At 60.2% G+C, this 56955-nt stretch carries 49 protein-coding genes, 2 tRNA genes and 5 pseudogenes (1 of these 56 only partly in view); 41 read left to right on the forward strand and 15 right to left on the reverse strand.

The features are described 5' to 3' along the window. Positions 1-45: 45 nt before the first annotated feature. Entirely contained in the window at positions 46-1704 is a 1659-nt protein-coding gene (locus tag B2V21_RS15800; RefSeq protein WP_049861646.1) for an OFA family MFS transporter, read from the reverse strand. A gap of 406 nt (positions 1705-2110) precedes the next feature. On the opposite strand from B2V21_RS15800, the gene B2V21_RS15805 reads away from it, so the two are divergent. From B2V21_RS15805 to B2V21_RS15820, 4 genes are all read left to right on the forward strand, one after another. Next, the gene (locus B2V21_RS15805) at positions 2111-4339 is read left to right on the forward strand and encodes an AsmA family protein (protein WP_286917344.1); all 2229 of its coding nucleotides are present in this window, start codon (positions 2111-2113) and stop codon (positions 4337-4339) included. Beyond that, entirely contained in the window at positions 4336-5400 is a 1065-nt protein-coding gene (gene mutY / locus B2V21_RS15810; RefSeq protein WP_286917345.1) for an A/G-specific adenine glycosylase, read from the forward strand. Before B2V21_RS15805 ends, mutY begins: the two co-directional genes overlap by 4 nt. Next, the gene (locus B2V21_RS15815; protein WP_090355347.1) at positions 5400-5672 is read left to right on the forward strand and encodes an oxidative damage protection protein; all 273 of its coding nucleotides are present in this window, start codon (positions 5400-5402) and stop codon (positions 5670-5672) included. Before mutY ends, B2V21_RS15815 begins: the two co-directional genes overlap by 1 nt. Positions 5673-5764: 92 nt before the next feature. Continuing rightward, positions 5765-5840 (forward strand) — tRNA-Phe (locus B2V21_RS15820). Positions 5841-6021: 181 nt separating this feature from the next. On the opposite strand, the gene B2V21_RS15825 is transcribed toward B2V21_RS15820, so the two are convergent. Beyond that, positions 6022-8241, reverse strand: coding sequence for a TonB-dependent siderophore receptor (locus B2V21_RS15825; RefSeq protein ID WP_313659554.1), 2220 nt, complete (start codon positions 8239-8241; stop codon positions 6022-6024). A gap of 320 nt (positions 8242-8561) precedes the next feature. On the opposite strand from B2V21_RS15825, the gene B2V21_RS15830 reads away from it, so the two are divergent. Then, a complete protein-coding gene (locus tag B2V21_RS15830; RefSeq protein ID WP_286917346.1) occupies positions 8562-10307 on the forward strand; it encodes an anti-phage dCTP deaminase in 1746 nt (581 codons plus the stop codon). Positions 10308-10545: 238 nt separating this feature from the next. Here the strand turns inward: B2V21_RS15830 and gabP are convergent, their stop codons facing one another. Beyond that, positions 10546-11934: a GABA permease gene (gene gabP / locus B2V21_RS15835; protein ID WP_049861641.1), complete on the reverse strand. Its 1389-nt coding sequence runs from the start codon at positions 11932-11934 to the stop codon at positions 10546-10548. A gap of 589 nt (positions 11935-12523) precedes the next feature. Between gabP and B2V21_RS15840 the strand changes: the two genes are divergently transcribed. From B2V21_RS15840 to B2V21_RS15875, 8 genes and pseudogenes are all read left to right on the forward strand, one after another. Then, entirely contained in the window at positions 12524-13297 is a 774-nt protein-coding gene (locus B2V21_RS15840) for an ABC transporter ATP-binding protein (protein WP_049861640.1), read from the forward strand. Between the two features lie 15 nt (positions 13298-13312). Continuing rightward, entirely contained in the window at positions 13313-14056 is a 744-nt protein-coding gene (locus tag B2V21_RS15845; protein WP_286917347.1) for an ABC transporter substrate-binding protein, read from the forward strand. A gap of 56 nt (positions 14057-14112) precedes the next feature. Beyond that, positions 14113-14808, forward strand: coding sequence for an ABC transporter permease (locus B2V21_RS15850; protein ID WP_049861638.1), 696 nt, complete (start codon positions 14113-14115; stop codon positions 14806-14808). Then, the gene (locus tag B2V21_RS15855; protein WP_049861637.1) at positions 14805-15494 is read left to right on the forward strand and encodes an ABC transporter permease; all 690 of its coding nucleotides are present in this window, start codon (positions 14805-14807) and stop codon (positions 15492-15494) included. The genes B2V21_RS15850 and B2V21_RS15855 overlap by 4 nt, the downstream gene beginning before the upstream one ends. Beyond that, a complete protein-coding gene (locus B2V21_RS15860) occupies positions 15479-16681 on the forward strand; it encodes a methyltransferase (RefSeq protein WP_286917348.1) in 1203 nt (400 codons plus the stop codon). Before B2V21_RS15855 ends, B2V21_RS15860 begins: the two co-directional genes overlap by 16 nt. Before the next feature lie 290 nt (positions 16682-16971). Beyond that, positions 16972-17047 (forward strand) — tRNA-Thr (locus B2V21_RS15865). A 126-nt stretch (positions 17048-17173) separates the two neighbouring features. After that, positions 17174-17842 (forward strand): annotated as a pseudogene (locus tag B2V21_RS15870) (tyrosine-type recombinase/integrase); the annotation flags it as partial. Between the two features lie 155 nt (positions 17843-17997). Then, a pseudogene (locus B2V21_RS15875) lies at positions 17998-18129 on the forward strand (integrase); the annotation flags it as partial. Between the two features lie 569 nt (positions 18130-18698). Here B2V21_RS15875 and B2V21_RS15885 read toward each other — a convergent pair. From B2V21_RS15885 to B2V21_RS15895, 3 genes are all read right to left on the reverse strand, one after another. Next, a complete protein-coding gene (locus B2V21_RS15885; RefSeq protein WP_286917349.1) occupies positions 18699-19799 on the reverse strand; it encodes a DUF4238 domain-containing protein in 1101 nt (366 codons plus the stop codon). Positions 19800-20015: 216 nt separating this feature from the next. Beyond that, complete coding sequence (locus tag B2V21_RS15890; RefSeq protein ID WP_286917350.1) at positions 20016-22679, reverse strand: TrlF family AAA-like ATPase; 2664 nt, start codon at positions 22677-22679, stop codon at positions 20016-20018. Positions 22680-23425: 746 nt separating this feature from the next. Continuing rightward, on the reverse strand, positions 23426-24334 hold the full coding sequence (locus B2V21_RS15895) for an alpha/beta hydrolase (RefSeq protein ID WP_286917351.1): 909 nt from the start codon (positions 24332-24334) through the stop codon (positions 23426-23428). Between the two features lie 261 nt (positions 24335-24595). Between B2V21_RS15895 and B2V21_RS15900 the strand changes: the two genes are divergently transcribed. Beyond that, positions 24596-25612 (forward strand): SMP-30/gluconolactonase/LRE family protein, encoded by a 1017-nt coding sequence (locus B2V21_RS15900; protein WP_286917352.1) that lies wholly within the window; start codon positions 24596-24598, stop codon positions 25610-25612. A 36-nt stretch (positions 25613-25648) separates the two neighbouring features. Here the strand turns inward: B2V21_RS15900 and B2V21_RS15905 are convergent. Further along, positions 25649-25804, reverse strand: a pseudogene (locus tag B2V21_RS15905) (type II toxin-antitoxin system RelB/DinJ family antitoxin); the annotation flags it as partial. A gap of 15 nt (positions 25805-25819) precedes the next feature. After that, entirely contained in the window at positions 25820-26053 is a 234-nt protein-coding gene (locus tag B2V21_RS15910; RefSeq protein ID WP_286917353.1) for a DUF1127 domain-containing protein, read from the reverse strand. Positions 26054-26148: 95 nt separating this feature from the next. Between B2V21_RS15910 and B2V21_RS15915 the strand changes: the two genes are divergently transcribed. Next, entirely contained in the window at positions 26149-27003 is an 855-nt protein-coding gene (locus tag B2V21_RS15915; protein WP_049861623.1) for a LysR family transcriptional regulator, read from the forward strand. A gap of 33 nt (positions 27004-27036) precedes the next feature. Here B2V21_RS15915 and B2V21_RS21630 read toward each other — a convergent pair whose 3' ends face one another. Continuing rightward, positions 27037-27744 (reverse strand): methyl-accepting chemotaxis protein, encoded by a 708-nt coding sequence (locus tag B2V21_RS21630; protein ID WP_414708413.1) that lies wholly within the window; start codon positions 27742-27744, stop codon positions 27037-27039. Positions 27745-27903: 159 nt separating this feature from the next. After that, positions 27904-29109 (reverse strand): annotated as a pseudogene (locus tag B2V21_RS21635) (FIST signal transduction protein); the annotation flags it as partial. Positions 29110-29303: 194 nt separating this feature from the next. On the opposite strand from B2V21_RS21635, the gene B2V21_RS15925 reads away from it, so the two are divergent. From B2V21_RS15925 to B2V21_RS15935, 3 genes are all read left to right on the forward strand, one after another. Next, on the forward strand, positions 29304-29486 hold the full coding sequence (locus B2V21_RS15925; RefSeq protein ID WP_282348370.1) for a type II toxin-antitoxin system HicA family toxin: 183 nt from the start codon (positions 29304-29306) through the stop codon (positions 29484-29486). Positions 29487-29516: 30 nt separating this feature from the next. Continuing rightward, entirely contained in the window at positions 29517-29918 is a 402-nt protein-coding gene (locus B2V21_RS15930; protein ID WP_049861621.1) for a type II toxin-antitoxin system HicB family antitoxin, read from the forward strand. Positions 29919-30052: 134 nt separating this feature from the next. Then, the gene (locus tag B2V21_RS15935) at positions 30053-31174 is read left to right on the forward strand and encodes an SMP-30/gluconolactonase/LRE family protein (RefSeq protein ID WP_286917355.1); all 1122 of its coding nucleotides are present in this window, start codon (positions 30053-30055) and stop codon (positions 31172-31174) included. Positions 31175-31304: 130 nt separating this feature from the next. Here B2V21_RS15935 and B2V21_RS15940 read toward each other — a convergent pair whose 3' ends face one another. Both B2V21_RS15940 and B2V21_RS15945 read right to left on the reverse strand, forming a co-directional pair. Next, complete coding sequence (locus tag B2V21_RS15940) at positions 31305-31949, reverse strand: LysE family translocator (protein ID WP_049861742.1); 645 nt, start codon at positions 31947-31949, stop codon at positions 31305-31307. 340 nt (positions 31950-32289) lie between these two features. Further along, positions 32290-33069: an IclR family transcriptional regulator gene (locus B2V21_RS15945; RefSeq protein ID WP_056844525.1), complete on the reverse strand. Its 780-nt coding sequence runs from the start codon at positions 33067-33069 to the stop codon at positions 32290-32292. A 215-nt stretch (positions 33070-33284) separates the two neighbouring features. Between B2V21_RS15945 and B2V21_RS15950 the strand changes: the two genes are divergently transcribed. From B2V21_RS15950 to B2V21_RS15980, 7 genes are all read left to right on the forward strand, one after another. Then, positions 33285-34049, forward strand: coding sequence for an ABC transporter substrate-binding protein (locus B2V21_RS15950; RefSeq protein ID WP_286917356.1), 765 nt, complete (start codon positions 33285-33287; stop codon positions 34047-34049). A 14-nt stretch (positions 34050-34063) separates the two neighbouring features. Beyond that, a complete protein-coding gene (ehuD, locus tag B2V21_RS15955; RefSeq protein ID WP_049861617.1) occupies positions 34064-34732 on the forward strand; it encodes an ectoine/hydroxyectoine ABC transporter permease subunit EhuD in 669 nt (222 codons plus the stop codon). Further along, complete coding sequence (locus B2V21_RS15960) at positions 34729-35481, forward strand: amino acid ABC transporter ATP-binding protein (RefSeq protein WP_192000811.1); 753 nt, start codon at positions 34729-34731, stop codon at positions 35479-35481. Before ehuD ends, B2V21_RS15960 begins: the two co-directional genes overlap by 4 nt. A gap of 5 nt (positions 35482-35486) precedes the next feature. Continuing rightward, positions 35487-36755 carry an NAD(P)/FAD-dependent oxidoreductase gene (locus B2V21_RS15965; RefSeq protein ID WP_286917370.1) on the forward strand — a complete coding sequence of 423 codons (1269 nt, stop codon included), beginning with the start codon at positions 35487-35489 and terminating at the stop codon, positions 36753-36755. 95 nt (positions 36756-36850) lie between these two features. Continuing rightward, positions 36851-37126, forward strand: coding sequence for a hypothetical protein (locus B2V21_RS15970; RefSeq protein WP_134722775.1), 276 nt, complete (start codon positions 36851-36853; stop codon positions 37124-37126). Positions 37127-37309: 183 nt separating this feature from the next. Continuing rightward, complete coding sequence (locus B2V21_RS15975; RefSeq protein WP_286917357.1) at positions 37310-37546, forward strand: colicin E3/pyocin S6 family cytotoxin; 237 nt, start codon at positions 37310-37312, stop codon at positions 37544-37546. 9 nt (positions 37547-37555) lie between these two features. Next, positions 37556-37813, forward strand: coding sequence for a hypothetical protein (locus tag B2V21_RS15980; RefSeq protein WP_286917358.1), 258 nt, complete (start codon positions 37556-37558; stop codon positions 37811-37813). Between the two features lie 32 nt (positions 37814-37845). On the opposite strand, the gene B2V21_RS15985 is transcribed toward B2V21_RS15980, so the two are convergent. Then, positions 37846-38868 (reverse strand): ABC transporter substrate-binding protein, encoded by a 1023-nt coding sequence (locus tag B2V21_RS15985; protein ID WP_049861612.1) that lies wholly within the window; start codon positions 38866-38868, stop codon positions 37846-37848. Positions 38869-39053: 185 nt separating this feature from the next. On the opposite strand from B2V21_RS15985, the gene B2V21_RS15990 reads away from it, so the two are divergent. The 3 genes and pseudogenes from B2V21_RS15990 (at position 39054) to B2V21_RS16000 (ending at position 42378) form a co-directional block, all read left to right on the forward strand. Then, positions 39054-40427, forward strand: a complete 1374-nt coding sequence (locus tag B2V21_RS15990; protein WP_286917359.1) for a CHASE2 domain-containing protein — start codon at positions 39054-39056, stop codon at positions 40425-40427. Further along, positions 40424-40783 carry a hypothetical protein gene (locus B2V21_RS15995; protein WP_056844530.1) on the forward strand — a complete coding sequence of 120 codons (360 nt, stop codon included), beginning with the start codon at positions 40424-40426 and terminating at the stop codon, positions 40781-40783. The genes B2V21_RS15990 and B2V21_RS15995 overlap by 4 nt, the downstream gene beginning before the upstream one ends. 8 nt (positions 40784-40791) lie before the next feature. Beyond that, positions 40792-42378, forward strand: a pseudogene (locus B2V21_RS16000) (M48 family metalloprotease). A gap of 12 nt (positions 42379-42390) precedes the next feature. Here B2V21_RS16000 and B2V21_RS16005 read toward each other — a convergent pair. After that, positions 42391-43017: a glutathione S-transferase family protein gene (locus B2V21_RS16005; protein ID WP_090355244.1), complete on the reverse strand. Its 627-nt coding sequence runs from the start codon at positions 43015-43017 to the stop codon at positions 42391-42393. A gap of 310 nt (positions 43018-43327) precedes the next feature. On the opposite strand from B2V21_RS16005, the gene B2V21_RS16010 reads away from it, so the two are divergent. After that, complete coding sequence (locus B2V21_RS16010; protein ID WP_286917360.1) at positions 43328-43972, forward strand: TetR/AcrR family transcriptional regulator; 645 nt, start codon at positions 43328-43330, stop codon at positions 43970-43972. Positions 43973-44113: 141 nt separating this feature from the next. On the opposite strand, the gene B2V21_RS16015 is transcribed toward B2V21_RS16010, so the two are convergent. Then, a complete protein-coding gene (locus B2V21_RS16015; protein WP_286917361.1) occupies positions 44114-46849 on the reverse strand; it encodes a beta-glucosidase in 2736 nt (911 codons plus the stop codon). Between the two features lie 468 nt (positions 46850-47317). On the opposite strand from B2V21_RS16015, the gene B2V21_RS16020 reads away from it, so the two are divergent. The 12 genes from B2V21_RS16020 to gspD all read left to right on the forward strand — a co-directional run. Continuing rightward, positions 47318-47563: a hypothetical protein gene (locus B2V21_RS16020; protein ID WP_152965756.1), complete on the forward strand. Its 246-nt coding sequence runs from the start codon at positions 47318-47320 to the stop codon at positions 47561-47563. A 78-nt stretch (positions 47564-47641) separates the two neighbouring features. Next, positions 47642-49366 (forward strand): type II secretion system ATPase GspE, encoded by a 1725-nt coding sequence (gene gspE, locus B2V21_RS16025; RefSeq protein WP_282348351.1) that lies wholly within the window; start codon positions 47642-47644, stop codon positions 49364-49366. Positions 49367-49368: 2 nt separating this feature from the next. Further along, positions 49369-50571 (forward strand): type II secretion system inner membrane protein GspF, encoded by a 1203-nt coding sequence (gspF, locus tag B2V21_RS16030; protein ID WP_286917362.1) that lies wholly within the window; start codon positions 49369-49371, stop codon positions 50569-50571. Between the two features lie 10 nt (positions 50572-50581). Next, on the forward strand, positions 50582-51007 hold the full coding sequence (gene gspG, locus B2V21_RS16035; RefSeq protein WP_056844536.1) for a type II secretion system major pseudopilin GspG: 426 nt from the start codon (positions 50582-50584) through the stop codon (positions 51005-51007). Positions 51008-51009: 2 nt separating this feature from the next. Continuing rightward, positions 51010-51447: a GspH/FimT family pseudopilin gene (locus B2V21_RS16040; RefSeq protein WP_192068347.1), complete on the forward strand. Its 438-nt coding sequence runs from the start codon at positions 51010-51012 to the stop codon at positions 51445-51447. Further along, positions 51444-51812: a prepilin-type N-terminal cleavage/methylation domain-containing protein gene (locus tag B2V21_RS16045; RefSeq protein ID WP_286917363.1), complete on the forward strand. Its 369-nt coding sequence runs from the start codon at positions 51444-51446 to the stop codon at positions 51810-51812. Before B2V21_RS16040 ends, B2V21_RS16045 begins: the two co-directional genes overlap by 4 nt. Continuing rightward, positions 51809-52432, forward strand: a complete 624-nt coding sequence (locus B2V21_RS16050) for a prepilin-type N-terminal cleavage/methylation domain-containing protein (RefSeq protein WP_049861601.1) — start codon at positions 51809-51811, stop codon at positions 52430-52432. Before B2V21_RS16045 ends, B2V21_RS16050 begins: the two co-directional genes overlap by 4 nt. A gap of 14 nt (positions 52433-52446) precedes the next feature. Continuing rightward, positions 52447-53169: a type II secretion system protein GspK gene (locus B2V21_RS16055; protein ID WP_192000818.1), complete on the forward strand. Its 723-nt coding sequence runs from the start codon at positions 52447-52449 to the stop codon at positions 53167-53169. After that, the gene (locus tag B2V21_RS16060) at positions 53166-54197 is read left to right on the forward strand and encodes a type II secretion system protein GspL (RefSeq protein WP_286917364.1); all 1032 of its coding nucleotides are present in this window, start codon (positions 53166-53168) and stop codon (positions 54195-54197) included. The genes B2V21_RS16055 and B2V21_RS16060 overlap by 4 nt, the downstream gene beginning before the upstream one ends. Next, positions 54187-54807, forward strand: a complete 621-nt coding sequence (gspM, locus tag B2V21_RS16065; RefSeq protein ID WP_122743858.1) for a type II secretion system protein GspM — start codon at positions 54187-54189, stop codon at positions 54805-54807. The genes B2V21_RS16060 and gspM overlap by 11 nt, the downstream gene beginning before the upstream one ends. Continuing rightward, positions 54804-55319, forward strand: a complete 516-nt coding sequence (locus tag B2V21_RS16070; protein ID WP_122743857.1) for a DNA utilization family protein — start codon at positions 54804-54806, stop codon at positions 55317-55319. Before gspM ends, B2V21_RS16070 begins: the two co-directional genes overlap by 4 nt. Continuing rightward, positions 55316-56955 carry the 5' portion of a type II secretion system secretin GspD gene (gene gspD / locus B2V21_RS16075; RefSeq protein WP_286917365.1) on the forward strand. The gene runs 637 nt beyond the window's last position, so only the first 1640 of its 2277 coding nucleotides appear in the window; its start codon is at positions 55316-55318; its stop codon lies off the right edge, out of view. The genes B2V21_RS16070 and gspD overlap by 4 nt, the downstream gene beginning before the upstream one ends.

Here is a 56955-nt window from a genome sequence, read left to right on the forward strand (position 1 = left end):
GCGGTCATCGGCCGCGAAGGGCCATCACCGATTCAAACGTCTACATCAATGAAACAGCACCGCCGTCTTCTGCAGGGTCACCCACACGCCCCACGCCAACGGAATGCCCACGGCCAGCCAGGCCGCGACAGCCAGAGGCTTGGACGCAGGATTGGCCTTCCACTCCAGCACGGTGGTGCCATCGGTGCCCTTGTCATGGCCCAGCGCCTGCTCGGCCTTGAGCTCGGCATCGGTCATGAAGTACTTGTCGGCCACCGGACGTACCAGCGCGTTGCAGATGAAGCCCAGCACCAGCAGGCCGGAGAGGATGTACAACGTGGTGTCGTACACCGCCGCACGGGCCACGCCGTGGGCCAGCTGGTAGTCACGCAGGTTGGTCACCAGCACCGGGCCCAACACGCCGGCCACGGCCCAGGCGGTCAACAGACGACCGTGAATGGCGCCGACCATCTGCGTACCGAACAGGTCGGCCAGGTAGGCCGGCACGGTGGCGAAACCGCCGCCGTACATCGACAGCACGATGCAGAAAGCCGCCACGAACAGTGCGATGTTGCCCGAATGACCCAGGGTCGGTACCGAGGCATACAGCGCCACGCCCAGGGCGAAGAACACGAAGTAGGTCACCTTGCGGCCGATGTAGTCGGAGAACGAAGCCCAGAAGAACCGGCCACCGATGTTGAACAGGCTGAGCAGGCCGGTGAAGCCCGCTGCAATGGCAGCGATCTGCGCCAGTTGCGCCGAGTCCAGCTGGTTGAACGCCAGGTCAACGCCCAGCAGCTTGCCGCCGAACACTTCCTGCAGCAGTGGCGAAGCCATGCCCAGAATACCGATACCGGCGGAAACGTTGAGGCACAGCACCAGCCAGACCAGCGCGAACTGAGGGGTCTTCCAGGCCACGTTAACGTGCACGTGGCGGTTGGTGATCATGCCCTTGGCCTTCTTCGCCGAAGGAACATAGCCTTCAGGCTTCCAACCGGTCGGTGGGACGCGGTACGACAGCGCGCCGCCGATCATGAAGACGAAGTAGATCGCCGCCATCACCAGGAAGCTCTGCCACACGCCAACGCTGGTAGGAGATGCGAAATGGCCCATCAAGGCAGCCGCCAGAGGGGCGCCGACCATGGCACCGCCGCCGAAGCCCATGATCGCCATGCCGGTGGCCATGCCACGCTTGTCCGGGAACCACTTGATCAGGGTCGATACGGGGGAGATGTAGCCCAGCCCCAGGCCGATACCGCCGATCACGCCCGAGCCCAGCCACATCAGCCAGATCTGGTGGGTGTAGATACCCAACGCGGAAATGACCAGACCACCGCACCAGCACAGAGCCGACACGACACCGGCCTTGCGCGGCCCGGCGTGTTCCAGCCAGCCACCCCAGATGGCTGCCGAGCAGCCCAGGAAAATGAAGAACAGGGTGTAGATCCAGCTCAGCATCGACACCGACCAGTCACAGGACGATGAGAACACCTGGCTGAAAAAACTCAGGTCGGGCGCGCACGCCACCGGTGCGGTGATGCCGATTGCCTTGGACAGCGGCAACCAGAACACCGAGAAACCGTACGCCATGCCGATGCACAAGTGAATGGCCAACGCGGCTGGTGGAACCAGCCAGCGGTTGAAGCCAGGCTTGGCGATGATCCGCTCCTTGGACAGAAATCCTGGCTGGGCACCCACGCCGCCGCCCGAAAGACTACTGCTCATTTCGTAACCCCCGTTGATTTTTGTAGTTCAGCTGTCTGCACACAAATGCGCCCACATCCTTCATGCACGTTGGCGATCGATTGTTTTATCGGCAGCATTTGGCAAATCGCGACATAAAGTCGCAGCGGACAGTCGAAGGCGAGAAGATTACCACCAGATGTAACCAATGGAAGCAAACTGCTATCCCTTTATTTCAATGATCTGCCGGATGGTTGGCAAAACCTCCCGAACGGTCCCGAGGATTTCCTCCGGATCGCCGAAACCTGCGCGCCAAAGGGCTCGCGACGCCCTCGCAAGGCAGCGTCGAACGCCTGATGCAACGGCACCGACAGACCGCCCACATCACCAGACGCACAACGTTATACTCTCCCGCTAACTTCCAAATTTCGGACTAAAGGACTCGCCCATGAAAGCGTTCGGCAAAATCCTCGGCCTGTGCATTCTCGGTCTGTTGTTGATTCTGGTGGCCCTGGGTTTCGCCCTCACCCACCTCTTCGACCCCAACGACTACAAGGACGAGATTCGCCAACTGGCACGGGACAGGGCTCACGTCGAGCTGACCCTCAACGGGGACATCGGCTGGAGCCTGTTCCCATGGCTGGGTCTGGAACTGCACGACGCCAGCGTGGCCACGCTCGCCAACCCCAAGACGCCTTTCGCCGACCTGCAGATGCTCGGCCTTTCGGTGCGCGTGCTGCCGCTGCTGCGCAAGGAAGTGCAGATGAGCGACGTACGGGTCGAGGGCTTGAACCTGTCCCTGGAGCGTGACGCCAACGGCCACGGCAACTGGGAAGACATCGGCAAGCCCCTGCCCACCACCACGGCAGACCCCAACGACCCGAACGCCCCGGCAGTCACCGAACCCGGCAAGCCCCAGGCACCGTCGCGCCCGGTCAAGCTGGACATCGACAGCCTCACCGTGAACAACGCCCGCGTGCAGTACCACGACGCGCGCACCGGCCGCATGTACACCGCCGAGAGCATCCAGCTCAGCACCGGCGCCGTTCACGAAGGCGCCGACATCCCGCTGAAACTGACTGCGTTCCTGGGCACCAACCAGCCCGTGGTGCGGGCCCGTACCGAACTGGCCGGCGAGCTTCGCTTCGATCGCGTGCTCAAGCGCTACCAGCTCGAGGACATGCGCCTGAGCGGTGAAGCCTCGGGCGATCCGCTGCAAGGCAAGACGGTCACCTTCAGCGCCCAGGGGCAGTTGCTGTTGGACCAGTCCGCCAACATCGCCGAATGGACCGGCCTCAAGCTGGCCGCCAACCAGATGCGTGCGCTGGGCGAACTGCGCGTGCGCAATCTGGACAGCGAGCCTCAGCTCACCGGTGGCCTGTCGATTGCCGAGCTGGATCTGCGTGCCTTCTTCGACAGCATCGGCCAACCGTTGCCAGCGATGGCCCCGGGCAGCCTCGGCAAGTTCGAACTGGTCAGCCGGCTGCAGGGCACCCGCGACAGCCTGGGCCTGGAAGACCTGACGCTGAAGCTGGACGAGAGCACCTTCACCGGCCGCATCGCCGTGGAAGATTTCGCCCGCCAGGCACTGCGCCTGCAGCTCAAGGGCGACACCTTCAACGCCGACCGCTACCTGCCGGCCAAGACCGAAAAGGCCGCCAACGCCAGCGCGGCGCGCCAGGCCGAGGTGCAGAACAGCGAAGCGGCCGCCGTGGCATCCGGTGAATCGCCACTGCCCGACGCGCCAACCCGCGGCGCCTGGAGCGACGATCGCCTGCTGCCGGTCGAACGCCTGCGAGCCCTGGACGTACAAGCCGACCTCGCCATCGGCCAACTGACCCTCAAGGCCCTGCCAGTGCGCAACGCCACCCTCAAGGCCCAGGGCCAGGGCGGCATGCTGACCTTGCAAACCCTGGCCGGTGGCCTCTACAACGGCACCTTCACCACCCAGGGCACCCTGGACGTGCGTCCGGAAACGCCGCTGCTGGCGTTGCAGACGCGCATCGACAAGGTGCCTGTGGAAAACTTCATCAAATCGCAGAACGCCAACCCACCGGTCAGGGGCCTGTTGAACCTCAACAGCAACCTGAGCGGCTCGGGCAACAGCCAGAAGGCGCTGGTCGAATCGCTCAACGGCACCGCCAGCTTCGCCCTCAACGACGGCGTACTGGTCAACGCCAACCTGGAGCAGCAGATCTGCCGCGGCATCTCGGTGCTCAACCGCAAGACCCTCAACGGCGAACCGCGTGGCAAGGACACACCGTTCAAGGAGCTCAAGGGCAGCCTGGTGTTCCGCAACGGCGTGGCCAGCAACCAGGACCTGCTCGTGCGCATTCCCGGCCTGACCGTCAAAGGCGACGGCGACGTCGATCTGCGCGTACTGGGCATGGACTACCGCGTGGGCGTGGTGGTGGAAGGCGAACAGGGCACCAGTGCCGATCCGGCCTGTCAGGTGGGCGAACGTTTCGTCGGCGTGGAACTGCCGCTGCGCTGCCGTGGCCCGCTGGAGATGGGCGCCAAGGCCTGCCGCATCGACCGTGACGGCCTGGGCCAGGTGGCTGCCAAGCTGGCCGGCGACCGTATTCGCGACAAGATCGACGAGAAGCTCGAAGAAAAACTGGGCGACAAGGTCGACCCCAAACTCAAAGACGCGTTGCGAGGTCTGTTCAACCGATGAGTCCCGAGCAGTTTTCCAGCGCCGTGCTGGAATGGTACGACCGTAACGGCCGGCATGATTTGCCGTGGCAGCAGGACATCAACCCGTATCGGGTGTGGGTCTCGGAAATCATGCTGCAACAGACCCAGGTCAGCACGGTGCTGAACTACTTCGACCGCTTCATGGCGGCGCTGCCCACCGTGCAGGCGCTGGCCGAGGCGCCGGAAGACGAAGTGCTGCACCTGTGGACCGGGCTGGGCTACTACACCCGCGCCCGCAACCTGCAGAAAACCGCCAAGATCGTGATGGCCGAGCACGGCGGCGAGTTTCCCCACGACGTGGAGAAACTGGTCGAACTGCCCGGCATCGGCCTGTCCACGGCCGGGGCGATCGCCAGCATCAGCATGGGCCTGCGCGCGCCGATCCTCGACGGCAACGTCAAGCGCGTGCTCGCCCGCTATACCGCGCAGGAAGGCTATCCGGGCGAGCCCAAGGTGGCCAAGGCGCTGTGGGCCACCGCCGAGCGCCTGACCCCGCAGACCCGAGTGAACCACTACACCCAGGCGATGATGGACCTGGGCGCCACCCTGTGCACCCGCAGCAAGCCCAGCTGCCTGCTCTGCCCACTGGAAAAAAGCTGTGAAGCGCACATGCTTGGCCTGGAAATCCGCTACCCGGTGCCCAAACCGCGTAAGGCCGTTCCGCAACGCGCAACGTTGATGCCTCTGCTCGCCAACCGCGAAGGCGCCATCCTCCTTTATCGCAGGCCCTCCAGCGGCCTGTGGGGCGGCCTGTGGAGCCTTCCCCAGCTCGATGACCTGAACGACCTCGACCACCTCGCCGACCAGCACGCGCTGCATCTGCTCGGCCGGCGCCAGCTACCTGCCCTGACTCACACCTTCAGCCATTTCCAGCTGGCCATCGACCCGTGGCTGGTGCAGGTCGAGCAGACCGCCCACCACGTGGCCGAGGCCGACTGGCTCTGGTATAACCTCGCCACACCGCCGCGCCTGGGCCTGGCAGCCCCGGTGAAGAAGCTGCTGCAACACGCAGCCGACGCCTTGAACGCAGGAGATCTGTAATGACCCGCACCGTAATGTGCCGCAAGTACAAAGAAGAACTGCCCGGCCTCGAGCGCCCGCCCTACCCCGGCGCCAAGGGCGAAGACATCTACAACCACGTCTCCCAGCAAGCCTGGGGCGACTGGCAGAAACACCAGACGCTGCTGATCAACGAGCGCCGCCTGAACATGATGAACGCCGAAGACCGCAAATTCCTGCAGGGCGAGATGGACAAGTACCTGTCCGGCGAGGAATACGCCAAGGCCGACGGCTACGTGCCACCCGCCGAATAACCCAGCAAAATCGTAAGCGACGGTATTAATTAAAATTTTTTTCGACATCACGCTTGACGACCCGTCGAAAAACCAGTTTAATGCGCCCCGTTGCCCAGATAGCTCAGTCGGTAGAGCAGGGGATTGAAAATCCCCGTGTCGGCGGTTCGATTCCGTCTCTGGGCACCACCTTCCGTTTTCAGGTGGTGCCAGCATTACCTGAAAACACACAGAGAGCCCGCCTAGTGCGGGCTTTTTGTTGTCTGGCGTTTCACACCTCGTGAAAGCCTGTGGGCATGCGAATGGATCGAGTTCGGTCCTCGGATCCACTCACAGGCCCAGCGTACCCTCCCTGGCCAAATTGGGTGGCTTACCAGCGAAACGCCACGGTCCCCAGCACCGTTCGCTCCTCGCCCCAATAGCAGCGACCCGCGTTGTTGCAGCCCGACACGTACTCCTTGTCGAACAGGTTCTTAGCGTTCACGTCCACCGACCAATGCTCGTTGATGTCATACCCCACCAACGCATCCACCAGCGTCACATTGCCGGTTTTAAGCTTGCCGTACAGCGTCGGGGCTGTGTAGGCAAAGGTGTTGTCGAAGTAGCGCACGCCGCCGCCCAGGCGCAAGCCGCTCAGCGCGCCGTCCAGGAAGCGATACGTCGCCCAGGTCGACGCCTGGTTGCGTGGAATACCCGTCAATTGATGATCTTCGAATAATGAGCCTGGCGCGTCTTTGGTCACCCGTGCGTCCGTGTAGGTGTACGACGCAACCAGACTGAGATTGGGCGTCACGTCACTGTTGACTTCAAGCTCCAGGCCCTGGGACTTGCTCTCGCCCACTTGCCGGCTGAAGCCGCTGCTGCCTGCGACCACGTCGCGTGATTTGGTCAGGTCGAAAACAGCCGCACTGAAGGTCGTGTTCCACCCTTTGGGCTCGAACTTCACACCCACTTCATACTGCTTGCTGAGAATCGGATCGAGCAGATCGCCGTTGGGCTGGGACGATTGCTGTACGGGGGTGAATGCCGTGGAGTAGCTGACGTAGGGCGAGATGCCGTTTTCGAACTGGTACATCAAACCCGTCTGCCAGCTGAACCGGTGATCCCAGCCATCCAGGTCCGTGGCCGCTATTGCTGCGCTGCCTGGACGCGCCGCGCTGGCACGGTTGCGGTATTCGCTCTGCACCCAGTCCTGACGCCCGCCCAACAGGAAGATCCAGTTGTCGTACTTGCTTTGCAACTGGCCATACGCACCGTACATGTGCTGATCGAGCTGGGAGTTCTGCACGTATTGCGAGGCGTTCGGTTGCACCGCCGAGAACACCGGGTTGAACACGCTGTAAGTACCGCCCAAGCCTGCGTTCCAATCCTGGTTGAACGAAGTGCGGTCGTAACTTGCGCCGAGCAGCACTGTGTTGTCCAGCGCCCCTGAAGTGAAGTGGCCTTCGAACTGGTTATCCACTGAATAGGTGATCGATTTGTTGTCACGATCATAAGCCGTGCTGCTCAACGTACTGCCAAAGCCCGCCCGGTTCAGATTGTTTGGCCAGGTTTCATGACGGTTCAAGCGCGATTCCATGTAGCGCGAGTTCTGACGGAACTGCCAGACGTCGTTGATCTGATGGCTGAACTCATAACCCAAGGTCCAGGTTTCGCGCTCGAAATCGTCCCAGTTCGGATTGCCGTTGAACTGGTCCTTGCCGATCTTGCCATTGACGTTATTGAGCAGCGTTCCTGCTGCCGGATAGCCCAACAGCAACTTCGTGCGGTCGCGCTGGTAAGTCGACAGCAAGGTCAGTGCGGTGTCTTCGCTGAAGTTGAACGTCATCGACGGCGCGATGTAGAGGCGGTCATCCGGCACCGAGTCAACTTGCGTATCGGCATTTCGGCCCAGCATCACCAGCCGGCCCAGAATACGGTTGTCGTCCGTCAACGGACCCGAAACATCGAGTCCGAGTTGGCGGCGATTGTTGCTGCCATAGGTAAACTTGGCCTCGCCCTGCGCGGTTTCGGTCGGCTTTTTACTGACCAGATTGACCAGTCCGCCCGGCGCATTTTCCCCGTAGAGAATCGAGCTTGGGCCTCGAAAGACTTCGGTACGCTCCAGCCCATAGGGCTCGGTGGTGGTGTCGTATCGGTTTCCTTGCAGGCGCAAACCATCTTTCAGCAAGCCATAGCCATAGTCCGTGGCGTTGTAACCGCGGATGGAAAACAGGTCACCGGCCAAACCATCGCCCACGGCGAAAGGCGGCGCGAAAATGCCCGGCACGTAGCCAAGAATATCGGTAAGCGTCTGAGAACCCTGGTCCTGGATGCGTTGGCGCGTGACCACCGAGACGGAACGCGGAGTCTCGGACAAAGGCGTACTGGTTTTGGTGCCCGCGGTGCTGTTCTGTACTTGATAACCCGTACTCTGCTGGCTTTCCGGTGCTTGTTCGGTAATGACCAGGTTCTGCAACTGTAGAACCGAATCGTTGGTTGCAGGCCTGGCAGGCGCCTGGTCAGCAGCGGCGATGCCCTGCCAACTGAGTGTGGCAACGAGTAAAGCCACAGAATTCGCGCTGGAATTAATCTTGTTATTGCGAGCCATCTACCATCCTCTCCCCTGAAGATCCTGCGAAGACCAGCCGTTTTTTTGTGTCGACATATCTCAAAAAGCGGGAGAATCTAGCATGGAGTGATTCGCATTTCTATTTAAGTCGTTTTGGGTTTGAGGATTCTCGTGGTCTCATTGAGCCAGTTCGGGAATAGTTTGGGTGACTCACACATGCTGTTACCTATCACAGGACTGGTTACCGTACGCTCGCGTCTTGATGGGCTATCTTTATTCGCTTCACGTCCCACCTCTCGAAAGTCACCGAGAGTCCCCTCGATCAACGGATTGATCGGCAGCAAGAACAAGGAGTCACCATGCGCTTTGATGGCACGTTCGAAGAACTCAAGATAAAGCTCGAAAGCATTCTGCCCGCTGGCGAATGGCGGGTAATCAACGAAAACCAGCATCAGTTCAAGACTCGCAGCAAAGGCATTCTCAACTGGTACCCGTCTACTGGCACCCTGCACTTTCAAGGCAAATCCCACGCGGCGTCGAAGCTCCAGGAAATGGTCGAGCCTTTGCTCAATAGCCATTACGGAGCGCAGCACACGCAACCTGACGATGCAGCGCAAATGCTGGCAGAGCTTTCCCAGGAACCTGCATCGGACACATCCTATTTCATCGACGATACCTATTCCGATTCCGAGCTCATCATCGGGCTGGTCGGGACGATCGGAACCGACCTTCCGGAGGTGTCGAAGCTGATCGGCGACCGGCTCAAGATTTTCGGCTACGAAACCTGCACCATCAAAGTCTCTACGGATGTCATTGCAAGCATCGGTTCCCCTGCCGACACCACCCATCAGTACGACCGCATCAGCAGCTTCATGGAAGAAGGGAACCGGCTGCGCGGGAAGAGCAAGGACAACGCCATACTGGCATTGGGCGCGGCGGTGCAAATCAACAAGCTGCGAAGCGAGTCGGCCCCCATGCGTCGCCGGGCATTCATCATCAACTCATTGAAAAGCCCTGCGGAAGTCGAGCGTCTGCGCAAGATCTATTCCGATGGCTTTTTTCTGGTCGGCGTCCACGCCGATCTGACACGACGCCATGAGTATCTGGTGAAGGACCTGTCCATGACGGAGGAACAGGCATCGCGCCTGATAGAGCGTGATGCGGACGAGCGCGACGAACATGGTCAGCACACCCGCAACACCTACCATCTCTCCGACTTCTTCATTGACTACAATGGCAACTCCGACTCGTTGAAGAAACAGACGTGGCGTATTCTCGACCTGCTTTTCGGTCGCCCCTACATCACCCCGACGTTCGACGAGTACGCGATGTTCATGGCGTTTTCCGCCTCGTTGAGGTCTGCCGACCTCTCGCGTCAGGTAGGGGCAGTCCTGACCAAGCACCGCTGCATCATCGCCACCGGGGCCAATGATGTTCCCAAGGCCCACGGAGGCCTTTACTGGCCCGAAAAGGATCCGGACACCCACGGCATCGTAGATGCGCCTGACGGGCGTGATTACATGCGCGGTCAAGACTCCAACGCCATCCAGAAAAGGCTGATCATCGACGATATCCTTGCGGTCGTTCCGCAGGAGTATCACCAGGAACTGGCGCCATTGATCAGAAAGAGCAAGATCAAGGACATCACCGAATATGGCCGGGTGGTGCATGCCGAAATGGAGGCCTTGCTGTCGAGCGCCCGCTCGGGTGTGAACTGCTCGGGCAGCGACTTGTACTGCACGACTTTCCCCTGTCACAACTGCGCCAAGCACATTGTGGCTGCAGGTATCAAACGGGTGGTCTACGTAGAACCCTACCCCAAGAGCAAGGCTCTGGAATTTCACTCCGACGCCATCTCGCTCGGGAACAACCCGGACAATGTCGTATTCGAACCTTTCATCGGGGTTGGCCCGCGGAGCTTTTTCAACCTATTCTCGACGAATCTCGGCAGCGGCTACCCGGTGGCACGCAAGAACGACGACGGCGAAATCGTCGAGTGGAAAGAAGAGAGTGCAAAGCTCAGGACCCAGATGCTTCCGTGCTCTTACATGGATCGTGAAGCAGCAGCAGCGAATCTGCTGTCTACCTACATAGAGGGAACCTAAATGACGACCAAGAAGCAGGAATTTCTAAACCACGTATCCATGTGTCGACAAGCTGTCGCTCGCTGGCCAAGTTGGAAGCAGGATATCTTCAAGCCTCCGGCAGGCCCGAAGAACAGCGACATGGCGCAAAAAGAACACAGTTTGCGAGGACCGTTAGGGCAGTGACCTGTCCATCCTGAAACGACAAAGGCCGCTGTCATCACTGACAGCGGCCTTTGCATTCCAACGATCCAATCGATCAGCGGCTCAGCGCTACTCGCGCATTACCGGCCTTGCGACGGCTGGAGACGATCAGGCCCGCAACCACGACCGCGATGGCCAGGCCGCCCGTAGCGAGGATTTCCACGCGGTGGTCTTCGCGCAGCGCCATGGTGGTCAGTACTGCAACGATGAACAGGATGACCAGGTAGGTGAGGCCGGGGAACAGCCACATCTTGAAGTCGATCTTCTCACCGGCGATCTCGCGCTTGCGGCGCATGCGAAGTTGCGACACAGCGATCACCAGGTACACCAGCAACGCGATGGCGCCGGAAGTGGCGAGCAGGAAATCGAACACGGCGGCTGGCGCGACGTAGTTGGCGATCACGGCCACGAAGGCGGCGGCGGTGGACATCAGCACGGCTACCGACGGGGTGCCCGACTTCGAGGTTTTCTGTGCGGCAGCCGGCGCATCGCCACGCTTGCTCAGGGAGAACAGCATGCGCGAAGCGGTGTACAGCGCCGAGTTCAGGCAGCTGGTTACGGCGACCAGTACCACGATGTCGACTATTAGCTTGGCGTTGGGAATACCGATCAGCTCCAGCACGGTCTGGTAGGAACCCAGCTCGGCCAGGCGCGGGTCGTTCCATGGCACCAGGGCCACCACCAGAAAGATCGATACGAGGTAGAACAGGAAGATCCGCCAGATCACCGAGTTGGTGGCCTTGGAGATCTGCTGACCAGGGTTCTTCGATTCGGCGGCGGCGATGGTGACGATTTCGGTGCCCATGAACGAGAACATGGTGGTCAGCATGGCAGCGACGACGGCGCCCAGCCCGTTGGGCATGAAGCCCATGGTGTCGGTGAGGTGGCTGACACCGCTGACCTGGCTGTTGGGCATGAAGCCGAACACCGCGCCCAGGCCTACGACGATGAAGGCGATGATCGCCAGCACCTTTATCAGCGCGAACCAGAACTCGAATTCACCGTAGTTCTTCACGCTGAACAGGTTGGTTACCGTCAGCACCAGGGTGATCACCAAAGCGAACACCCAATGCGCAACATCGGGAATCCACGCGTGCAGGATCGAGGCGGCGGCGTTGGCTTCCAGCGGGATTACCAGCACCCAGAACCACCAGTACAGCCAGCCGATGGAGAAACCGGCCCAATGGCCGATGGCGCGGTCGGCGTAGGTGGAAAACGAACCGGTGTCAGGCGAGGCAACGGCCATTTCACCCAACATGCGCATGACCAGTACCACCAAGCTACCGGCAGCGGCATAGGCCAGCAGCACGGCGGGGCCGGCAGCAGCGATGGCGTGGCCGGAACCTACGAACAGGCCGGCACCGATCACACCGGCGATCGACAGCATAGTTACATGACGCGGCTTGAGTCCCTGAGCGAGACCTGTGGAATTCTGCGTACTCATAAAACTACCTTTGCGAAAAATAGCGTTCTGTCCGGCGGTGATCGCGAGCCTTGTGCAAAGTCCGCTACACCCCGTTCCATATCTTTTACGCAAAAATTGCGCCAAATTGTACCAAGGTATATCCTGCCGCCCTGAATCGGACCTCTCGACCGATCGTGGCAAGGGATTGAATCCGTTGAGGTTTGCCCTTGTGGCTCCGGCGCATTACCGAACTACTCAGCCTGGGTCGTTATGCCGCACCAAAAAACGACGCCGGTAACACCCTCGCACAAAAACAGTGCAACCTAAAGGCGCAACTTTTGCGCGGACAATGCACGACTCAGGTGCTACTTCGTGCCACCTGCCTCTCATCGCGCCATTGAACATCCCCTGCATTCGCGCTTTCCTCGTCCCGGCAAAACTGGCAACATCGCGCCTTTTTACCGCGCCCTGCCTGTCCGAAGTCCTGCCCACAGTGCCCTTGCACCGTGCATCAGGCACTCGAGAACCCAGCTGCACGTTCAGTCCCGCCATCCGCGCTATGCTAGCTGTGCGCCTGGCTGTTCATGTCGACGATGGCAGGCCGCACCCGCCCATATGAGGACCGCACATGGCTCAGGCCACGCCCGCTCTGGAAATCCGTAACCTGCACAAGCGCTACGGTGCACTGGACGTGCTCAAAGGCATATCGCTGGCCGCCAACGACGGTGCAGTGATCTCCATCCTCGGTTCATCCGGTTCCGGCAAGTCGACCCTGCTGCGCTGCATCAACCTGCTGGAAAACCCCCATCAGGGCGAAATCCTGGTGGCCGGTGAAGCGCTCAAGCTCAAGGCCGCACGCAACGGCGAGCTGATTGCCGCCGACAATCGCCAGATCAACCGGCTGCGCAGCCAGATCGGTTTTGTGTTTCAAAATTTCAACCTGTGGCCGCACATGAGCGTGCTCGACAACATCATCGAAGCGCCGCGCCGTGTGCTCGGCCAGAGCCGCACCGAAGCGGTCGAGGTGGCCGAGGCGCTGCTGGAAAAGGTCGGTATCGCCGACAAGCGCCACGCCTATCCGAACGAGCTTTCCGGCGGTCAGCAACAACGTGCGGCGATTGCCCGCACCCTGGCCATGCAACCCAAGGTTATCCTGTTCGACGAGCCGACCTCGGCGCTGGATCCGGAAATGGTCCAGGAGGTGCTCTCGGTTATTCGCAACCTGGCCGAAGAAGGCCGTACCATGCTGCTGGTGACACACGAGATGGGCTTCGCCCGGCAAGTCTCCAGCGAAGTGGTGTTTCTGCATCAAGGTCTGGTGGAAGAGCAGGGTACGCCCGAGCAAGTATTCGACAACCCCTTGTCGGCGCGCTGCAGGCAGTTCATGTCCAGCAACCGCTAACGGAGCAATAACAATATGAACATCAAGAAACTCTTTCTGGCGGTTGCCGCCACACTGCTGGTCAACGGCGCGGCCATGGCGGCCGAAAAACTGCGCATGGGCGTGGAAGCGGCCTACCCACCGTTCAACAGCAAGGACACCAGCGGCCAGGTCGTGGGCTTCGACGTCGACATCGGCAAGGCCCTGTGCGCGAAGATGGAAGTGGAATGTGAAGTGGTCACCTCCGACTGGGACGGCATCATCCCCGCGCTGCAGTCGCAGAAGTTCGACTTCCTGGTGTCGTCCATGTCGATCACCCCCGAGCGCTCGGCAGTGGTGGACTTCACCAACCCCTACTACAGCAACAAGCTGCAGTTCATCGCCAAGAAGGGTGTGGATTTCCCCATCGACCGCGAAAGCCTGGAGAACAAATCCATCGGTGCCCAGCGCGCGACCCTGTCCGGCACCTGGCTGGAAGACAAGTACGGTATCGAGGCTCAGCTCTATGACACCTCCGAAAATGCCTTCCTGGACCTGAGCAGCGGCCGCCTCGATGCCATCCTGGCCGACAAGTACGCCAGCTACGACTGGCTGAAAAGCAAGGCCGGCCAAGACTTCGAGTTCAAGGGCGATGCGGTCGAGGAAAGCGACAAGATCGGCATTGCCGTCCGCAAGGGCGACGCTCTGCGCGAGAAGCTGAACGCGGCACTGCAGGAAATCATCGCTGACGGCACCTACAAGCAGATCAACGACAAGTACTTCCCTTTCAGCATTCTCTGACAGCCCGGCAGGCGTCGACCTACAAGGCCGACGTCTGCCCCTGAACAAGCCTGCCCATGAACATCGATCTCTATGGCTTCGGCCCTGCGCTTGCCGCAGGCGCGCTGATGACCGTCAAACTGGCCCTCAGCGCCCTATGCCTGGGGCTGTTGCTGGGCCTCGCCGGGGCTCTGGCGAAAACCTCGCGCAACCGCCCCCTGCAGTGGCTCGGCGGTTTCTACTCGACGCTGGTACGCGGCATCCCCGAGCTGCTATGGGTGTTGCTGATCTACTTCGGCACCGTCAACGGGCTGCGCAGCTTCGGCCTGGCGCTGGGCGTCGGCAGCCTGGAGCTCAGCCCTTTCGCCGCTGGCGTGATCGCCCTTGGCCTGTGCTTCGGCGCCTACGCCACCGAGGTGTTCCGCGGCGCCATCCTGGCCATTCCCAAAGGCCATCGCGAAGCCGGCCTGGCCCTGGGCCTGAGTACGTCGCGCATCTTCATCCGCCTGGTGCTGCCGCAGATGTGGCGCATCGCCCTGCCGGGGCTGGGTAATCTGTTTCTGATTCTGATGAAGGACACCGCGCTGGTGTCCGTCATCAGCCTGGAAGAAATCATGCGCAACGCGCAGAACGCCGTCACCGTCAGCAAACAGCCGTTCACCTTCTATATGGTCGCCGCCCTGATGTACCTGAGCCTCACCGTGGTCGCCATGGTTGCCCTGCACTTCATGGAGAAACGCGCCGCGCGCGGCTTCGCGAGGGCCTCGCAATGAACTGGGAAGTGATCATCAAGTGGCTGCCGCGCCTCATGCAAGGCGCCACCCTGACCCTGGAACTGGTCGCCATCGCGGTGCTGGCCGGACTTATCCTGGCCATCCCGCTGGGCATCGCCCGCACCTCGAAGAAGTGGTACATCAGCGGGCTGCCCTACGCCTACATCTTCTTCTTTCGCGGTACGCCGCTGCTGGTGCAGCTGTTCCTGGTGTACTACGGGCTGGCACAGTTCGACGCCGTGCGCGAGAGCAGCCTATGGCCCTACCTGCGCAGCCCGTTCTGGTGCGCCGCCGGGACCATGACCCTGCACACTGCCGCCTACATCGCAGAAATCCTGCGCGGCGCCCTGCAAGCCATTCCCAAGGGCGAGATCGAAGCCGCCCGCGCCCTCGGCATGTCTCGCAGCAAGGCGCTGGTGCACATCATGCTGCCACGCGCCGCCCGCATCGGCCTGCCGGCCTACAGCAACGAAGTGATCCTGATGCTCAAGGCCAGCTCGCTGGCCAGCACCGTCACCCTGCTGGAACTCACCGGCATGGCCCGCACGATCATTGCCCGCACCTACCTGCCGGTGGAAATCTTCTTCGCCGCCGGCATGTTCTACCTGGCCATGTCGTTCGTGCTGGTGCAGGCCTTCAAACTGCTCGAGCGCTGGCTGCGCGTGGACGCGTGCCAGGGCCGCTGACCCTGCAAGGCGACCAGCTGCGTGAGCGCTTTCACGCACTGGACGCCTTTTTGGCCGCGCACGTCGATCTCTGGCGACCCAAGCCCTTCAACCAACTGACTTTGCCTTGGGAAGCGCAATATCCCGAGCTTGCCACCTGGCTGCGCGCCCGCACCCTGGCCGAGGCCGAGGCTGTGCATAACTCGCTGCTGGACCTGGACGCCCCCGCGCCCTTTCCTGCGTTGGCCCGGCAGGCACATGCGCTCAGCGCAGTGGGCCCACTGCCGACCACTGACGTGCCCGCCGCTCGCCACCGGCTCAACGTCGACGTGCCCGGCCGCAAATGGCAACAGATCGAAGCCTTCGCCGCTGCCCTGCCCTTCGCCGATTCCACCAGCCACTGGCTGGACTGGTGCGCCGGCAAAGGCCACCTCGGCCGCCGCCTGCTGCGCGATGACCAGCGCCTCACCTGCCTGGAATACGACCCCGCACTGGTCGCCAGCGGCGCCCAACTCAGCACCCGCCATGCCTTGCCCGCCCACCACCGGCTGCAAGACGTCATGGCCGACGACCTGCGCCTGCAAGCCTGCACCACCCCCGTCGCCCTGCACGCCTGCGGCGACCTGCACGTCCAGCTCATGCACCGCGCCACCCAGGCGGGCTGCCAGTACCTGGCCTTCGCACCCTGCTGCTACAACCGCACCCAAAGCGCCTATCGCCAACTGTGCAGCGAACCCTCCGCCCTTTCCCTGACCCTCGAAGACCTCGGCCTGCCCTTGGAAGCCACCGTCACCGCCGGCGCCCGCGTGCGCCGCCAGCGCGACCAATCCATGGCCCGCCGCCTCGCCTTCGACCTGCTGCAGCGCGAGCAACGCGGCACCGACCACTACCTGCCCTGCCCCTCCCTGCCCGCCGCCTGGTTGGACAAACCCTTCGCCGACTACTGCCGCGACCTGGCCGGACTGCAGAGCGTACCCATAGGGCGTGGTGTGGACTTCGATGACCTCGAAGCGCGCGGCTGGCAACGACTGGCCCACGTCCGCAACCTCGAACTGCTGCGCGGACTGTTCCGCAGGCCCCTAGAGCTGTGGCTGGTGCTCGACCGCGCCCTGTACCTGCAAGAGCGCGAGTACACCGCACAGATCGGCACCTTCTGCCCGGAAACCCTGACGCCCCGCAATCTGATGATCATCGCCGAACGCACCTGAAGCCTGCGCAACCTGTGGATAACTCTGTGGGTAGAAGTGCGACGCGACGCATCGGTGCTGCGCCAGAACGCTGGAATGCAGACTGGTCATTTTTCGGTCATGTCCGATTCGCCAGCGAAAACAGTAGCTTGCGAACGATGTCATCAAAACGACCTAATCGGCGAACGGTCGACCGGGTTGGCACGCCGAATGTGCATAAGCACTGACGGGTTAAGAGCTAAAGACGAAGAAATTATGCCGCAGGGGGGTTTACTCGGGCGATCGAATGGCTATAATCAGCGCCCTCACTTGCCGGTATAGCTCAGATGGTAGAGCAACTGACTTGTAATCAGTAGGTCCCGGGTTCGATTCCTGGTGCCGGCACCATAGTTTGACGAGAAAGGCTCACCGCAAGGTGGGCCTTTTTTGTTTATGGCTTTGGTCGGGGGTCCGACTCACGCACAATCCCTGTAGGAGCGGCCAGTGGCCGCGAAGACGTTGGTTCAATCACCGCCGCCCAAGCCCCTATCAAATATCCCCCTCTCCCCCGTACGCAAACGCCGCGCAGAATTTCGGCCACTATGGCTTTACATGTTTGTGCGCCCTAGCCAACTGCGCTTTGCAAGGTGGAACAAATTCGACCTCAAGCGCGGCATCTGGGAAATCCCTGACACCCGCCCAGCGCTGGACGTCGTACCCTTTTCCACACTCGGTACAAAATGGCGGAGAAATTCACCTTGTACCCTTACCCCCGCAAGCGGTGACCTTGCTGGAGCAGATCCACAAGATCACCGGCAAATTCGACCTAGTGTTTGCTTGAGATGCCAAACCATGGAAACTAATGTCCGAGAACACAGTGAAAGCTGCTTTGAGGACGATGGGCTACGACGCTAAAGTGGACATCTGCGGCCACGGCTTTCGCTCCATGGCGTGCAGCGACTGATCGAGTCCGGATTGTGGTCGGAGACGTCCATCGAGCGGCAGATGAGCCATAAGGAGCGGGACAATGTCCGCGCCGCGTATATCCACAAGGCCGAACTCCTTGAAGAACGCCGGATGATCATGACTTGGTGGAGCCGGTTTCTGGAGGCGAATCGCGACTACCATATGACGCCGCATGAATTTGCCGAGCGGTCGGGCGAGAACGTCACGCGGATTCTCAGTGCCAATTGGGCAGAGTAGCCTGCCGCCCCACCGCTACAAACTCGCTGTGAAATTACACGCCGCGCCGCATGAAGCTCTCCCGCGCGGGTCTTTTTAAAAGGGGCTGCAAAGCCATCCCGTTTAAAAGGAGCGACCTTTGAAAAAATACGGCTGGCACAGCTAAGCGTCATCGAGCACCTATAAACGATGGTGAATGTTACCGGCTAAATCAGCGCCTTGATCGAGCGGCCCGGGCGCTAATCGGCTATGAGCTCGGGCACGGACGAATAGATGTGGTCGCTGCCTACATAGGAGGTCGGATATGAGTAAGGCATTCGATATGGAACTGGTCTTGGCTGGCGTGCTAATTAGTTCGCACGCAACGCGGCAACGCCATTTGCGCCAAGCAAAAAGCATTCAAGTTGCAACCGTAAAACGTTGGCAGCGTTAAAACCCATGGACCTAGCAAAGGAAACATATGTGTGGTTTCTCGAAAATCGCTTGAGCGGACGCAGCGAGGCTACGCGGTATTACTACTTGCTGATGGTACGGATGCTCGCTCGCCGTCTAGAAAAAACATGGTCCTTTTCTCCTTGAGTGGAACCAAATCCTAATGGTTGCGAGCGCAAGAAATTGCGCCATGCGCAGCTACCTACGGATGTGGAGATTGCGTCCTCTCTCTTAATTTTCCGACAGCTGACATTATGCAGGAATCCTGGGCCAGTTTCATGCTGCTATCCCACTCCCCTCAATTCGTCTATGATATTGATAATATCATCCTGTTGAAGCTCAGGCAGCCTTACTTGCACCCATCCTAATTGTCTAGAGTAGCGAATATGCTTGATTAAGCCCTAAAATTAATGATGACTCATATCAAAACTTGATACCGCCACTTCTAACTTTTGTATGGTGAAATTTTTAAGAAAGGCCGATCAGTGTAAATGAGCGACGCTGGAGCGCGCCTTAGATACCCTAACCCTGTTCCGTTATAATATGCGCAGCTTTTATTTCGTCTTAGCAAAAAACTAGGCCATTTTGTTGGAGACGTATAGATGGTCTCTGCATGCATTATTCCGTCATTATGTTTTATGAACTCCGACTTTGGAACCACCTGATATTTTTTATGAGTACCTACTGCTACCCCATCGAAAACCGCAAAGTTTATTCTGTGTCGTTCAGCCGAGCGGCGATGGCACAGCTCACGCACGAATTTATGAAGCTCATCCGCGTAATTCAAGTCCTTGAGAAAAAGATTGGCTCGACAATTCAATAGCTGAAATTCGTTAAGGCTTTCAACATCGGAAACCTGCCGAACCATCAAACTTCCATCATCACTTGGAATCCTGTAAACATCGGCATCATAACCTATGCAATATAATCTTGGAGATAAAGGTAGCAAAATAATAGCCCCCGCATCCCTGAGACCAAGTGAACCACCTCGGGTTCTCTTATCTTCCAGCTGCCATCTATTGGTGAGAACTGCAGGATCATCCGAAGTTACAAACGGAACGTTGGTGGAATTTTTCAAAAGGCAAATTTTTAAATCTGACACCGAGTGCATACATTCAGCAAAAACATGCATAGCCGATTGTACCGCTTCCTTGATGTTTAACGAGAATGCGCCTGCCGCATTCACAGGGTCTATCATATCGTTAAACATTTTGGCTGCCCGTCGACCTGCCCCCTCGGTGCGCAGATGTTGGAATAGCCAAAAAATTTGGAGGATTTCCTTGTGGCCTTGGGTTAATTTGCAGCCAGGCTTCAGGGTCTTACGTAAAACTGCCGCATATGCTTGTTCTAAAGACTGTGTCGCTTTCTCAAGCTGCTCATCCTGGCCGTAAAAATAATCGCTAGAACATTGATTCTTAACAGGTGCATTGGGAATAATTTTTTTTCGGTCAAGGTTGTACACATTGATAGCTGCCCCTTCGCCATCCAGAGTAAATGGCCTTAGATAACATTTTGGAACAAAGTGTTGGTTTTTATTCGACGCCATAGATTTTTCTCATAATCAAGTGTTTCACAAACCCGAAAAACGGCTTACCTGAAGAATAAATCGATCCTTAAAAATGTTAGCACAAGTCAAACGATAAATTTAGCAACATGAACGCACGACATATAGAAACTGGCAAATTCCGACACAGAAATCACGTATAAATTCTCCGATAATACCGACGTAGGGCGCTACTAATAGCGCCCTACTATGCAGCCTCTACGCGATCCCGTACTTGCGCTCACGGTTTTCGAAGGCAGTATGACCACCTTCTAGTATGCGGCATACCATTGCTTTTATCCCTTGCTCAGCTCTAACGCTTCCATCTTCGAGAGCACCGGCCACGTAAGAAATTATTTCCCCATCGTTATTGGCAACAATGACTTGCTCGGCATCCGAATTGACTACAAGATTCGCGTTATGGGTCACGATTATAACTTGCCGATACTTCTTGATTGATTTGAATAGCGGAACCAAGTCCGACACAATAAACTCATTATCAAGGTCATCCTCTGGCTGATCGAAGACAAATGGGCTGCCAAAAGGATCTGTAGCAAGCTTCAAGCAAACATAAAAAGTACCGCGCTGCCCAACGGACAGCTTATTTACCGGCTTACCCTTATAAGTAAATTGCGCATTCACATAATAGTAATCCTGAAGCGATCTGGGATTGAAAAGATAGTTCATTAGCTCGTATCGCCCTCCTTGGTTAAAGTATTCAGTCTCCCAAAAAAACTCCTCAATACTAACGTGCTTCTCATTTATAAAAATTATTTTCTGGCCGCTAATAAGTTTGAGGAGTGAAGCACTATCAGTGACGTTAAACGTTTCCTCCAGTTTTTTTCTTGTGGATTTATCGCCAGAAGATCGAAATTTGCCCCGATTGAGGCAATTTTCTATGCCCCTATAAAATTTGTCAGCATCAAAGGTAGCGGTGCCGGTGATGCTAATGTTTTTAAGTATATTCTGCACGATATTATTTTGTTCTTCATTCCACTCGCCATTGATCTGCTGCAATGTTCCAAACGCGACATCTACCGCCAATCTATTTTTCTCGATAAACATGTTATAACTTGTTGCCAGTTCACCTCTGCGCCTTACCAGATTGTGGTACCGTTCAGTTTTTTCATGTATTTCAACAAGCTTTTGGTGGGCGCGATCTATGTACGATTGAAATTCATTTACCTTGTTAAGAAGCGACGAAATATCCTGATTTATGCCTTGCTTCGTAAATTCCGCCTTAATATAGTCATTAGCAGTGGAGATCTTAAGAGATTCTTGATGAGCTCCTTCAATATTATTAGCTAAGGTAAGCAACGCCTGTTCTGCATTTATAGGCTCTACACTCTTGGCTTTTAAATTCTGATTGTTATAGTCTATTATTCTTTCATTCAGAGATTTAAGCGTCCGCTCAATCAGAGCTTTTAATTCGCTAGAACTTGTTGAGATCTTTGCGTATCCGTTTAAGATACTGGAATTTGCTTTATACTGCTCAATCAAATTTTTATTTTGCTCACTGGTTAAAGTGCTTATCAATTTTGAGTTTTTCTCGATGACGCCATTTTGGTATTGCGGTGTATTCACCAACTCGCCAGAGCTATCCTTTGACTGCCAAAACTCAATAAACTCTCGATAAGCACTTAGATTCTCACTAAGCTCTTGAGTAGTTACCGAATCGAACTCTTCGTCTCTGATGCTCAACATTCGCTTTATTTCTGCGCTTAATGATCCAGGATTTTTGCTAAAGTTATGAATATCCCCTTGCGATACGTGCAAGTAAGAGTAAGCATCATTAGTAAGCTCATCGAAGGCTAAACGCTTACCCGAATCACCACCTTGATTCAAAACAATTGAAATCTTTTCAACACTAACTTCGCCAGCTCGCTGGGAGGACGACTGTTTGCTGAGTCTTGAAAGCATAGAATCTAAAAAGATACTTTTTCCAGTTCCTCTCCCCCCAATGATAGCGACTAAATTAGGGTTCAAGAGTATCTCTTGTTGCTTAAAGCTGAGTTCACTATCCTCGAAAATTCTGCCAGATATAGATATCTCACTAAAATATGGTTTGATGAAATTTTTTTCAGTGAAATGGTCTGATTGTTGCACTCTGTCGGCCGGTTCAAAGATGGTCTGCCTTAAGCCCTGGAAATTTGGAGAGGCTTTGACCCAAGTATATTTAGAGCTAACTAAACCAATTTCATGCGCGTCGGAACAAATGTAAACCGGCTTAGCGATCGCCCCTTCATATCGTTTCGTGTCAAGGAAGAACTCCCTATCTCTTTCCCTGCCAAAAACTAGCTGACCAACTTTATCAATTTCTTTAGCTACCGCCACTGAACGCCCTTCAGTCGCCTTGGGTTGAAAACCTCCATACCCACAAGGACATATAGCCAACAAGAAATCACTGCCTAGCTGCATTGAGCCTTGAACATGTTCAATCAACGCCTTTAGATCGACAACTACGTCAGAAATTTTCACACAGTTATCTTTAAAGGACTCTTCTGAACACCAAATAGTCATACCTTGATTATTGGTGTTCATTACTTTAAATTTTTCAAGAACCGAATTTATATGCTTTGTCGAGAATCGTTCCGAAAATATCAAATGAACGTTAATCCATTCGCCATCCTTGTTGGGCTGCGTTAATCGAAACTCTAAGTTTCCGAGCACAGTAACTTTAGAATTTAACCGAAGCAAAGCGTCTCGAATCTTCTCAAGTTCGTCTTCTTGAAAGAAGAAATAATTAGTCACGCCAATTAGAGCGATATCTTGCTCAATGATCTTTTGGGCATATTCATCGATAGATATTTTGAATTGGTTATTTAAGTTTGTCAGCGGGCTATGCAGGTGCAAATCCCATTTCGTCCACGTTGATCCACGCATTCCCTTGTCCTTAATAAACCAGCATGATTGAATACCTACCTCAGGTAGCTAGTGATCCTGTTCAGTAGTAGTATTTTTTTTGTTCGCCACCCACATGATATAGACAGCGATGCCGCACAGTGGCAAGTTGCCACTGTATTTTTCTACCAAATCAACAGCCATCGTCAAGCGAAAACGGTAGAAAATACACCTCCGGCGATGGCTGGGTGGACCCCGCGATGCTCGCATCTGCTGATTTCGGATGATGGTTGACCGCAACGAGTGGATCGTGCCGGGTTGTAAGCGGCAGCTCCCACTATTCTAGTGAAAAACAGTCCTTAGTTTTCTCAAGAGAAAAGTGCGCGCGAGAGGGTGGAGTTTCCAAGCTGCGATAGGGATTCGCTCATTTTGTGTAGCGAGGCGCGAGCGAGGCTATGTTAGCTATCAGAATGGCCAAAGCGCCGGATAGTGGATTTTTCGTTAGTAGTCACTGGGTAATCGTAGGCTTCGGTACTTTGCTGTCGCTTGACATAGCTGGGGAGGATTGCAGGTTCGACACGCAACACGTGCTGGCACACCACAAGCGCATGGCCTTGGGTAGACTTCATATACATCTATGTAGCACAGTGCAGGCACCAAAAGATATTTTCAGGGATAGCACACCTCGATCTGCAATATTAATTATTAAATCAATTAGTTATTAAGATTTTCGAATCTTGGTGCCGCACTACAGCGGACAAAACCGCCGCGGCAACGCCAATCACACATCACCCCAACCTCCCCAACCACGCCTCATACCTCCCCGGCCACTCCCCAGCCGCAGTCCCCCTCCTCCCCAACCCAAACCCATGCCCCCCTGTTGCATACCGATGCATCTCCACAGCCACCCCACGCTGCTCACACGCCGCAGCCATGATCAGCGTATTGTGCGGATCCACCACCGAGTCATCCTCCGCCTGCACCAAAAACTCGGGCGGGGTGTTCCCGGTCACCCGATTCTGCACAGACCACTCAGCCTCTTTTTGCGCCGACGCGTCTGGCCCCACCAGCACCTTGTGGGTCGAGGTATGTGTATAAGGCCGCTCCAACGTAATCGGTGGATAGATTAACGCCGCTCCTTCAACCACGGCGGATAGCGAGTCGATGCTGTCCTGCGCTGCATAGGTCTGAGAATCGCCAAGCGTTGCGGTCATGCCCATCAGATGTCCACCGGCTGAAAAGCCTAGTAGCGAGACGTGGCTTTCCCGGCTGCGGACTATGCGCAGCGCGCGTTGTGCATCTTGCAGTGCGACGATGTTGCCGGCGTTCCAGCCTTCACTCGGCAAACGGTAGGCCAGCACGTACGCGGTGTACCCGCGCTCCGTGAGCCACTCCGCCAAGGGCCATCCCTCGATCCCCAGTTCGATTCGTTTGTACCCGCCACCGGCAGAGACAATCACCGCTTTTCCGTTGGGTTTGACGGGTCTGAAGATCTGTAGGTATGGACGGGTGACGTTGCTTAGCGAGCCATGGGATGTGAGCAGGTGGTTGCCCGAGGGTCCGCCTCCCCCTGGCGGGACGTCGCTCCACAGCTGGACTGTTTCACTGTTGGCCGTTGGATCTTTGGCCTGAATGGCCGCGACTTTCAACATCAACACTGCCGTGCCGGCGCCTAGAATGAAATTGCGGCGATTCATGAAAGCTCACTCGGTCTATGAACAAGGGTTTTGCATTTCCAGCCTGGGGGCTTGTCTGGTGCGTTAGAAACACTACCTCAAATTTCACCAACCTACCTGCTCCGGAAAGTTATTCCTGCAGTCATGTGTCGGCGCTCGGTCCCTGACCCGCACCGTAGCCGATGAACCCAATGTTCAGTTGATCATCAAACTCAAGCCAAGTGCGGCTGACAAACGCACGAACGGCAGCTGTGCCTACTGATTTCCAACGGACCTGAACACATGAATCCAACCTTTAAAAAACTGTTCCTGAGCCCTTCGTCCTGGTTGTTGGGCAGCGCGATTCTGGTCGCAGGTTCTGCCAGCGCAGCCACTGCAGCGGCGTCTGTCCGGCAAGTGGTCACCGACCCGGCGTTCAGCCAGTTGGTCGACGCCAAGGCCCGGGTCGAGCTGCTCACCGATCAGGCGAAGTGGGCCGAGGGGCCGCTGTGTCTGCAGGATGGTCGTCTGATATGGAGCGATATCAAGGCGAACAAGGTCAGCGGCTGGCAAGCGAAGGATGGCGTGTCGACCTGGCTGGAACCGGCAGACTTCCAGAACGGGCATACGCTGGACGCGCAGGGCCGTGTGGTCGCGGCGTCTCACGGCAAGCGCGGTATCGTGCGGCAGGAGGCCAATGGTGAGTGGCGGACCCTGGTCGACACGTACCAGGGCAAGCGGTTGAACAGCCCGAACGATGTGGTGGCCGATAACAGCGGCACGCTCTGGTTTTCCGACCCCACCTTCGGGGTGCTAAGCAAAAGCGAAGGCTATGGCGGCACACCCGAGCAGGGTGGGGAGTTCGTCTATCGCTATGTGCCCGAAACCGGTGAGATCACCCGTCTCGAGACGCCAGAACTGCACTCACCCAACGGGCTGGCCTTCTCGCCGGATCAACAGCGGTTGTATGTGGCCGACTCGCAAATGGCCCATGACTTCAGCAACAAGACGCTGGCCCACCGCATCATGGTCTATCAGGTCCGCGACGGTCGTTTGAGCAACGGCAAGGTCTTTGCCGAGATAGAATCCGGCATTCCCGACGGTATCAAGGTGGATGCGCTTGGCAATGTCTGGAGCAGCAGCAAGGAAGGGATCCAGGTCTTTTCCGCAGCCGGCAAGTCGCTGGGCAAACTGTTGGTAAGCGCGAGCGACACCAGCAACCTGACGTTCTGCTCGGATGAACAAGGCAGTTGGGCCTATATCACCGCTGCCAACAAGGTGCTCCGCGTGCAAGTGGCGAAGGGGGTTACCGGGCGCTAGGCCAATGGCGAGGAGCGGGTGGTGACAACTCTAAGGCTATAGGTCATCCAGCGAAACCTTGACTCGCTGAGGATTCGCCAACCGTTCCCGCACCGTTTCAAGCAAGGCTTCATCGTCCTCGGTGATCAAAACGGACTTGAAGGGCAACTGGCCTCGCTCCGCCATGTACTGCAGGGTTTGGCGTATGAGTTCACACGTCTGCCGCCCTCACTTGCAAAACGGATCATCCCAGAACGGGCGTTCGATCTCCTTATAGATATCCGCTCGGCTCAAGCCCAGGTCCTTGAGCCCGGCGTCACTCATCTGCTCCAGTTGATGCCGTTGCCGGGCCAGTTCACACCAGCGCGCGATGCGCTTCCATGGATTGGCAAAAGATCTTGCTGATTCACTTTGGGTGCAGCAGTTGTGCGAGACATAGGCATTCACTATTTGACCTTTCATCTGCTCATCCTCCGGGTTGATGGCTTGATTCTCGGTTCAGGCTTAACATCAATCCAACGAATGTTTTGAATGCAGTGCATCTCAGAGATTGATCAATGTCCCACTACCAGAGCATCGATTCGGAAGTCCTGCGTACCTTCGTGGCCATCGCCGATGAGGGCGGTTTCACCAAGGCCGGTGAGCGGGTGAACCGCACCCAGTCGGCGGTGAGCATGCAGATGAAGCGGCTCGAGGAAGACGTGCTGTGTCGGCAACTGTTCGAGCGCGATGGCCGGCAGGTGAAGCTGACGGCTGAAGGGCAGATTCTGTTGGGTTACGCGCGCCGCATTCTCAAATTGCACAGCGAAGTGTTCACCACATTGCGCGAGCCGCACATGGTCGGCACCGTCCGCATCGGTACTCCGGACGACTACGCGATGCGCTTTCTGCCGGGGATCTTGTCCGGCTTTGCTCAGGCGTTTCCGCTGGTGCAGGTGGAAGTGCATTGCGAGAGCTCCCGGCAGTTGATGCAACGCAAGGACCTGGATCTGACGATCGTTACCCGTGAACCTGGGCGAGAGGTGGGCCAGTTGCTGCGTCAGGAGCGCTTCGTGTGGGCCGAAGCCGAGGGCTTTTTTCTCCATGAACAAACGCCCGTGCCACTGGCGATGTTCAATACCGATTGTTTTTGCCGGATATGGGCGTGCAATGCCCTGGACGCCGGGCAGAAGCCCTACCGGATCGCCTATTCCAGCCCCAGCCTCGCGGCGATAATGGCCGCGGTCGGCGTTGGCCTGGCGGTCACCGCACAGCTGCAGAGCCTGATCACGCCGGGGCTGCGGATCATCGGCGAAGCCGAGGGCATGCCCTTGTTGCCATTGGCGAGCATCATGCTGCTGCGCAACCCCGATACTCGGTCGCCGATGATCGATGCGTTGGCCGAGCATATCGTCGAGGGGTTCAGGCTTTGATGCTGGCCCCCTCGTCAACCTGCTGGAACTCCCCTACCGCCGCGTCAACTCGGTCAACGTATCCGCAATCCCCTTGGTCCGCCTCGCCGTCCCCTCGGTTGCCTGGCTCGACGCCTCCAAGGTGTCCAGCATCTCCCTCAACGCACTCACTCCTGTGGACTGATCTTCGATCTGCTGAGCCACTCGCTGGATCTCGCTCGACAGCAGATCGACATCCACGCCGATGTCCGCTGCATTCTTGCGGGTGATCTCCGCCAGTTTGCGAACCTCGTCGGCCACCACGGCGAAGCCCCTTCCCAGATCGCCAGCGCGGGCTGCTTCGATGGCGGCGTTGAGCGCGAGCAGGTTGGTCTGGCCGGCGATCTGCTGAATCACCTGGACGATGGATTGAATCTGCAGGCTCGAACTGGCCAGGGCGCGCGCGCCGATCACCGCTTGGTCGGCCTGCCGGGCGAGATCTTCGACGGTGCTGCCGGCCTGGGTCGAAACGGTATTCTGCCGGTCGATGGTGGCCGCCAGGTCGTCCATGGAGAGGTGCAGCTCGCCGGAATAATGGTTGATCTGGGTGGCCATCTGCTGTTGGTGTTCCCCAGTGTCGGCGAGCACCTGGCCCAGAGCGGCGAGCCCTTTGAAAACGGGGAGGATGCCGGTGTCCAGGCCGCGGGTGTCGAGGGCGCTGGTGAAATCGTTGCGTTTGAAGGCTTCGATCTGTTTCACCACCACGTGGTTGAGGCCGACCATTTTCTTGAGCTGGCGGCGCAGGAAGAAGGCTTTGAACTCGCCATAGTGGGCGATGAAGTTATCCACATACTCGTCGGTGAAGGATGCGCCCTTGGCGACGCGGAAGAAGAAAATCGCGGTCAGGGTCTGGTTGAGATTCAAGCCGAGGATTTCACCGAAGGTCGAGAAACCCACTACCGGCACGTCGCCAAACAGGCCGCGCATGCTGCCCAAGTCATTGGCGTTGTTGAGCCTGCGCAGGATGCAATCGTTGAGGATGGCAGCCACCGGTTGGCCGCCCTTGCCTTGCAGGAACTGTCGGTAGTCTTTTTCCGTGGCCTGACGCAGCGGCGTGCGCTTGACCATGACCAGCTCTTCGCCCGGCGCAACGTCGCAGAACAACTGGATGATCTGTTGGGCATGGTCGATACGGGCAATGGAACGCACGAACAATTCGCTGCCGACGCGGATGGCGAAGGAGTACTCGGCCAGGTTTTTTTCCAGGGAATGGCTGTCGCACTTGAACGCGTTGCACAGGGCCTGGACCATGCTCATGATGTTGCCGCTGCTGTCGATCACCTGATCGATGGTGCGGTCTTCGACGGAGGCGGTGAGCACGCTGAACGTCAGCCCGGCCGGCTCGAAGTTCTGGCTCTTGAACACACCGAAACGGATGTCCGGTGCGGTCTTGAGAAAGACGATCTGGGCATGATTCTGGTAGCTGCGTTTGCCGTCGTGGATCAGGGTTTTCTGGAAGTCCGACTTGCCGCCCGCAGAGCCGCCGACGAACAGGCAGGGAAAGCGGCCCGACTCGTAAAGCGCTTCCATGAAGAACGATTCGGAAGCCGACAGCCCGTCGAAAACCACATAGGCCAAGGTATCGCGGTGGTCGATGGGCGTACTGACCTGGACGCGCTTGATGTTGGCGACCAGCTTCGCGATGCGCTCGCGCATCTCCATGCGTTTGCCACCGTTGCGGATGTCTTCGCACTCCAGCGGCACCATGACCACTTCCGCCGAGGCAATCACATTGCGCTCGAAACACTGCAGCACGATGCGGTCCCAGTGCTCGCCCGCCGCGCAGTACAGACCATCCGCGCTGTTGCACAGCTCGCCCGAAGTGGTGCACAGGCTGATGGTGCCATTGGGAAAGCGCTGCCGAACGCTGGCCGCGACCTTGTCGATGTCCAGGTGAGGCGAGACGAAGCCTGTCACCAGCACGGGATCCGCGCGCAGACCGGCCAGGGCGCGGTCCAACTCACTGGCCGTGCAGCTCAGGCTCACGGCACCCTGGCTGAGTGCGCGGGCGGGGTTGAATCGTTTGAAGAGGTTCATCACATGGCTCGCTGGAAAGGTTGCACAGCGCACGCGGGGCGTGGCTTGCATTGCTTTTGCTATCGGCCATGGGGAGGTGGACTTGATGCAGGTGGTCGGGTCTGCAATGAAAGGTGCTGATTGGAAACTTTCGTAACCATTGAGCTTTACGACTCGGACGGTAGCCTCAGATACCCTATACGGGTTCCTCGATCTTGAAAAAATACCTCTAGAGTTATAAAGTCCTCGTGCGCAAGGAGTGCTGAGTGCAGAGCAGACAGCTAATACGCGAGCTGGAGCAGGCCGGTTGGATTCTAGATCGCATCGCCGGAAGTCATCACATGTTCAAGCATCCAAGGCGTACGCAAACAGTTCCTGTTCCACACCCAAAGAAGGATCTGCCGGTTGGTACGGTTAGAGCAATTCGAAAACTTGCCGGCTTGATCTAGGCAACGGCCTACTCATGAGGAGAGATATCCATGCGCTACCCAATCTGCATCGAGTGGGGCGATGAAACTACAGCCGTCGGAATTCAGGTGCCCGACATTCCTGGCGCCATCACCGCTGGCGACACGTTCGAAGAGGCCTACGGTGCTGCGATCGAGATCGCTCATATCATGCTGGAGGAACTTGCGGCTCGTGGAGAGCGTATTCCTCTCCCAAGCGCGACGGCAGTCCTTCGTAACGACGCCGAATACACGGACATGGGCTGGGGAATGCTCGATATCGATATAACGCCTTACTTGGGCAAGACCGAAAAGGTCAACGTCACACTGCCTGGATTCGTGATTTCGCAGATCGACCGATTTGTTCGTGAGCACAATGTCAAAAGTCGATCTTCTTTCTTGACCGATGCGGCACTTGAAAAACTAGGGCGTTGAGCAAAAAACCGGGACCGCGGGAACCTGTATCCCTGTAAAGCAGCGACCCGAAACAAGGCCGAATACTTGTACGATGTCCTATCACAAGGTATTACTACGTCTCCTCATAAAAACAAAACTACGGAGATCGCTACATGGACTCATTCTCGTCCGCCGGGCCCGAACGGCTCGACCGAGCAAAGGGCAATACCCGCCGCAGCTTTCTGAAACAGTCCTTCGCAGTTTCCGCCACGCTCGCCACCGTGGGCAGCACTGCGCTGCCCCGACTGTCCAGTGCCGCCGAGCCCTTGAGTCAGCGTTACCCTGACCCGCTGCTGCACGTGCTCGACGACAGTTTCCTTGAGTTGCGCGTGTTCAATGCCAGTGTCGAAAGACTGGCCACCGGCCTGCGCTGGGCCGAAGGGCCGGTATGGATCGGCGCTGGTCGCTATCTGTTGGTCAGCGACATCCCCAACAATCGCATCATGCGCTGGGACGAAATCACGGACTCCTTCACCGTGTACCGCGAACACTCCAACTTCTCCAACGGCATGTGCCAGGATCGCCAGGGGCGACTGATCGTCTGCGAAGGCTCTACCACCACCAGTGAAGGCCGCCGCATCACGCGCACTGAACACAACGGCACCGTCACCGTGCTGGCTGACAGTTTCGACGGCAAGCCCTTCAACTCCCCGAATGACGTCGTCTGCAAAACCGACGGATCCATCTGGTTCACCGATCCGCCCTTCCAGACCATCAACAACTACGAAGGCCACAAGATCACCCCCACCCAACCTCATGCGGTGTACCGCATCGACGGCGAGAGCAGGAAAGTCACGCGGGTGATCGACGACATCAACGGGCCGAATGGCCTGTGTTTTTCACCCGATGAAAAACTGCTCTACGTCGTCGAAGGCCGGGCCAAGCCCAATCGATTGATCTGGGCGATCGATGTGAAGGACGACGGTACTCTGGGCGAGCGCCGCAAACATATCGAAGGGTTGGACTACGCCGCCATCGACGGCATCAAGTGCGACGAGGCGGGTAATTTGTGGTGCGGCTGGGGTGGCAATGGTGATCCCAAGGCCGACCTGGAAAAACTCGACGGCGTGCGCGTGTTCAATCCACAGGGCAAGGCCATCGGGCACATTTCCCTGCCCGAACGCTGCCCGAATGTGTGCTTCGGCGGGCGCGAGGGAAACCGGCTGTTCATGGCCGGCAGTCACTCGATCTATTCGTTGTTCGTGAATGCGCGTGGGGCGACGTTCGCGGTGTAATGACCCGGTCTGCCGTGCATTTGGGGGATGCACGGCAGTCGATAAGTCCGCGGCGTCGAACAATGGCCTGCATCCGTCACGGGATGTGATTCGTGATCACCCGCAAAACCCGGCGATTACCTCGGCATTTTCAGGTACGAGTCAGCGCAAGCCTGATGCCTAACGCGATGAACACACCTCCGACGACACGATCCATTAATTTCTGCAGCGATCTGTTGCGTGACATGCCGCTTGAGGCACTTCCAGCCAGAATCGCAAAGGTTGCGTCGGTTAGAAACGCTACCAGCGCATAGGTCAATCCCAACACCAGGAAAGACGCGGTGTGGTGCTCGCCTCCAGGCGCTACGAATTGTGGAAAGAATGAAATGAAGAACAGCAGGACCTTTGGATTCATCAAGGTCGTTATGAACCCCTTAGACAGAAGGCCATATAGATCCGCGTCTTTTTTGATGTCAGCGCTTTCAGCGGTTTCTGCGCGTGCGCGACCAAAGGTCTCGAGCACCAACTTTCCACCCAGGTAGATCAGGTAAATCGCGCCAACATATTTAACCAGGGTAAACATGACAGGCGAGGCCGCAATCAGGGCCGTGAGACCCACAACACTCGCCAACGCGTGAGTGCAACTGCCCAAGGCCACGCCAGCCGCTGAGATGACGCCCGCACGCCGACCATTTGCCACACTTTGCCCCACCACGTAAGCCATGTCGGGGCCTGGTGTTATGGAAAGCAGAAAAACGGCAACTATAAAAAGCCAAAAGTTGGTGATATCAAACATAGTCATCCCTTATCTAGAATCTCGCTGCCCTGCAGCCAAGCGTATTCGGCTCACGACCGGCAACCGAGGTGGTGTCCGTGCGCTTGGATGATGTCGGGAACACGTGGTAACTGCCAAATCGGAAGCAGATTAGCCACACTTCAAGCCGCATCCGGGTGATCCAGCGTTTCCCATCCCAGGCACGCCAGCGCCAAGGTCCGCGGCACTGTCTCTCGGCCACTGCTGTATCGGCTGATGCTGCGAGCGCTCACCCCTAGAGCCTCGGCAGCCTGATCCAGTCACTACGAGGCTCAGTATCGCCAATTTGGCGATATTCGGACAACCAGGTCTCCATTTTCCCCTACCCCAAACTCCGCGCCGAATTGCTCAACACCTGCACGCACTGCATCAAGGCCGGTGCCAGTTGGCTTTCGGCGTCGGCGCGGGTCCAGCGGCTGGTGGGGGCTACCACGTGGACGGCGGCTACGGGCCGGCCGTTGCCGCCGATGACGGGGGCGGCGATGGTCATGTCGCCCAGGAAGAGTTCCTGGGTGTTCACGGCGTAGCCGCAGTCACGCACCGTTTGCAGCGAAGCCATGATGTCGTCCACCTCGGTGTGGGTGTGCGGGGTGTGGGCAACGCGGGTGCTGCTTTGCACCAGGGCCAGGGCTTCGGCTTCGGGCAGGGCGCTGAGGTAGGCGCGGCCGGAGCCGGTGCAGTACATCGGCACGCGGCTGCCGATGGGCATGTGCACGGGTACGAAACGGGCGCTGACGAAGCGCGCGATGTAGGTCATTTCCACGCCGGTGGGTTCGGTCAGGCAGGCGGTCTCGCCAGTGAGTCGGGTGAGTTCGGCCAGGAACGGGTTGCCAACTTCGATCAGGGAATGAGCATCGAGGTAGCTGAAGCCCAGTTCCAGCACATGGGGTGTCAGCTGGTAATGTCGGGTGCGCGAGTGTTTCCGAAGGTAACCCAGGCTTTCCAGGGTAAAGACCATGCGCTGGGCCGAGCTTTTGGTCATGTGCGAGGCTTCGGCGATCTCTGCCAGGCTCATGCTGCGGCGCTTGGCGCTGAATGTACGCAGCACGGCCAGGCCTTTTTCCAGGGATTGATTGAACAGGCTGTTGCGATCTTCGGACATGAGAGCCTCAAGGCAATATTCGGCGAATGGACCCGGACAACAGCAAAGAGACAGCAATTTACGCGCCTGAAAATCGGATACCGATACGAACGTGATGTTTATCGATTTCCTGTCACTGAAAATCGATTATTTCGGTATGAAATGGCATAGAGCTTGCGACCTCGGTCATGTCCGCCTGGCGGTCTCCACCTTCCGATCCCTTCTGGAGTGACCCGATGAACAGCCTCTCCCCTCTGTTTCGCCGTTTCGCGTTCGGTATCTGCCTGACCCTTGGTGCATCCCTCGTGCACGCCGCCGAGGCACCGCTGTACAAGGTTGGTGCAACCGCCACGGGTTCGCCCTTCACCTTCCTGGACATCAAGAGCAACAGCATTCAGGGGATGATGGTGGACATCGCCAAGGCGGTCGGTGAGGCCGGTGGCTTCGGCACGCAGATGGAACAGACCAACTTCGCGGCGCTGATCCCGTCCTTGACGTCGGGCAAGCTGGACTTCATTTCCGCGGGGATGCTCAAGACCGACGAGCGGGCCAAGGTGGTGGACTTCAGCGCGCCGGTCTATTCCTACGGCGAAGGCCTGATCGTCAGTGCCGACGACAACACCGCCTACCCCGACCTGGCTGCATTGAAGGGCGAAGTGATCGGCGCCCAGGCGGGCACCGCGTTCTACGACCTGGTCAACAAGATGGGCATCTTCCAGGAAGTGCGCACCTACGATTCGATCGCCGAGATGGTCCGCGACCTGTCCCTGGGCCGCATCAAGGCAGCCGTGGCCGATCAGCCGATCGTGGCCTACCAGATTCGCCAGAACACCTTCAAAGGGGTGAAGCTGGCTGCCGACTACAAGGCGGCCAAGGTGGGCGATGTGTGCTTCGTGGTGCGCAAGGGTGACAGCGAAACCCTGGAGCGCCTGAACAAGGCCATCGACACCATCAAGGCCAACGGTACGCTGCAGGGCATCGTGCAGAAGTGGGGCGTGTAGGCTGAGGAGCGACCATGAAGCTTGCTGACTTCTTGCAGAACGCGCAGGACTTCCTGCCGATTCTGCTTCAGGGCGCGTGGGTGACCATCCAGATCACGGTGCTGTCGTTTCTGCTCAGCAGCGCGATCGGGCTGGTGCTGGCGCTGCTCAAGCTGTCGCCGATCCGCGCGCTGTCGTGGGCGGCGAGCACGGTGATCAACGTGATCCGTGGGCTGCCGATCATCGTGCAGCTGTTCTACATCTATTTCGTGCTGCCGGACATGGGCATTCACCTGACGGCCTTCCAGGCCGGGGTGATCGGCATGGGCATCGCCTACTCGGCCTATCAGGCGGAGAACTTTCGCACCGGCATCATTGCCGTGGACCAGGGCCAGCGCGAGGCGTCAGAAGCCTTGGGCATGCGTTCGTTCATGATGATGCGCCGGGTGATCCTGCCCCAGGCGTTTCGCATCGCGCTGCCGCCCTACGGCAACACGTTGGTGATGATGCTCAAGGACTCGTCGCTGGTGTCGACCATCACCGTGGCCGAAATGACCCGCCAGGGCCAGCTCATCGCCTCGTCGACGTTCCAGAACATGACCGTCTACACCTTGGTGGCCTTGCTGTACCTGCTGATGAGCCTGCCGCTGGTGTACGGGTTGCGGCGCATGGAGCAGCGTCTGAGCCGGAGGAAAAAGGCATGATCCAGATCAGTGGACTGCAGAAGAACTATGGCGACCACCGCGTGCTGCACGGGGTGGATCTGCAGGTGCAGAAAGGCGAAGTGGTGTGCCTGATCGGCCCGTCGGGGTCGGGCAAGTCGACCTTGCTGCGCTGCATCAATGCGCTGGAAACTTATGAAGGCGGCTCGATCCTGGCTTTCGGCGAAACCGTGCAGCGCGGCAGCAAGACGGTGCATACCCTGCGCAGCCGCATGGGCATGGTGTTCCAGCGTTTCAATCTGTTCCCCCATCGCACCGTGTTGGAAAACGTGATGGAGGGGCCGCTCTACGTAAAAAACGAGCCAGCCGCGCAGGTGCGCCGCGAGGCACTGGCATTGCTCGACAAGGTCGGACTGGCAGAGAAGGCCGATGCCTATCCGGAACAGTTGTCCGGTGGCCAGCAGCAACGCGTGGCGATTGCCCGCGCGCTGGCGATGAAGCCCGAGGCGATGCTGTTCGATGAACCGACCTCGGCGCTGGACCCGGAGTTGGTGGGCGATGTGCTGCAGGTGATGCGCACCTTGGCCGACGAGGGCATGACCATGATCGTCGTCACTCACGAGATGGGCTTTGCCCGGGAAGTCGCCGACCGCGTGTGCTTTCTGCACGGTGGTTACTTGGTGGAAACCGGACCGGCCGAAGAAGTGCTGGGCAATCCGCAACATCCGCGTACCCAGGATTTCCTGCGTCGGGTGTTGCATCCGACCACCAGCACGCGGAGCCAGCCATGATCGACGTGCCTTCACTGTGGGCCGCGACCGCGCCGCCTGCGCGGGTAACACCGCCACTGCGCGAATCGGGCACGTACGATGTGGTGATCGTCGGTGCCGGGTACACCGGCTTGTCCACTGCCCTGCACCTGGCCGAGCGTGGTGTCAGCGTGTGCGTGCTGGAAGCACGGGAGCCGGGCTGGGGGGCATCGGGACGTAACGGCGGGCAGGTCAATCCGACCTTGAAGCATGACCCGGACGAACTGGTGCGGCTGTACGGCGCGGCCGTGGCGGAACCGTTGATCGACACCGTGTCGCGCTCGGCCGACCTGGTGTTCGACCTGATCGATCGCCATGGCATTGAGTGCGCTGCCGTGCGCAAGGGCTGGATGCAGGTGTCCTATTCGCATAAGGGCGTTGCCGGCCTGCACGCGCGGGCCGCGCAGTGGGAACGTCGCGGGGTGCCGGTGCAGTGCCTGGATGCCGCCGACGTGGCGACGCGCATGGGCAGCCAGGCATTTGCCGGGGGCTGGCTGGATGGCCGTGCCGGCGCCATTCAACCGTTGGCCTATGCCCGTGGGTTGGTAAGGGCAGCCCAGGCGGCCGGCGCCAGCATTCATGGGCAGAGCCCGGTGATCGGGCTGCAGCCGGTCGCCTCGGGCTGGCAGGTGCAGACCGCCAGCGGCCACACGGTCAAGGCAGCCCAGGTGGTGCTCGCCACCAACGGTTACAGCGATGGCCTGTGGCCGGGCATGGCGCAAAGCGTCCTGGCGGCGAACAGCTTCATCGTCGCCACCCGCCCGCTGCAGGGCGCTGCGGCTCAGAGCATTCTGCCCGGACAGGAAACGGTTTCCACGGCGCAGCGGCTGTTGCTGTACTTCCGCAAGGACAGCCATGGGCGCCTGCTGATGGGCGGCCGCGGCACCTTCGCCGACCCCGGTGCACCCCAGGATTTCGCTCATCTGGAACGCTCGCTGGCCTTGCTGTTTCCGCAGTTGGGCAGGCTGGATTTCGAGTACCGCTGGGCCGGACGCATCGCCATCACCCGGGACTTCATGCCGCATGTGCATCAACCCGCGCCGGGCCTGACGTTGGCGCTGGGCTGCAACGGCCGTGGCATTGCCCTGTGTACCAGCCTGGGGCAGCAACTGGCGACCAGCCTGTGCGACAGCCAGGCCGACTTCGCCTATCCGGTCAGCCCTCTGCAAAAGCTGCCGATGCACGGGCTACAACGTTTCTACATCGGCGCCGGCGTGGCCTGGTACAGCCTGCTGGATCGCCTGAACGTGAGCTGATGGCCTGCGGCAGAGCGTCGCGCCCGGCGTTGGCGGTGAACCAATCGCCGTGCGCCGGTTTCAAAGGGATTCATTCAGAACAATGGTTGCGTCCCATGCCCAAGAAACTTTCCCTCGCTCTGCTGATGATTTCTGCCCTGGGCCTGGCGGCCTGTGACAAGACGTCCGAAGACCACGTGCAGAAAGCCAACGAGCACACCGAAGCCGCCGCCCAGAAGCAAGCCGAGGGCAAGCCTGAGCAAGCCGCCGAGGAAAAAGCCGAAGCCGCCGAAGAACACGACAAGGCCCGCGAAAAGCGCGTGACCGAAGACCGCCATCAGGCGCTGTCCTCGGACGTACCGGACGAGATCAAGGCGCCCGAGAAAAAGTAATTCGATCGCGATCGACCCAAGCCCCGCCAGTGATGGACGGGGCTTTTTTTATTTCTGGGCAGCGCGACGTACATCTTGAAACCATTGGCCTGAAGCCGCCAGCCACTGGTTACAGCACTCACCGCTATAGATCCGCCCGTTGCCCGTGCTGCTGCACCATGGGACCGAGACAGGGAGTGTTCAATGGCAGGCAAGCCGAAGCCAGATCCGTCAATCGTCAGCAGCTTCAGAGTCGCCTTTGTTGAAGCAGGCAGGAAGGTCTACTTTGATCCAATAGCTCAGCGATACTATTCTTGGGATTCGTTGCATGGCGAGTTCGAGGTGTTCGACCGGCGTGGGTTTCATCTGGGCTCGGTGTGTCCAGAAACAGGACGGTTGCTGAAGCCCGCAGTTCGTGGCCGACGAATCAGAACCCATTGAGAGGTAGACATGACCTTCGTAGAACTTTGCATCGAGGGGAACGCGCGCGAAGACGAGATCGACAGCTTCATCGAAGCCTGGCATGAAGGTCGGGCGGGCACCCAAATAGAACTGCACGACTATCTAGGTATGACGTGGAGCGAATATCAGCGCTGGGCTATCAGCCCAGCAATTCTGCCCCATGTGGTCAGCGCCCATAAATTTGGCACCTCCCTTGAATACCAGCTTGCGCAGCAGGCCAATGAAAACGTCATGCCACATGCATGAACGTCCGCGTTAGGGGCACAGGGCATCAGATCTCAACTCCCCTGCAACGGCTTGGCGTCCTTGAAGAAGTAATCCTGCCAGGAGGCCGGTTTGTTCTTGATCGCGCCGACGCGGTGCATGAACTCGGCCAGGGGGTAGGTGTTCTTCGGTGTGATCGAGAATTCGAACTGCGGGTTGTCGATGATTTTCAGCAGTGCGGCCCGGTCGATCTTCGCGCCGGTCACGCGGATGTAGGTATCGGCAGCGGCGCCTTTGTCTTTCTGGGCGAAGTCGGCCGCCTCGGCCAGGGCCTCGACGAACGCGTGGTAGGTCTTGGGGTTTTCCTCGCGGAATTTCTCGGTGGCGAACAGCACGGTGGGTGAGTTGGGGCCCAGCAGGTCGTAGGTGTTGAGCACCACATGCACATTGGGGTTGGCCAGGGCCTGATCCTGGAACGGCGGGTTGGAGAAGTGCCCACTGAGTTCGGTACCGCCGGCAATCAATGCCGCTGTGGCATCGGGATGAGGAACGGCGATGGTGTACTTGTCCAGACGGTTGTATTCCTTGTCGCCCCACTGCTTGGCCGCCGCGTATTGCAGGAAGCGAGATTGCACCGATACACCGACGGCGGGCACGGCAATGCGATCCTTCTCGGTGAAGTCGGCGATGGTCTTGACCTTGGGGTTGTTGCTGAGCAGGTAGTAAGGGAAGTTGCCCAGTGAAGCGACCGCCTTCACGTTCTGTCGTCCATGGGTGCGATCCCAGATGGTCAACAGCGGACCCACGCCTGCCCCGGCAATGTCGATCGCGCCGGACAACAACGCATCGTTCACCGCAGAGCCGCCGGACAGCTGGGTCCAATCGACCTTGATGTCGATGCCCGCCTCCTTGCCGTGCTTCTCGATCAGATGCTGATCGCGCACCACATTGAGCAGCAGATAGACGATACCGAACTGCTCGGCGATACGGATTTCGCCCTCGGCATGGGCCTGCGCGGGTGCAACCACGGCACCGGCCAACAGGCTGAACCCGAGTCCGACGGCAGTAGCCAGACGGCTGAAAGTGGATCGAGACATAGGCGCTCCAGGCAAGGCATCAGGGATGTATGGGAGCGACTATATGTGCATAAGAAATTTATTTTAAATACGATTACAGAATAACCATATTCAACCGTTCGCAACCCCGCCTGCCATCGCCTTGACATCATCTGTCCACTTCCTTTACAAAGCCGACACACAGGGAATCGCTGATCAGGCCACGGATGAAGGCTAATTATTTTCGCTTCTGGCTGGGGCAAGTGCTGCTCGGCCTGGTCATAGGCTGCATTGCACTGCTCGATCCTTTCGGGCTGTCCAGTGCCAGCGATGCTGCGTCTTCGCAGTGGATCAATCGCATCACCGCCAGCAGTTACCCGGACACCGGTCAACAGCAGGTGGTCGTGGTGCTGATCGACGACGCCTACCTCATGCACAACGCTACCTTCTGGCCCCTGCCCTATGCGCAGCAAAGCCAGTTGTTCAAACGCCTGCTCGCCTACAAGCCACGGGCGGTGTTCGTGGACTTGATGTACAGCCACGACCATGCACCCAAGGACGCCGACAACGGCAGCCAGCTGCTGGTGAATGTCTTCGAGCGCTATCGGGAACAAGGCATCGCAGTGCTGCTGGCCAATACCGGCGACCGGCGCGGCGTCGACGGCCAGGCCAATGCCCTGGACTCGCTGGACCGGATGACCCGTCGCGCCCTAGTGAAGTGGAGCGATGTCGGCGACAGGTACCCGCTGGCCGTCGAGACTTCCCAAGGACTGCTCGAAACGCCAGCGCTGGGCCTGTACCGCGAGTTCTGCCGCGACCGTGACTGTGCCGGGCTGCCGGTGGATGCCGCCGAGGCCGCGCAACGCCCACCCATGGCGCTGCGCTGGGGAACGACGCTGTCGCCCCTGCAAGCACGGTCTACCTCGGTGGCGGAGTGTTCGATTGACGACACTGCCTGGTACATCCAGCTGTGGCAGGCAATCTTCTGGAAGTTCGGCGACAGCGCCCCAGCCAGCTGCGCCTACACCCTTACGCTCAAGGCCAGTGCCCTGGAAGCCAATTCGCCGGAGGATCGCGCGCTGTTGCGGCAGATGCTCGGCGACAAGCTGGTGCTGGTGGGTGCCGAGATCACGTCGGCCGGTGACCTGGCCCAAACGCCGGTGCACGGCCTGCTGCCGGGGGTGTACCTGCACGCCATGGCGCTGGACAACCTGGTGACCTACCACGACACGTATCAACGCGATCCGCAGCCTTATGCCTGGCTGTCGATCAGTTGGCTGGACCTGGTGCAACTGGGTTTTGTCATTGTCATCGTCGGCTTGCGCGCCTGGTACCGACGGCGCCGTCATCGCCGGGCCCGAAGCTGGCGCGCACCGCTGTTCTGGTGGGCCGTCGTCCAGGTGGCGCTGGCTGCGATGTGCTGGGGGCTGTGGAGGAACAACATCAGTCCGGCCAACGTGCTGGCCATCGCCGTGCTGTCCCTTTCCATCATTGCAGAGCCGATCAGCCAGTTTGTCAGGCGGCAATGGCGGTCGCTTCTGCGCGGCTTCGCTCGACGCAGGCGCGTCCGTATTTCACTTCTCAAAGGAACTCAAGGATGACCAGAACCACTTTTCTGCTATTGGCTGCGCTGTGCAGCCCTGGCGTGTTTGCCGCCACCGTGGAGGCTTTCGAAGCGGATCCGCTGACGCTGCTCGATGCGCACGGCAAATCCCAGGGTACGCTGGCCCTCAAGGACGCGCCCAAGCCGCCGCTACCGGTGCTGGAAAGCAATCCGAACCTGGAGCTGGTGCAGGTCGAACTCGGCGGACGCAAGGTCTGGCTGGACACCATGGACCTGCGCTTGAGTGAGGGCAAGATCGTCACCACGCCATGCGAGCGCCTGTCCAACAGCCAGAAAGCCGACACCCGCAATGCCTCGACCATAGGCTTCGGTTCAGGCTGCAACAAGCCATGATCCGGCCAATGAAACACCCGCGCGGTCATGGCATCGGCCTGGCATTCGGCGCCATGGCCTGCCTGCTGCTTGCCGGCTGCGGCACGCTCAAGGGTGCCGATGCGGCCTTCATGAATCTAGTCGGGCCTTCGACCCAGTCCCAGGTCCAGGGTCGCTACTTGGATACCGCCGATGTGCGCCAGTACTACAAGCTCGACCCGCAGCGGGTCACGGCGCAACGCTTGAGCTACGACGGCATGGCCATCCCCGCTGGCGAGATTCGTCAGCACAACGTGGTGCTGATTCCGCCCTTGCAGGCGTATCTGCAAGGCATCGTCACCCGCCTGGGCAAGGGGTGGCCCGGCGAGCTGCCGGCCTTGCAGGTCAAGGTGATCGACAGCTACGGCTTCGGTCCTTCGGCCGATCCGTTCGGCAATCTGTTCGTGCCGCTGGGCATGCTCGACAACGTCCAGAGCGAAGATGAAATCGCCGCGATGCTGGGCCATGAAATGAGCCATGTACTGCTGCACCACCACGACCGACGCGCGGCCTTCCAACAGCAGAACGCCATGCTGACCAACGTGGCGACCTCGATCGTGCTCGCGGCCAAGGTCGCCGATACCCGGGTCGATCATCGCTCGGACACGTTGAAGTTCGTCAGCAAGGACCCCCAGCGCACCCAGAAGACCGTCAGCAATACGGTGCTGTACACCGCCTTGATGAACAGTTTTTCGGAGAACATCTGGAGCACCGCCTGGGGCCGCACCCAGGAAGATCAGGCGGATCTGCTGGGCGCGGACCTGATGATCAAGGCGGGCTACGCGCCGCGGGCGGCCAGCCACAGCCTGCAACGCCTGAGCGATTTCCAAGGCAAGCAGCAATCCTTGCTCGGCAGCTTTGCCACGGCGCGCAAGGACGCCCTGCAGGAGTCGGTGAAAAATCTGCAGGTCGATCGTCTGGTCAAGGAGGTTGGGGTCACCCTCAATCAGGGTCTGACCACCGGCATTAGCGCCGCAGGTCAATACTTTCAGCGCTCGCATATGTAGCCGCTGGATCGCGATACAGAACTGCGTCAGTACCTGCAACGGCAGTACGACGGGCAGCGCCGCGCACGGGTGAATGCGGATGGCTGGCAGCAGCTGCGCGCCTCCACTGCGGTGGCGCCGTCGTTGCAGGCGTACAAGGATGCCTACGCCGCCACGGTGGCCCTGGAACAGCGACAGGTGCGGGAAGCTCGCCTGTTCAGCGAACGTGCGTTGGCCTCGCCGGTGCGCGACCAGCCAGGTATTCGCCGTGCGCAGTTCAGTGTGGAGATGGCCGAGGGCAAGCGCCGGGAAGCGTTGCAGGCATTGCAGGCGATCAAGGACTGGTCATTGGCCAGCCCCGAATTGTATGACCTGATGATTGCTCATCATCTGCTCAACAAAGATCCGCATGCGGCACTGGCGATGATCGCTCAGGCCGAACGCACACTGGGTTCCGAGGAGCTGTTCATCACCGAGAAGCTGGCGGCGAGCCAACAGCTCAAGGACGATGCGCAGGTCAAGGAACTGGCCCGCAAGTGCACCCAGTACCCGACGCGCAAGGACGGCTGCAAGAAGCTGCTGCCGGCCTGACGCGGGCCGCGGTCATTTGGCGAACTTGTACTCGCCGCCCTGCTCGATCGCTTTCTGATAAGCCGGACGCGCCTGCAGGCGTTCGACCCAGGCCGACAGGTGCGGATAGGCATCCAGCTTGCCCTGGGCCTTGGCCAGTTCGCCGACGAAGCTCATCTGCACGTCGGCGCCGGTCAGCTCTTCGCCCACTAGGTAAGGGGTCAGGCTGAGGGCGGTATTCAGATAGCCCAGGTAGTTCTCCAGCTCCGATTCGATACGTGGATGCAGCGGCGCGCCAGCGTCGCCCAGACGGCCCACGTACAGATTGAGCATCAGCGGCAGCATCGCCGAGCCTTCGGCGAAGTGCAGCCACTGCACGTATTCGTCGTAGGTGGCGCTGGCCGGATCAGGTTGCAGCGCGCCATGGCCGTGACGACGGATCAAATAATCGACGATGGCGCCGGACTCGATGATGGTGTGCGGACCGTCCTGGATCATCGGCGATTTGCCCAATGGATGGACGGCCTTGAGCTCGGCGGGCGCGAGATTGGTTTTCGCATCGCGCTCGTAGCGCTTGATCTCGTAGGGCACGCCCAGCTCTTCCAGCAGCCAGATGATGCGTTGCGAGCGGGAGTTGTTCAGGTGGTGAACGGTGATCATGGGTCGAACCTGTTTTGTTGAAGAGGTAAGCAGGTGACCCTGTGCATCGGCCAGAGTGCCAATCAAGTAGGTGCCAATCGAGTGAGTGACAACCCGGTTCGACGGCGCGGCGGCGGGATTCTCTGAACTTAATGTCGCTCGTCGCTGACACATCTGAACGTGGCTTGCACCGGCGCACCATTGCAGGGCGCAGGTCATCTGCATTAGGTTTGCTCGAAACCGGGTTTGCTCGAACTGACCCTCACCCCCCGCAGGATGCTCCATGTCAGGAGGCACCTGACACAGGAAATACCCCACACAGGATGTGCCCATGACAGACATGACCGACAGTACCCCCGATACCGCCCCCCGCACTCGTCGCGCGCCCAAAGGCGAGAAGCGCCGCGAGGAATTGCTCGATGCGGCGTTGCAGCTGTTTTCCCTGGAAGGCTACAGTGGTGCGTCGATCGCCCGGATCGCCGACCGGGTGGGGATCTCGGTGGCCGGCGTGCTGCACCACTTTCCCAACAAGGTTGCATTGCTGATGGGCGTGCTGGCACGCCGGGATGAGGTCAATCAGAAGATCAGCGACGCCTTGCAGAGCGAGCTGACGCTGAGCAGTTTTCTGGGAGGTCTGCAGCAGATCAACCGTTCCAACGCGACCGCGCCGGGTGTGATCCGCGCCTTCAGCATGCTCAATGCCGAGAGCCTGGTGGACAGTCACCCGGGCTGGGAGTGGTTCCAATCACGCTATGCGGCCATTCACAGACGCATGCGCACACGTCTCGATCATCTGGTGGCCATTGGCGAAGTGCGTGGGGATGTGGACCTGGATGCGCTGATTCACCAGTTGCTGGCGATGATGGATGGCTTGCAGTTGCAGTGGCTGCGGTTTCCGGAGACTGTCGATCTGGTGGAGCGGTTCGACAGTTATATAGCTCAGGTAGAACGTGATATCCGAGCCCCCTCGGCCTGACCCTGTAGCAGCGGCGCGAGCCGCGTCCCGGTGTGTTGCGGTGCGACAGGCAGGTTGCATCAAGCGCTGACGCGGCTTGCGCCGCTGCTACAGGGGTGTTGCGATCCTCTGTGGCAGCGGTGCAAGCCGCGTCGGCTTCACTTAGTAAGCGGCGTTTTCGTACTCGCTGTTTCCGCTCGATTCGTTCTCGCTCTCGGTTTGCTCGAACACACCGCCGGTGTTGTCGTGCGACTGGGATACCTTGGTCGACTTCAACGCCGAACGTGGCAGTGGGTTGCTGGTGGTGGTCGACAGTTCCTGACGGAACGGATTGACCAAGCGGCCCTTCAGACGAATGTCATCGGACGCTGCACCCAGGCTGATATCGAAGGTGTCGGCATCGACGACCCACTGCTTGCTCTTCTCGTCGAAGTACGCCAGCGAGCGATCGTTGAGCTCGATGGTGACACGACGGGTTTCACCCGGCCGCAGGAAGACCTTCTTGTAGCCCTTGAGCTCCTTGACGGCGCGCTCCACCTTCGGATGCTGCTGGCCGACGTACAGCTCGGCCACTTCGGCACCGGCGCGTTGGCCGCTGTTGGTCAGGTCGAAGGAAACCTTGATCGGCGTGTTGCCTACCGCCACACCCGGGGTCACCGAGATGTTGTTGTAGTTGAACTGGGTGTACGACAGGCCATGGCCGAAGGCGAACAGCGGCTTGGTGCGGGTCTTGTCGTAACCACGGTAACCGAGCATGGTCAGGTCGTTCTTGTAGCTCAGGTCCTTGAGCGTGCGGGTGTTGTCGAAGTTCGGGAAATCCGCGTACAGCGGGTTGTCTTCGATGTTGCGCTCGATGCTGATCGGCAGTTTGCCCGATGGGTTGACCTTGCCGAACAGGATCTCGGCCAGGGCCTGGCCGCCGTTCTGGCCTGGGTAGAAGGCATGCAGCGCGGCCGGGACCTGGTCGATCCAGTCGCTCATCTTCAGTGCGGTACCGCCGTGCATCGCCACCAGCGTGCGCGGGTTGACCTTGGCGATGTTCTGGATCAGCTCGTTCTGATACTCGGGCAGGTCGAAGCTGTGGTCGAACCCTTCGCCTTCGTATTCGCTGCTGTTGCCGACAGCAACCACCACGGCATCGTACTGGGACAGGTCTTGCGGCGCGGCCAACGAGGCCCAGGCCATCTGCACGCCCACCAGGCCGCCCATGGTCGAGAGGTAGCCATCGCGGCGCGAGTACTCGAGCTTCACGTCGTAGGTCTTGCCGGCTTCCAGGGTGATCTTGCCGGACTCGGGAATGGTCGGCGGAATGCTCTTGTTGGTGATGTTTTCACCGTCGCCGTTGTCGATGATCTTCTTGCCGTCAACCCACACGCGCACCGCACCGTCGGCGCGGACCTTGAACACTTGCTCGCCGCTGATGGTCGGGGTGACCTGGCCACTCCAGCGGATCGAGGTGTTGGCCGTATCACCATTGCTAGGGATATCGTCGGTGGACCAGTCCATGTCGACGTGGCTGTCGATACGGGTGGCCGAGGGATCGCCGGACCAGTTGGCGTTGGTGAAGAACTCGGTCTTCATGCCTTTGACCGTATTGCCCTTGCTGTCGGTGGTGGTCCATTGGGACGCCGCCGGATCCAGCGACAGGCTGTCGAGGAACTCGACCTTGGCGTTCGGCGCCATCTGCTGCAGGCCGCTGAGCTCGCTGATGTAGTGCGTGGCGTCGACGTGGGCGCTGCCGAAACCGGTAGGCGGCGCGTACTTGGCCAGGTTGCCGACTACGGCGATGCGCTTGACCTTCGCCTTGTCCAGCGGCAATACGTCGTTCTGGTTCTTGAGCAGCACGATGCCTTCGCGGGCGATGTTCAGTGCGACCTTGTTGCTGGCGGCGCTGTTCATGTCGTGGGTGGTCTGCGGGTCGATCTTGTCGAACTTGTACAGGTAGATGTTCTTGAGGATGCGGCGGACCTTGTCGTCGATGGTCGCCATGTCCAGCTCGCCGCTGTCCAGGTACGGCTTGAGCACCGTGCTGTTCATCTGGCCGCCCATCATGTCGAGGTCGGTACCGGCCTGGGCCGCTGGCAGGCCATGCACCACGGCGTTGTAGTCGCTCTGCACCAGCCCCTTGTAGCGCCATTCCTTCTTCAGGATATCGGCGATCAGGTGCTTGCTTTCACAGGCGTACTCGCCGTTCACCTTCTGGAACGAGCACATCATCATGGCCACGGTGCTGTTCTTCACCGAGGACTCGAACGCCGGCAGCGTCAGCTCGCGCAGCACGCGCTCGGGCATCGCCTGGTCGAGGATGAAACGGTTGGTCTCCTGGTCGTTGCCTGCGTAGTGCTTGGCTTCGGCCCACACGCCACGCTGCTGGATACCGTTGACCACCGCCGGAGCCAGGCTCGCGCCCAGGAACGGGTCTTCACCGGAGAGGTATTCGAAGGCACGACCACTCCACGGCATGCGATAGAGGTTCATGCCCGGGCCGGTGACGAACTGGTAGCCGCCGGTGGCGGTGTCGTAGCCCAGGGCGCGACCGAAGTCGATGGCGCGCTGCGGGTTGAAGGTCGCTGCCAGGTTCGGTCCCGAAGGGTAGACCACGCCCGGATCGTTGCCTTCGCTGGTGTAGCGAATGCCTGCACCGCCGTCGGCACCGTGGATCTGCGGCACGCCGTACTGGGTCAGTGGCTTGACGTCCCAACCGCCGATACCGCCGATGTAGGCCAGTTTTTCTTCCTGGGTCATCTTGGCCAGGGTTCGTTCGGCGGCCTTGTCGGCGCGCAGCTCATTGGCGGCGAGTTGTTTCGGACTGATGGTCGTCGATGCATTGGCATGGCCGACGGCCAGGCTCAGCAGGGCCAGGGCCGAATGAGCACCCAAGGTTTTCCGATTTAGCATGTGAAGACGATCTCCAAGTATCAGGTACCCCCGCGCTCATTTGTCGCAGTCGATGTGCTGCACGCCTTTATTTCAGGCGATAGTGGGCCTATACCGCAACTTCATAGGAAGCACGGAAGATCACCGCTAGTGGCACTTCGACTTACGATAGTTCTGAGGCGATATTTCCCTGGATAACTAAGGTGAATGGCAAGTTGCCAGTAATTATCACGAGACGTGCCCGCGCCTTTAAATTAAGACAATTGTTTACAAACGAAGTCAAACGAAAAGGTGAACTTCGGCGGTTTTAGTATTTTCTCGGTATTTTTTTGTTACACATGGGGAACCATCGCTAAACCTTCCGGTCTGTAGGTTTAGCATTTTTGTCGATCGACCCTCAAAAACGCTCGTACAGCGGCCATTTTGAGCGAAACTCGGCAAACGATCGCGAGCTTCATTCCGCTGAGGCGGACGGGCTCGATACAAACCTTGGAGATGCTTGAAATGAAATTGCCACTACTGGGCACTATTGCCGCGTTCACTCTTGTTGCTGCCGGCACCACTTTCGCAGCCGAATCCAGCACTGAACAAAACGCTCAAGGCGTCAGCGACTCCACGGTCATGACACAGGAAAAGAACGTCAAAGTGGAGCAGAAACAACAGAAGCAGCAAAAGCAGTCCGATGAAAACCAGCGTGGCCGCCCCACCGAGCAGAGCAAGCCTGCGGCAAACTAACGCAGCGCGCTTAGTTACTGTAGTCATTACACCTCAGGGGCCTCGAAAGTGGCCCCTGATCATTTGAAGTACACCACCGTGTCTTTATCCGTCGCCCCCATCGATAGCCATTACTTGCCGACACAGGGTGTCGAGCAGGTGTGTGCCTGGCTGTTGGACAATGGCCACCTCAAGGCCAGCGACCTGGAGCGGGCACGGTGGTTGGCGCAGGAATCGGAAGGCAGCACGCTGGTGGAATTGCTGACCCGCCTGGGGCTGGTGTCCGAACTGGACCTGGCCAAGGCGTGGGCCGCGACCTTGCAGGCGCCTTTGCTGCTGGCCGACGCCGTGCAGCTTTGCGAAGAGCCCTTGCCCACCGTCAACGAGCGGTTTCTGCGTCATTACCGCCTGGTGCCGCTGGGCATCCATGGCGACGGCATTCATGTACTGGCCGCCAACCCGGGCGACGACTATGCCTTGCAGGCATTGCGCTACGCCTGTGAAAAACCGGTGTATGTGTCGGTGGGAGCCGCCAGTGAGGTCGACGCCCTGATCGAGAAGCTCTATGGCCAGGGGCGGTCGGCCATGGGTTCGTTGATAGAAACCCTCGACGAGCACAGCGGTGCCGAAGACGATATCGAGCACCTGCGCGACCTGGCGTCGGAAGCGCCGGTGATCCGCCTGGTCAACCTGATCCTGCAACGCGCAGTGGAGCAGCGGGCCTCGGACATTCACATCGAGCCTTTCGAGAGCCAGCTCAAGGTGCGCTATCGCATCGACGGCGTGCTGCACGAGGCCGAGGCCCCGCCATCGACGTCGTCAGCGGCGATCATCTCGCGCCTCAAGATCATGGCGCGCCTGGATATCGCCGAACGCCGCCTGCCTCAGGACGGCCGCATCATGCTGCGCATCCAGGGCAAGGAGCTGGACCTGAGGGTCAGCACCGTGCCCACCAGCTTCGGCGAATCGGTGGTGATGCGCCTGCTCGATCGCCAGACCGTGAGCTTCGACTTTCCCAGCCTGGGCATGGATGGCGAACGGCTGAGCACGTTCCTGGACGTGCTGGAGAATCCCCACGGCATTCTGCTGGTGACCGGCCCCACCGGTTCGGGCAAGACCACCACCTTGTACACCGCACTGTCGCGGCTCAACACCGCCGAGCGCAAGATCATCACTGTCGAAGACCCGGTGGAGTACCAGCTCGAAGGCATCAACCAGATTCAGGTCAAACCCAGCATCGGTCTGGATTTCGCAGGGGCCCTGCGCTCCATCGTGCGCCAGGACCCGGACGTCATCATGATCGGTGAGATGCGCGACCTGGAAACCTGCCGCATCGCCATCCAGTCCTCGCTCACAGGCCACCTGGTGCTGTCGACGCTGCACACCAACAGCGCCGCGGCCAGCATCACCCGCCTGCTGGACATGGGCGTGGAAAGCTACCTGATCGCGTCCACCGTCAAGGGCATTCTGGCCCAGCGCCTGGTGCGCCGGCTCGACCCGCTGACCCGTGTGCCTTTCGAGGCACCGCCCGAATTGATCGCCGAGCATGGGCTGGAGCGCTTCACTGCGCAGCGCCCGATCATGCTCTACCGACCTGCCAGCGAACTGCCCGGCGGCGGTTACCACGGCCGTAGCGCCATCACCGAGTTGCTGGTCATGAACGAAGAGCTGCGCTCGCTGCTCATGCGTCAGGCCGATGCCGCCACCCTCGAACAGGCCGCGCGCCGCGGTGGCCTGCGTACCTTGTATGAAGAAGGTTTGCGCCAGGCGGTGGCCGGTATCACCTCACTCGAAGAGGTGCTGCGCGTCACGCGCGGCGACTGATCATGGCCTATTTCAAGTACCGGGCAGTGGACGCCGACGGCACCAGCCGTCAAGGCAGTCTCGAAGCCAGCGATCGCGATGCCGCCGCACGGGTACTGCAACAGCGTGGGCTGTTGCTGCTGAGTCTGGACAGCGATGTCCAGGCCAGCCTTGGCGGTACGCGCCAGCGCGGTGCCATGAATGCCGCCGCGCTGGTCGGTTTTACCCAGCAACTGGCAACGCTGCTCGGGGCGGGGCAACCGCTGGAGCGTTCGTTGGGCATCCTGTTGAAACAGGCTGGCGAACCTCGGCGCCGGGCCCTGCTGGAGCGCGTGCGCGAGCAGGTCAAGGCCGGCAAGCCGTTGAGCCAGGCGCTGGAAGAGGAACACGGGCAGTTCTCCAGCCTTTACCTGAGCATGGTGCGCGCCGGGGAAGCAGGCGGCTCGCTGGAGCACACCCTGCACCAGTTGGCCGACTACCTAGAGCGCAGCCAGAAAGTGCGTGGCGAAGTGATCAACGCGCTGATCTATCCGATTTTCCTGGTGGTCGGCGTGCTCGGCTCGCTGGCCTTGCTGCTGGCCTATGTGGTGCCGCAGTTCGTGCCCATCTTCCGCGATCTGGGCGTGCCCATCCCCTTGATCACTCAGGCGATCCTTGGTCTGGGTGAATTTCTGAGCGGCTATGGGCTGCTCCTGCTCGCCGCCCTGGTGGCGCTGGTCTGGGGTGTTGCCGTGGCGCGACGCAATCCGCAGCGGCGCCAGCGACACGACCGTCGCGTGCTGTCGGTCAAGGTGCTGGGCCCGTTGCTGCAACGTATCGAAGTCGCGCGGCTGGCGCGAACCCTGGGCACCTTGCTGAACAACGGCGTGGCCTTGCTGCAAGCCATGACCATCGTGCGCCAGGTGTGCGGCAACCATGCCCTGCGCGAACAGGTGGAACAGGCCACGCAATGGGTCAAGGGCGGCGGCACTTTGGCGCAGGCCTTCGGTGAGCAGCCGCTGCTGCCGGAGCTGGCCTTGCAGATGATCGAGGTGGGCGAACAGTCCGGCAACCTCGACACCATGCTGCTCAAGGTGGCCGACGTATTCGACGTCGAGGCCAAGCGTGGCATCGATCGCTTGCTGGCCGCCCTGGTGCCCAGCCTGACCGTGGTGATGGCGGTGATGGTGGCGGTGATCATGCTCGCCATCATGCTGCCGCTGATGAGTCTTACCAGTAACATTTGAGGAAACTGCGATGTCCCGATTCAACTCTGCCCGCGGCACCCGCCAGGGCGGTTTCACCCTGTTGGAAATGCTCGCGGTGATCGTCCTGCTGGGCATCGTCGCCACCATCGTGGTGCGCCAGGTCGGCGGCAATGTCGACAAGGGCAAGTACGGCGCCGGCAAGGCCCAGCTCGCCAGTCTGGGAATGAAAATCGAGAGCTACGGCCTGGACGTCGGCTCGCCGCCGGCGAATCTGCAGCAGTTGGTGAGCAAGCCGGCCAACGCCGTCGGCTGGGCAGGCCCCTATGCCAAGCCGTCGGACCTCAAGGATCCGTTCGGCCACGCCTTCGCCTACCGCTACCCCGGCGAGCATGGCAGCTTCGACCTGATTTTCCTCGGCCAGGACGGCCAGCCCGGCGGTGACGGCTACAAGGCCGACATCGGCAACTGGCAGTAAGCATGAACCGCCCGCGCAGCCACCGTGGCTTCACCCTGTTCGAACTGCTGGTGGTGATCGTGCTGATCGGCATCGCCATCGGCCTGGTCGGCTTCGGCGTCGGCCGTGGCCTGCACGCGGCCAGCGAGCGGCGCGCGCTGAGTGAACTGGTGCAGTCGCTGCGGGCCGCCAGGGTGCAGGCCATCGTCACCGGCCAGCCAGCGCGGACCCGTTTCGACCTGAACGCCGGGCGCTTCCAGGGGCCGCGCGAGCCGGTCCGGCAATTGCCCGGTGACATGCACGTGCAGTTGCAGACGGCCGACGGGCTCGGGCCGGCCTTCGAGTTCTACCCCGATGGCGGCGCCAGCGGTGGGCATCTGCTGCTGGCACGCGATGACAAACGCTGGCGCGTGGACATCAATTGGCTGACCGGCAACGTTCAGTTGCGCAGCCTCAATTGATCGGCCAGCGCGGTTTCACTCTGCTGGAAATGCTCGCGGCGCTGCTGATACTGGCGCTGTGCAGCACTGTGCTGGTGATGGCTTTCGGCAACAGCGCCCGCGCCCTGCAGCAGGCCCAGCGCAGCGATGAGCTGAGCCTGGCGGCGCGCTCGATTCTGGACGAAGCCAGCGCGGGCCAATTGCAGGCAGGCAGCACCGAAGGGCGCTGGAGTGGCCTGCATTGGCGGCTGGCGATCAGCACCCTGCCCGCCGGTGAGGCGCCGGTAGACGTCTGGCGCCTGGATCTACGGGTCGGTCAGGGTGCCCGCCAGGCTGAATACAGCACGCTGCAGGTGCGCAGCCGCGCCAGTGGCGCCAATCGATGAAAGCGCGCAGCCATGGTTTCACCCTGCTCGAAGTGCTGGTGGTATTGAGCCTGCTGGGCGTGCTGCTGAGCCTGATCGCAGGCGCCATCCTGGGCGCCAACCGCGCCATGGCCAAGGCCGAGCGCTACAGCATGGCCCTGGACGAAGTACGCGCCAGCCAGAACTTTCTGCGCGCGGCGCTGGGGCAGGCCCTGCCGCTGGCAGCGGGTGCCGGGCAGAGCGCGCTGGAAGGGCAGCCTGCCGAGGCGATTTTCGAGGGCGACGGACAGCACGTGCGTTTCTATGCACCGCTGTCGCCCAGCCTGGGAGGCGGCGTGTATCGCCACAGTCTGGAGCTGGTGGGCCAGCGCTTGCAGCTCACGCTGGCACGGTTGCAAGGGCAGGCCTTGCAACCTCACGGCGAGCCACAGGTGTTGCTGCATCGGGTGCAGGCGCTGCAGTTGAGCTATCGCGGCCTGACGCCGCAAGGCCAGCCCACCGGCTGGCTGGATCACTGGCCATGGCCCAGCCGCTTGCCGCGCGGGGTACGCATCGACGTCCGGCTGGCGGGGCCGGTGCCCTGGCCGCTGCAAAGCGTGAACCTGCGTCTGGACCTGTCCGGCGAGGCCGGTGCGCTGTGACGGCGCGAAGTGGGATGCGTCGTCAGCGCGGCGTGGCATTGCTGCTGGTGCTGTGGGTGCTGGCATTGCTCAGCGCTCTGCTGGCCGGCCTGGTGGGATGGGTGCACCTGCAGAACCGCCAGGCGCTGTGGCAACGCCAGCATACCCAGGCGTTGCTGGCCGCCGAAGCGGGTGTGGGCATGGCGGTGGTGGCGCAACTGCAGCGCGATCCGCAACGGCACTGGCTGGCCGATGGGCAAGCCCACGCCTTGAGCTTCAACGGTGCGCAACTGGCGGTCAGCCTGCGCAGCGAGCAAGGCAAGCTGGACCTCAACGCCGGTTCCGCCGAACAGATCGCGCGGCTGTTGCAGGCCGCCGGCGCCAGCGCCGAGCAGGCGCGCCAGCTGGCCCGAGCGCTGGAACAGCGCCGGGGCGATGGCCACGCACCGTTGCGCATGCTCGAAGAGCTGCGCGCGATACCGGGCATGGACCAGTCGCTGTACCGGCGCGCTGCGCCTTACCTGACCCTGTGGAGCGGCCTGCCGAGCCCCGAACCACGCTTGGCGGCGCCATGGCTGCGCCGCGCACTGGACCTGCCACAGGGCGGGCCGGTGGGCGAAGACGCCGGGCCGATCGTCACGATCCGCAGCCAGGCGACGCTGCCGGGTGGTTACACCACGACGCTGCGCGTCACCCTGTTACTCAACCCATCGAAGGAGGGGGCACGACCTTACCGGGTCCTGCGCTGGCAAGAATGAAGCAACGACTCACACAACGCCTGGCGCCGCTGCAGGCATGCTTGCACAGCCAGTGGCGCGCCTCGCCGGGCCCTGGGCTGTGGCGGGCATGGCTGCACGAATTGCGCCAGTCGCTGCCCGCCCGCTGGCGCGATCGGTTGCTGCCGCAGGTGAGCGAGCGCTCGATTCGCTGGCCCTTGTCAGAGCCTCTCGACAGCGCTCCGGGCGAGCGCCTGGTGCTGCTGCTGCCCGCCGACACGGTGATGGCCCAGACCCTGCAATTGCCCTTGGCAGCCATTCGCGACCTGCACAGCGTGGTGGGTTTCGAACTGGACAAGTACACGCCCTTCCCCCGCGAGCGCATGCACTACGTGGCGCGTCTGCAAAGCCGGGGCAAGACCCAGGCGCAGGTGTTGCTGGTGGCCATCGTGCAGGAGCGTCTGACGCAGATGCTGGATCAGTGTCGCGACCGTGGCCTGACGTTCGTGGCCGTGGACGGCCTGGACCGTGCCGGCCAGCCTCTGGGCGTCGACCTGTTGCCGGCGGATCGCCGCCCCCCTCGCTCCGGACATTACCGCCTGACCCGCTACCTGGCGCTGGGGTGCGTTGCCTTGACCCTGGCCTGCATGCTGCTGTGGCTGGACGCCCGCAGCGACCGCCTGGCCAGCATGCAGGACAGCGTGGCCGCCCAGCGCGAGCAGGTGCAGCAAGTGCAGGCGTTGCGTCAGGAGCTGGCCAATACCCAGGGCGCTGCGCGCTATCTGGCGCAGCAGAAAGCCGCAAAGCCGACCCTGACCAGCGTGCTCGTGGACCTGACCGGTTGCCTGGGTGCCGACACCTGGATCGAGCAGTTGGAAATCGCCGAAGACGGCACACTGTCCATCAGCGGGCAGAGCGCCAAGGCCAGCACCTTGATCACCCGGGTCAAGGCCTGCCAGACCCTGGTCGATGCGCGATTCCAGGGCATCATCCAACCCGACGAAAAAACCGCCAAAGAGCGTTTTTCGCTGCGCGCCCAAATGCGCAAGGAGCCTGCCGATGCGCCGTGAATTCACGCCACGCGAACGCCGCGGCGCCGCCTGGATAGCCCTCGCCGCGGTGCTGTGGCTGGCCTGGTACCTGTTGGTGCAGAGCTGGTTCCTGGACCCCTTGGCCGCAATCGAAGAACAGGCCGATACCTTGCGCCAGCAGCAACAACGCTACGCCGGCGTACTTGCCCAGCGCGATGACCTGCAACAGCGCCTGCAGGCCGCGCGGCGCGATCCGTCCAGCCGCAGCAGCCTGCTGCCGGGCACCGACCCCAGCGCCGTGGCCGCCGACCTGATGCAACGCAGCCTCGACCTGGTCAAGGCTCATGCCGACCAAGGCCCGGGCTGCCAGGTGACCCAGCGCATGCCCATCACCCCGGAGCAGGACACGGCCGAGCCGTACCGCCAAGTCAAGGTCAGCCTCACCCTGGAGTGTGCGCTGGAACCCCTGACCCGACTATTGCGGGATCTGGAATACGGCCAGCCCTTCCTGTTCGTCGACAACCTGAGCGTTCGCCGCACCAGCACGGCGCCCTCGGTCGGCGGCGCGGGGCGTCTGCGCGTGCACCTGCTGCTGCGCGGCTATCTGCAACCGGCGCCGGTAACCCTGGCCAAGGAGCCTGCGACATGAAGCTGGGTAGCGCAGGCCTGACCCTGCTGGTGACTGCGGCGGTGCTGATCGGCGTGGCCAGCAGCCTGTTGCTGGGCGCCGGCCGGACCGTCGACTGGCTGCCCGCCAGCCATCCCCATGAACAACCGCCCGCCGCCAAGCCCGTCAGCCTGGCGGCGCTGCCTGAAAACGCCTTGGCCCTGACCTGGCAGCAATCGATGTTCAGCCCCGACCGCAAGCCCGATGCGGCCACCGGCAAGAGCCAGGCCACCTCCCTGGCCGGCATCCGCCTGAGCGGCGTGATCATCGACGGTCAGGCCCAGTGGGCGCTGCTGCGCCTGGCCAACCAGCGCACGCTCAAGCTGGCCGTGGGCAGCACGCTGGACAACGGCTGGACGCTGACCAGCGTCACGCCGCAAACCGCCACCTTCCTGCATCAGGGCCAGAGCCAACAGCTGAGCCTTCCCGTGCTACGCCTTCCGCCGCCATCGAAGGCCCCCGCCATCACCCTTCCAAACGTAACCACACCATGAACGATCGCTACCCTGAGCTCTTCCGTCTGCGCAGCCCCTTGCTGTGCCTGGCCACCGCCGTCGCCCTTGCGGGCTGCGCCTCCACCCCCGAGCCTTTCGAAAACGACCCGGCGCTGATGCAGGAAGCATTGAATGGCACCGGTTCGCAACGCACGGCGATGGTCGATCCGCCTGCAGCCACCGCAAGCCCGACGACGCCAGCGGCCGCTACTGCCGCGCGCCGTCAGATCACACGGGGCAATCAGACGTTCGTCCGCGGCCCTGCGCCGGCGGCCAATACGCCCAAGGGGGCCGCGCAAACCAGTGGCGACATCGTGTTCAACTTCACCGACCAGCCCATCGAGGCGGTGATCAACAGCGTGATGGGCGACCTGCTGCACGAGAACTACAGCATCGCCCAGGGTGTGAAGGGCAACGTCAGCTTTTCCACCTCACAACCGGTGAACAAGCAGCAGGCGCTGTCGATTCTGGAGACTCTGCTGTCCTGGACCGACAACGCCATGATTCGCCAGGGCGACCGCTACGTCATCCTGCCGTCGAACCAGGCCGTGGCCGGCAAGCTGGTCCCGCAAATGCCCGTGTCCAAGCCGTCCAGCGGGCTGTCGGCGCGTCTGTTCCCGCTGCGCTATATCTCGGCCACCGAGATGCAGAAACTGCTCAAGCCGTTCGCCCGCGACAACGCCTTCCTGCTGGTAGACCCGGCGCGCAACGTGCTGAGCCTGGCGGGTACCCCGGATGAGCTGGCCAATTACCAGGACACCATCGACACCTTCGATGTGGATTGGCTCAAGGGCATGTCCATCGGCGTCTATGGCCTGCAACGTGCCACCGTGGGCGAGCTGATGCCCGAACTGCAGAAGATGTTCGGCCCCGACAGCGGTATGCCGCTGGCAGGCATGGTGCGTTTCCTGCCCATCGAACGGACCAATTCGGTGGTGGCGATTTCATCGCAGCCGCAATACCTGAGCGAAGTCGGCGACTGGATTCACACCATCGACGAAGGCGGCGGTAACGAGCCACAGATGTACGTGTACGACGTGCGCAACATGAAGGCTACGGACCTGGCCAAGTACCTGCGGCAGATCTACGGCAACGGCCAGATCAAGGACGACAGCGCCGCCAAAGTGGCGCCGGGGCTGCGCACGCGCTCGCTGTCGTCACTCAACGGCAACGGCGGCATGGGCGGCACTGCGTCCACCGGCATGGGCGGCATGGGTCAGGGCCAGGGCATGGGCAACGGCAACCTGCAGAGCCAGGTGCAGGACGGCGAGGAGGACAGCGGCGAAGAAGGCCTGGACGAAACCACCGACGAGGGTGGTCTGGAAGGCGGCACCGCCGGGGCCGAATCGGGCACGGCCAAGAGCCTGGATGAAGGCACTCGCATCACGGCGCAAAAAAGCAGCAACCAGTTGCTGATCCGCACCCGTCCGGCGCAGTGGGCCGAGATCGAAGCTGCGATCAAGCGCCTGGACAACGCGCCGATGCAGGTGCAGATCGAGACGCGCATCCTGGAAGTCAGCCTCAGCGGCGAGCTGGACCTTGGCGTGCAGTGGTACCTGGGCCGGTTGGCGGGTAACTCCGGCAGCACCACTGTGGCCAACACCGCAGGCAGCCAGGGCGCGCTGGGCGGCGGCGG

This window comes from Pseudomonas sp. UBA6276 (genome assembly GCF_002438365.1).
Classification (GTDB): Bacteria; Pseudomonadota; Gammaproteobacteria; order Pseudomonadales; family Pseudomonadaceae; genus Aquipseudomonas; species Aquipseudomonas coleopterorum.

Excerpts from the sequence above, each read along its gene's own strand:
- B2V21_RS15800 (WP_049861646.1), bottom strand. The coding sequence starts at position 1,704 with ATGAGCAGTAGTCTTTCGGGCGGCGGCGTGGGTGCCCAGCCAGGATTT.
- B2V21_RS15805 (WP_286917344.1), top strand. The coding sequence starts at position 2,111 with ATGAAAGCGTTCGGCAAAATCCTCGGCCTGTGCATTCTCGGTCTGTTG.
- mutY (WP_286917345.1), top strand. The coding sequence starts at position 4,336 with ATGAGTCCCGAGCAGTTTTCCAGCGCCGTGCTGGAATGGTACGACCGT.
- B2V21_RS15815 (WP_090355347.1), top strand. The coding sequence starts at position 5,400 with ATGACCCGCACCGTAATGTGCCGCAAGTACAAAGAAGAACTGCCCGGC.
- B2V21_RS15825 (WP_313659554.1), bottom strand. The coding sequence starts at position 8,241 with ATGGCTCGCAATAACAAGATTAATTCCAGCGCGAATTCTGTGGCTTTA.
- B2V21_RS15830 (WP_286917346.1), top strand. The coding sequence starts at position 8,562 with ATGCGCTTTGATGGCACGTTCGAAGAACTCAAGATAAAGCTCGAAAGC.
- gabP (WP_049861641.1), bottom strand. The coding sequence starts at position 11,934 with ATGAGTACGCAGAATTCCACAGGTCTCGCTCAGGGACTCAAGCCGCGT.
- B2V21_RS15840 (WP_049861640.1), top strand. The coding sequence starts at position 12,524 with ATGGCTCAGGCCACGCCCGCTCTGGAAATCCGTAACCTGCACAAGCGC.
- B2V21_RS15845 (WP_286917347.1), top strand. The coding sequence starts at position 13,313 with ATGAACATCAAGAAACTCTTTCTGGCGGTTGCCGCCACACTGCTGGTC.
- B2V21_RS15850 (WP_049861638.1), top strand. The coding sequence starts at position 14,113 with ATGAACATCGATCTCTATGGCTTCGGCCCTGCGCTTGCCGCAGGCGCG.
- B2V21_RS15855 (WP_049861637.1), top strand. The coding sequence starts at position 14,805 with ATGAACTGGGAAGTGATCATCAAGTGGCTGCCGCGCCTCATGCAAGGC.
- B2V21_RS15885 (WP_286917349.1), bottom strand. The coding sequence starts at position 19,799 with ATGGCGTCGAATAAAAACCAACACTTTGTTCCAAAATGTTATCTAAGG.
- B2V21_RS15890 (WP_286917350.1), bottom strand. The coding sequence starts at position 22,679 with ATGCGTGGATCAACGTGGACGAAATGGGATTTGCACCTGCATAGCCCG.
- B2V21_RS15895 (WP_286917351.1), bottom strand. The coding sequence starts at position 24,334 with ATGAATCGCCGCAATTTCATTCTAGGCGCCGGCACGGCAGTGTTGATG.
- B2V21_RS15900 (WP_286917352.1), top strand. The coding sequence starts at position 24,596 with ATGAATCCAACCTTTAAAAAACTGTTCCTGAGCCCTTCGTCCTGGTTG.
- B2V21_RS15910 (WP_286917353.1), bottom strand. The coding sequence starts at position 26,053 with ATGAAAGGTCAAATAGTGAATGCCTATGTCTCGCACAACTGCTGCACC.
- B2V21_RS15915 (WP_049861623.1), top strand. The coding sequence starts at position 26,149 with ATGTCCCACTACCAGAGCATCGATTCGGAAGTCCTGCGTACCTTCGTG.
- B2V21_RS21630 (WP_414708413.1), bottom strand. The coding sequence starts at position 27,744 with ATGGTCGGCCTCAACCACGTGGTGGTGAAACAGATCGAAGCCTTCAAA.
- B2V21_RS15930 (WP_049861621.1), top strand. The coding sequence starts at position 29,517 with ATGCGCTACCCAATCTGCATCGAGTGGGGCGATGAAACTACAGCCGTC.
- B2V21_RS15935 (WP_286917355.1), top strand. The coding sequence starts at position 30,053 with ATGGACTCATTCTCGTCCGCCGGGCCCGAACGGCTCGACCGAGCAAAG.
- B2V21_RS15940 (WP_049861742.1), bottom strand. The coding sequence starts at position 31,949 with ATGTTTGATATCACCAACTTTTGGCTTTTTATAGTTGCCGTTTTTCTG.
- B2V21_RS15945 (WP_056844525.1), bottom strand. The coding sequence starts at position 33,069 with ATGTCCGAAGATCGCAACAGCCTGTTCAATCAATCCCTGGAAAAAGGC.
- B2V21_RS15950 (WP_286917356.1), top strand. The coding sequence starts at position 33,285 with ATGAACAGCCTCTCCCCTCTGTTTCGCCGTTTCGCGTTCGGTATCTGC.
- ehuD (WP_049861617.1), top strand. The coding sequence starts at position 34,064 with ATGAAGCTTGCTGACTTCTTGCAGAACGCGCAGGACTTCCTGCCGATT.
- B2V21_RS15960 (WP_192000811.1), top strand. The coding sequence starts at position 34,729 with ATGATCCAGATCAGTGGACTGCAGAAGAACTATGGCGACCACCGCGTG.
- B2V21_RS15970 (WP_134722775.1), top strand. The coding sequence starts at position 36,851 with ATGCCCAAGAAACTTTCCCTCGCTCTGCTGATGATTTCTGCCCTGGGC.
- B2V21_RS15975 (WP_286917357.1), top strand. The coding sequence starts at position 37,310 with ATGGCAGGCAAGCCGAAGCCAGATCCGTCAATCGTCAGCAGCTTCAGA.
- B2V21_RS15980 (WP_286917358.1), top strand. The coding sequence starts at position 37,556 with ATGACCTTCGTAGAACTTTGCATCGAGGGGAACGCGCGCGAAGACGAG.
- B2V21_RS15985 (WP_049861612.1), bottom strand. The coding sequence starts at position 38,868 with ATGTCTCGATCCACTTTCAGCCGTCTGGCTACTGCCGTCGGACTCGGG.
- B2V21_RS15990 (WP_286917359.1), top strand. The coding sequence starts at position 39,054 with ATGAAGGCTAATTATTTTCGCTTCTGGCTGGGGCAAGTGCTGCTCGGC.
- B2V21_RS15995 (WP_056844530.1), top strand. The coding sequence starts at position 40,424 with ATGACCAGAACCACTTTTCTGCTATTGGCTGCGCTGTGCAGCCCTGGC.
- B2V21_RS16005 (WP_090355244.1), bottom strand. The coding sequence starts at position 43,017 with ATGATCACCGTTCACCACCTGAACAACTCCCGCTCGCAACGCATCATC.
- B2V21_RS16010 (WP_286917360.1), top strand. The coding sequence starts at position 43,328 with ATGACAGACATGACCGACAGTACCCCCGATACCGCCCCCCGCACTCGT.
- B2V21_RS16015 (WP_286917361.1), bottom strand. The coding sequence starts at position 46,849 with ATGCTAAATCGGAAAACCTTGGGTGCTCATTCGGCCCTGGCCCTGCTG.
- gspF (WP_286917362.1), top strand. The coding sequence starts at position 49,369 with ATGGCCTATTTCAAGTACCGGGCAGTGGACGCCGACGGCACCAGCCGT.
- gspG (WP_056844536.1), top strand. The coding sequence starts at position 50,582 with ATGTCCCGATTCAACTCTGCCCGCGGCACCCGCCAGGGCGGTTTCACC.
- B2V21_RS16040 (WP_192068347.1), top strand. The coding sequence starts at position 51,010 with ATGAACCGCCCGCGCAGCCACCGTGGCTTCACCCTGTTCGAACTGCTG.
- B2V21_RS16050 (WP_049861601.1), top strand. The coding sequence starts at position 51,809 with ATGAAAGCGCGCAGCCATGGTTTCACCCTGCTCGAAGTGCTGGTGGTA.
- B2V21_RS16055 (WP_192000818.1), top strand. The coding sequence starts at position 52,447 with ATGCGTCGTCAGCGCGGCGTGGCATTGCTGCTGGTGCTGTGGGTGCTG.
- B2V21_RS16060 (WP_286917364.1), top strand. The coding sequence starts at position 53,166 with ATGAAGCAACGACTCACACAACGCCTGGCGCCGCTGCAGGCATGCTTG.
- gspM (WP_122743858.1), top strand. The coding sequence starts at position 54,187 with ATGCGCCGTGAATTCACGCCACGCGAACGCCGCGGCGCCGCCTGGATA.
- B2V21_RS16070 (WP_122743857.1), top strand. The coding sequence starts at position 54,804 with ATGAAGCTGGGTAGCGCAGGCCTGACCCTGCTGGTGACTGCGGCGGTG.